At 44.6% G+C, this 56,194-nt stretch carries 72 protein-coding genes, 1 pseudogene and 1 other annotated feature (2 of these 74 only partly in view); of the genes and pseudogenes, 3 read left to right on the forward strand and 70 right to left on the reverse strand.

Translation table 11 applies throughout. The features are described from left to right. Nucleotides 1-268, forward strand: partial view of a polysaccharide deacetylase family sporulation protein PdaB gene (gene pdaB, locus ACK8P5_RS22520; RefSeq protein WP_422658432.1) — the final stretch only. Its footprint begins 536 nt before the window's first position; the window shows 268 of its 804 coding nt (coding positions 537-804); its start codon lies beyond the left edge, outside the window; it ends in the stop codon at nt 266-268. 48 nt (nt 269-316) lie between these two features. On the opposite strand, the gene ACK8P5_RS22525 is transcribed toward pdaB, so the two are convergent. Then, a complete protein-coding gene (locus ACK8P5_RS22525) occupies nt 317-910 on the reverse strand; it encodes a KinB-signaling pathway activation protein (protein WP_422658433.1) in 594 nt (197 codons plus the stop codon). Between the two features lie 127 nt (nt 911-1,037). Here ACK8P5_RS22525 and gerD point away from each other — a divergent pair, with 127 nt between their 5' ends. After that, nucleotides 1,038-1,745 (forward strand): spore germination lipoprotein GerD, encoded by a 708-nt coding sequence (gene gerD, locus ACK8P5_RS22530; protein WP_422658434.1) that lies wholly within the window; start codon nt 1,038-1,040, stop codon nt 1,743-1,745. 65 nt (nt 1,746-1,810) lie between these two features. Here gerD and ACK8P5_RS22535 read toward each other — a convergent pair whose 3' ends face one another. The 66 genes and pseudogenes from ACK8P5_RS22535 to ACK8P5_RS22860 form a co-directional block, all read right to left on the reverse strand. Next, nucleotides 1,811-2,896: a P-loop NTPase gene (locus ACK8P5_RS22535; protein ID WP_422661553.1), complete on the reverse strand. Its 1,086-nt coding sequence runs from the start codon at nt 2,894-2,896 to the stop codon at nt 1,811-1,813. Between the two features lie 70 nt (nt 2,897-2,966). Next, the gene (cwlD, locus tag ACK8P5_RS22540) at nt 2,967-3,740 is read right to left on the reverse strand and encodes an N-acetylmuramoyl-L-alanine amidase CwlD (RefSeq protein ID WP_422658435.1); all 774 of its coding nucleotides are present in this window, start codon (nt 3,738-3,740) and stop codon (nt 2,967-2,969) included. A 70-nt stretch (nt 3,741-3,810) separates the two neighbouring features. Beyond that, nucleotides 3,811-4,992, reverse strand: a complete 1,182-nt coding sequence (gene sat / locus ACK8P5_RS22545) for a sulfate adenylyltransferase (RefSeq protein WP_422658436.1) — start codon at nt 4,990-4,992, stop codon at nt 3,811-3,813. A gap of 53 nt (nt 4,993-5,045) precedes the next feature. Continuing rightward, nucleotides 5,046-5,738, reverse strand: a complete 693-nt coding sequence (locus ACK8P5_RS22550; protein WP_422658437.1) for a phosphoadenylyl-sulfate reductase — start codon at nt 5,736-5,738, stop codon at nt 5,046-5,048. A 167-nt stretch (nt 5,739-5,905) separates the two neighbouring features. Beyond that, nucleotides 5,906-6,823, reverse strand: a complete 918-nt coding sequence (locus ACK8P5_RS22555) for a DUF3298 domain-containing protein (protein ID WP_422658438.1) — start codon at nt 6,821-6,823, stop codon at nt 5,906-5,908. Beyond that, nucleotides 6,820-7,383: an RNA polymerase sigma factor gene (locus tag ACK8P5_RS22560; protein ID WP_422658439.1), complete on the reverse strand. Its 564-nt coding sequence runs from the start codon at nt 7,381-7,383 to the stop codon at nt 6,820-6,822. Before ACK8P5_RS22560 ends, ACK8P5_RS22555 begins: the two co-directional genes overlap by 4 nt. Before the next feature lie 247 nt (nt 7,384-7,630). Then, a complete protein-coding gene (rpsI, locus tag ACK8P5_RS22565; RefSeq protein WP_054956038.1) occupies nt 7,631-8,023 on the reverse strand; it encodes a 30S ribosomal protein S9 in 393 nt (130 codons plus the stop codon). A gap of 19 nt (nt 8,024-8,042) precedes the next feature. Continuing rightward, nucleotides 8,043-8,480, reverse strand: a complete 438-nt coding sequence (gene rplM / locus ACK8P5_RS22570; RefSeq protein WP_422658440.1) for a 50S ribosomal protein L13 — start codon at nt 8,478-8,480, stop codon at nt 8,043-8,045. Nucleotides 8,481-8,770: 290 nt separating this feature from the next. After that, nucleotides 8,771-9,568, reverse strand: a complete 798-nt coding sequence (truA, locus tag ACK8P5_RS22575; protein ID WP_422658441.1) for a tRNA pseudouridine(38-40) synthase TruA — start codon at nt 9,566-9,568, stop codon at nt 8,771-8,773. 423 nt (nt 9,569-9,991) lie between these two features. Next, on the reverse strand, nt 9,992-10,357 hold the full coding sequence (gene rplQ, locus ACK8P5_RS22580) for a 50S ribosomal protein L17 (protein ID WP_379243997.1): 366 nt from the start codon (nt 10,355-10,357) through the stop codon (nt 9,992-9,994). 33 nt (nt 10,358-10,390) lie between these two features. Beyond that, nucleotides 10,391-11,335, reverse strand: coding sequence for a DNA-directed RNA polymerase subunit alpha (locus tag ACK8P5_RS22585; protein ID WP_054956042.1), 945 nt, complete (start codon nt 11,333-11,335; stop codon nt 10,391-10,393). 131 nt (nt 11,336-11,466) lie between these two features. Then, entirely contained in the window at nt 11,467-11,862 is a 396-nt protein-coding gene (gene rpsK / locus ACK8P5_RS22590; RefSeq protein WP_054956043.1) for a 30S ribosomal protein S11, read from the reverse strand. A gap of 19 nt (nt 11,863-11,881) precedes the next feature. Further along, on the reverse strand, nt 11,882-12,250 hold the full coding sequence (gene rpsM / locus ACK8P5_RS22595) for a 30S ribosomal protein S13 (protein ID WP_054956044.1): 369 nt from the start codon (nt 12,248-12,250) through the stop codon (nt 11,882-11,884). An 18-nt stretch (nt 12,251-12,268) separates the two neighbouring features. Further along, nucleotides 12,269-12,382, reverse strand: coding sequence for a 50S ribosomal protein L36 (rpmJ, locus tag ACK8P5_RS22600; RefSeq protein WP_003333770.1), 114 nt, complete (start codon nt 12,380-12,382; stop codon nt 12,269-12,271). A 154-nt stretch (nt 12,383-12,536) separates the two neighbouring features. Further along, complete coding sequence (gene infA / locus ACK8P5_RS22605; protein WP_028559500.1) at nt 12,537-12,752, reverse strand: translation initiation factor IF-1; 216 nt, start codon at nt 12,750-12,752, stop codon at nt 12,537-12,539. Nucleotides 12,753-12,754: 2 nt separating this feature from the next. Continuing rightward, nucleotides 12,755-13,061: pseudogene (locus ACK8P5_RS22610) on the reverse strand (KOW motif-containing protein). Between the two features lie 9 nt (nt 13,062-13,070). Continuing rightward, nucleotides 13,071-13,823: a type I methionyl aminopeptidase gene (gene map, locus ACK8P5_RS22615; RefSeq protein ID WP_422658442.1), complete on the reverse strand. Its 753-nt coding sequence runs from the start codon at nt 13,821-13,823 to the stop codon at nt 13,071-13,073. Between the two features lie 5 nt (nt 13,824-13,828). Further along, nucleotides 13,829-14,473: an adenylate kinase gene (locus tag ACK8P5_RS22620; protein WP_422658443.1), complete on the reverse strand. Its 645-nt coding sequence runs from the start codon at nt 14,471-14,473 to the stop codon at nt 13,829-13,831. A gap of 82 nt (nt 14,474-14,555) precedes the next feature. After that, complete coding sequence (gene secY / locus ACK8P5_RS22625; RefSeq protein ID WP_422658444.1) at nt 14,556-15,854, reverse strand: preprotein translocase subunit SecY; 1,299 nt, start codon at nt 15,852-15,854, stop codon at nt 14,556-14,558. Continuing rightward, the gene (gene rplO / locus ACK8P5_RS22630; RefSeq protein WP_422658445.1) at nt 15,854-16,294 is read right to left on the reverse strand and encodes a 50S ribosomal protein L15; all 441 of its coding nucleotides are present in this window, start codon (nt 16,292-16,294) and stop codon (nt 15,854-15,856) included. Before rplO ends, secY begins: the two co-directional genes overlap by 1 nt. Before the next feature lie 42 nt (nt 16,295-16,336). Beyond that, on the reverse strand, nt 16,337-16,522 hold the full coding sequence (gene rpmD, locus ACK8P5_RS22635; protein ID WP_422658446.1) for a 50S ribosomal protein L30: 186 nt from the start codon (nt 16,520-16,522) through the stop codon (nt 16,337-16,339). A gap of 12 nt (nt 16,523-16,534) precedes the next feature. Then, nucleotides 16,535-17,032 (reverse strand): 30S ribosomal protein S5, encoded by a 498-nt coding sequence (gene rpsE, locus ACK8P5_RS22640; protein ID WP_422658447.1) that lies wholly within the window; start codon nt 17,030-17,032, stop codon nt 16,535-16,537. 26 nt (nt 17,033-17,058) lie between these two features. Beyond that, a complete protein-coding gene (rplR, locus tag ACK8P5_RS22645; protein ID WP_422658448.1) occupies nt 17,059-17,427 on the reverse strand; it encodes a 50S ribosomal protein L18 in 369 nt (122 codons plus the stop codon). Between the two features lie 113 nt (nt 17,428-17,540). After that, nucleotides 17,541-18,083 (reverse strand): 50S ribosomal protein L6, encoded by a 543-nt coding sequence (gene rplF, locus ACK8P5_RS22650; RefSeq protein ID WP_422658449.1) that lies wholly within the window; start codon nt 18,081-18,083, stop codon nt 17,541-17,543. Nucleotides 18,084-18,112: 29 nt separating this feature from the next. Beyond that, nucleotides 18,113-18,511 (reverse strand): 30S ribosomal protein S8, encoded by a 399-nt coding sequence (gene rpsH, locus ACK8P5_RS22655; protein ID WP_007132557.1) that lies wholly within the window; start codon nt 18,509-18,511, stop codon nt 18,113-18,115. Nucleotides 18,512-18,544: 33 nt separating this feature from the next. After that, nucleotides 18,545-18,730, reverse strand: a complete 186-nt coding sequence (locus ACK8P5_RS22660) for a type Z 30S ribosomal protein S14 (RefSeq protein ID WP_013312154.1) — start codon at nt 18,728-18,730, stop codon at nt 18,545-18,547. Between the two features lie 39 nt (nt 18,731-18,769). Continuing rightward, nucleotides 18,770-19,312: a 50S ribosomal protein L5 gene (gene rplE, locus ACK8P5_RS22665; protein ID WP_422658450.1), complete on the reverse strand. Its 543-nt coding sequence runs from the start codon at nt 19,310-19,312 to the stop codon at nt 18,770-18,772. 30 nt (nt 19,313-19,342) lie between these two features. Then, entirely contained in the window at nt 19,343-19,696 is a 354-nt protein-coding gene (rplX, locus tag ACK8P5_RS22670) for a 50S ribosomal protein L24 (protein ID WP_422658451.1), read from the reverse strand. 56 nt (nt 19,697-19,752) lie between these two features. Further along, nucleotides 19,753-20,121 (reverse strand): 50S ribosomal protein L14, encoded by a 369-nt coding sequence (rplN, locus tag ACK8P5_RS22675; protein ID WP_422658452.1) that lies wholly within the window; start codon nt 20,119-20,121, stop codon nt 19,753-19,755. 36 nt (nt 20,122-20,157) lie between these two features. Beyond that, on the reverse strand, nt 20,158-20,424 hold the full coding sequence (rpsQ, locus tag ACK8P5_RS22680; protein ID WP_036589437.1) for a 30S ribosomal protein S17: 267 nt from the start codon (nt 20,422-20,424) through the stop codon (nt 20,158-20,160). 44 nt (nt 20,425-20,468) lie between these two features. Then, a complete protein-coding gene (gene rpmC, locus ACK8P5_RS22685; RefSeq protein ID WP_007132561.1) occupies nt 20,469-20,666 on the reverse strand; it encodes a 50S ribosomal protein L29 in 198 nt (65 codons plus the stop codon). Next, nucleotides 20,656-21,090 (reverse strand): 50S ribosomal protein L16, encoded by a 435-nt coding sequence (rplP, locus tag ACK8P5_RS22690; RefSeq protein WP_379244024.1) that lies wholly within the window; start codon nt 21,088-21,090, stop codon nt 20,656-20,658. Before rplP ends, rpmC begins: the two co-directional genes overlap by 11 nt. Before the next feature lie 2 nt (nt 21,091-21,092). Continuing rightward, entirely contained in the window at nt 21,093-21,758 is a 666-nt protein-coding gene (gene rpsC, locus ACK8P5_RS22695) for a 30S ribosomal protein S3 (protein WP_422658453.1), read from the reverse strand. A gap of 13 nt (nt 21,759-21,771) precedes the next feature. Then, on the reverse strand, nt 21,772-22,104 hold the full coding sequence (gene rplV / locus ACK8P5_RS22700; RefSeq protein ID WP_422658454.1) for a 50S ribosomal protein L22: 333 nt from the start codon (nt 22,102-22,104) through the stop codon (nt 21,772-21,774). A gap of 35 nt (nt 22,105-22,139) precedes the next feature. Further along, nucleotides 22,140-22,415 (reverse strand): 30S ribosomal protein S19, encoded by a 276-nt coding sequence (gene rpsS / locus ACK8P5_RS22705; RefSeq protein WP_208917608.1) that lies wholly within the window; start codon nt 22,413-22,415, stop codon nt 22,140-22,142. Between the two features lie 69 nt (nt 22,416-22,484). Beyond that, nucleotides 22,485-23,315 (reverse strand): 50S ribosomal protein L2, encoded by an 831-nt coding sequence (gene rplB, locus ACK8P5_RS22710; protein WP_422658455.1) that lies wholly within the window; start codon nt 23,313-23,315, stop codon nt 22,485-22,487. A gap of 29 nt (nt 23,316-23,344) precedes the next feature. Continuing rightward, nucleotides 23,345-23,638, reverse strand: a complete 294-nt coding sequence (gene rplW, locus ACK8P5_RS22715) for a 50S ribosomal protein L23 (protein WP_208917606.1) — start codon at nt 23,636-23,638, stop codon at nt 23,345-23,347. Next, nucleotides 23,638-24,261 carry a 50S ribosomal protein L4 gene (gene rplD / locus ACK8P5_RS22720; protein WP_379244034.1) on the reverse strand — a complete coding sequence of 208 codons (624 nt, stop codon included), beginning with the start codon at nt 24,259-24,261 and terminating at the stop codon, nt 23,638-23,640. The genes rplW and rplD overlap by 1 nt, the downstream gene beginning before the upstream one ends. Nucleotides 24,262-24,287: 26 nt before the next feature. Next, nucleotides 24,288-24,911, reverse strand: coding sequence for a 50S ribosomal protein L3 (rplC, locus tag ACK8P5_RS22725; protein WP_422658456.1), 624 nt, complete (start codon nt 24,909-24,911; stop codon nt 24,288-24,290). Nucleotides 24,912-24,953: 42 nt separating this feature from the next. After that, a complete protein-coding gene (rpsJ, locus tag ACK8P5_RS22730) occupies nt 24,954-25,262 on the reverse strand; it encodes a 30S ribosomal protein S10 (RefSeq protein WP_006037947.1) in 309 nt (102 codons plus the stop codon). 257 nt (nt 25,263-25,519) lie between these two features. Further along, entirely contained in the window at nt 25,520-26,860 is a 1,341-nt protein-coding gene (locus ACK8P5_RS22735; RefSeq protein WP_422658457.1) for a protoglobin domain-containing protein, read from the reverse strand. 258 nt (nt 26,861-27,118) lie between these two features. Next, complete coding sequence (gene tuf, locus ACK8P5_RS22740; protein ID WP_422658458.1) at nt 27,119-28,309, reverse strand: elongation factor Tu; 1,191 nt, start codon at nt 28,307-28,309, stop codon at nt 27,119-27,121. 95 nt (nt 28,310-28,404) lie between these two features. Next, nucleotides 28,405-30,486, reverse strand: coding sequence for an elongation factor G (gene fusA / locus ACK8P5_RS22745; protein ID WP_422658459.1), 2,082 nt, complete (start codon nt 30,484-30,486; stop codon nt 28,405-28,407). Nucleotides 30,487-30,530: 44 nt separating this feature from the next. Beyond that, nucleotides 30,531-31,001, reverse strand: a complete 471-nt coding sequence (gene rpsG / locus ACK8P5_RS22750; protein ID WP_422658460.1) for a 30S ribosomal protein S7 — start codon at nt 30,999-31,001, stop codon at nt 30,531-30,533. Nucleotides 31,002-31,049: 48 nt separating this feature from the next. Continuing rightward, nucleotides 31,050-31,469 (reverse strand): 30S ribosomal protein S12, encoded by a 420-nt coding sequence (gene rpsL, locus ACK8P5_RS22755; protein ID WP_422658461.1) that lies wholly within the window; start codon nt 31,467-31,469, stop codon nt 31,050-31,052. A 133-nt stretch (nt 31,470-31,602) separates the two neighbouring features. Then, nucleotides 31,603-31,854: a ribosomal L7Ae/L30e/S12e/Gadd45 family protein gene (locus ACK8P5_RS22760; protein ID WP_422658462.1), complete on the reverse strand. Its 252-nt coding sequence runs from the start codon at nt 31,852-31,854 to the stop codon at nt 31,603-31,605. A gap of 169 nt (nt 31,855-32,023) precedes the next feature. Beyond that, nucleotides 32,024-35,638, reverse strand: a complete 3,615-nt coding sequence (gene rpoC, locus ACK8P5_RS22765) for a DNA-directed RNA polymerase subunit beta' (RefSeq protein ID WP_422658463.1) — start codon at nt 35,636-35,638, stop codon at nt 32,024-32,026. A gap of 89 nt (nt 35,639-35,727) precedes the next feature. After that, a complete protein-coding gene (rpoB, locus tag ACK8P5_RS22770) occupies nt 35,728-39,273 on the reverse strand; it encodes a DNA-directed RNA polymerase subunit beta (protein WP_422658464.1) in 3,546 nt (1,181 codons plus the stop codon). 345 nt (nt 39,274-39,618) lie between these two features. Further along, a complete protein-coding gene (locus tag ACK8P5_RS22775; protein ID WP_422658465.1) occupies nt 39,619-40,227 on the reverse strand; it encodes a class I SAM-dependent methyltransferase in 609 nt (202 codons plus the stop codon). Between the two features lie 167 nt (nt 40,228-40,394). Continuing rightward, entirely contained in the window at nt 40,395-40,760 is a 366-nt protein-coding gene (rplL, locus tag ACK8P5_RS22780) for a 50S ribosomal protein L7/L12 (protein ID WP_422658466.1), read from the reverse strand. A 65-nt stretch (nt 40,761-40,825) separates the two neighbouring features. After that, entirely contained in the window at nt 40,826-41,329 is a 504-nt protein-coding gene (rplJ, locus tag ACK8P5_RS22785) for a 50S ribosomal protein L10 (RefSeq protein WP_422658467.1), read from the reverse strand. Between the two features lie 53 nt (nt 41,330-41,382). Further along, nucleotides 41,383-41,540: a sequence feature (ribosomal protein L10 leader region), on the reverse strand. 69 nt (nt 41,541-41,609) lie between these two features. Next, on the reverse strand, nt 41,610-42,302 hold the full coding sequence (rplA, locus tag ACK8P5_RS22790; RefSeq protein WP_422658468.1) for a 50S ribosomal protein L1: 693 nt from the start codon (nt 42,300-42,302) through the stop codon (nt 41,610-41,612). 73 nt (nt 42,303-42,375) lie between these two features. After that, nucleotides 42,376-42,801, reverse strand: coding sequence for a 50S ribosomal protein L11 (gene rplK, locus ACK8P5_RS22795; RefSeq protein ID WP_208917593.1), 426 nt, complete (start codon nt 42,799-42,801; stop codon nt 42,376-42,378). A gap of 67 nt (nt 42,802-42,868) precedes the next feature. Beyond that, complete coding sequence (gene nusG / locus ACK8P5_RS22800) at nt 42,869-43,402, reverse strand: transcription termination/antitermination protein NusG (protein ID WP_422658469.1); 534 nt, start codon at nt 43,400-43,402, stop codon at nt 42,869-42,871. Nucleotides 43,403-43,423: 21 nt separating this feature from the next. Continuing rightward, nucleotides 43,424-43,615, reverse strand: a complete 192-nt coding sequence (secE, locus tag ACK8P5_RS22805) for a preprotein translocase subunit SecE (protein ID WP_013312170.1) — start codon at nt 43,613-43,615, stop codon at nt 43,424-43,426. Between the two features lie 20 nt (nt 43,616-43,635). Next, complete coding sequence (rpmG, locus tag ACK8P5_RS22810) at nt 43,636-43,785, reverse strand: 50S ribosomal protein L33 (RefSeq protein WP_006212941.1); 150 nt, start codon at nt 43,783-43,785, stop codon at nt 43,636-43,638. Between the two features lie 338 nt (nt 43,786-44,123). Beyond that, nucleotides 44,124-44,768, reverse strand: a complete 645-nt coding sequence (sigH, locus tag ACK8P5_RS22815; RefSeq protein ID WP_422658470.1) for an RNA polymerase sporulation sigma factor SigH — start codon at nt 44,766-44,768, stop codon at nt 44,124-44,126. Between the two features lie 162 nt (nt 44,769-44,930). After that, complete coding sequence (locus ACK8P5_RS22820; RefSeq protein ID WP_422658471.1) at nt 44,931-45,452, reverse strand: NYN domain-containing protein; 522 nt, start codon at nt 45,450-45,452, stop codon at nt 44,931-44,933. A 5-nt stretch (nt 45,453-45,457) separates the two neighbouring features. Beyond that, entirely contained in the window at nt 45,458-46,207 is a 750-nt protein-coding gene (gene rlmB, locus ACK8P5_RS22825; protein WP_422658472.1) for a 23S rRNA (guanosine(2251)-2'-O)-methyltransferase RlmB, read from the reverse strand. An 88-nt stretch (nt 46,208-46,295) separates the two neighbouring features. Continuing rightward, a complete protein-coding gene (locus ACK8P5_RS22830; RefSeq protein WP_422658473.1) occupies nt 46,296-46,739 on the reverse strand; it encodes a Mini-ribonuclease 3 in 444 nt (147 codons plus the stop codon). Next, on the reverse strand, nt 46,736-48,142 hold the full coding sequence (cysS, locus tag ACK8P5_RS22835; protein WP_422661554.1) for a cysteine--tRNA ligase: 1,407 nt from the start codon (nt 48,140-48,142) through the stop codon (nt 46,736-46,738). Before cysS ends, ACK8P5_RS22830 begins: the two co-directional genes overlap by 4 nt. Before the next feature lie 23 nt (nt 48,143-48,165). Beyond that, nucleotides 48,166-48,864, reverse strand: a complete 699-nt coding sequence (cysE, locus tag ACK8P5_RS22840) for a serine O-acetyltransferase (protein WP_422658474.1) — start codon at nt 48,862-48,864, stop codon at nt 48,166-48,168. Between the two features lie 430 nt (nt 48,865-49,294). Next, nucleotides 49,295-50,758, reverse strand: coding sequence for a glutamate--tRNA ligase (gene gltX, locus ACK8P5_RS22845; protein WP_422658475.1), 1,464 nt, complete (start codon nt 50,756-50,758; stop codon nt 49,295-49,297). Between the two features lie 37 nt (nt 50,759-50,795). Further along, nucleotides 50,796-51,284 carry a 2-C-methyl-D-erythritol 2,4-cyclodiphosphate synthase gene (gene ispF, locus ACK8P5_RS22850; RefSeq protein WP_422658476.1) on the reverse strand — a complete coding sequence of 163 codons (489 nt, stop codon included), beginning with the start codon at nt 51,282-51,284 and terminating at the stop codon, nt 50,796-50,798. A 101-nt stretch (nt 51,285-51,385) separates the two neighbouring features. Then, nucleotides 51,386-52,072 (reverse strand): 2-C-methyl-D-erythritol 4-phosphate cytidylyltransferase, encoded by a 687-nt coding sequence (gene ispD, locus ACK8P5_RS22855; RefSeq protein ID WP_422658477.1) that lies wholly within the window; start codon nt 52,070-52,072, stop codon nt 51,386-51,388. An 82-nt stretch (nt 52,073-52,154) separates the two neighbouring features. Continuing rightward, nucleotides 52,155-53,243: a PIN/TRAM domain-containing protein gene (locus tag ACK8P5_RS22860; RefSeq protein WP_422658478.1), complete on the reverse strand. Its 1,089-nt coding sequence runs from the start codon at nt 53,241-53,243 to the stop codon at nt 52,155-52,157. A gap of 292 nt (nt 53,244-53,535) precedes the next feature. Between ACK8P5_RS22860 and ACK8P5_RS22865 the strand changes: the two genes are divergently transcribed. After that, a complete protein-coding gene (locus ACK8P5_RS22865; RefSeq protein WP_422658479.1) occupies nt 53,536-53,931 on the forward strand; it encodes a DUF1573 domain-containing protein in 396 nt (131 codons plus the stop codon). 209 nt (nt 53,932-54,140) lie between these two features. Here the strand turns inward: ACK8P5_RS22865 and pssA are convergent, their stop codons facing one another. The 3 genes in view from pssA to radA are tightly spaced (at most 52 nt apart) and all read right to left on the reverse strand, a layout consistent with a single transcriptional unit that may run on beyond the window. Then, on the reverse strand, nt 54,141-54,869 hold the full coding sequence (gene pssA, locus ACK8P5_RS22870; RefSeq protein WP_422658480.1) for a CDP-diacylglycerol--serine O-phosphatidyltransferase: 729 nt from the start codon (nt 54,867-54,869) through the stop codon (nt 54,141-54,143). Nucleotides 54,870-54,921: 52 nt separating this feature from the next. Then, entirely contained in the window at nt 54,922-55,998 is a 1,077-nt protein-coding gene (disA, locus tag ACK8P5_RS22875; protein ID WP_422658481.1) for a DNA integrity scanning diadenylate cyclase DisA, read from the reverse strand. A 13-nt stretch (nt 55,999-56,011) separates the two neighbouring features. After that, nucleotides 56,012-56,194 carry the end of a DNA repair protein RadA gene (radA, locus tag ACK8P5_RS22880; RefSeq protein WP_422658482.1) on the reverse strand. It continues 1,185 nt past the right edge of the window, so 183 of the gene's 1,368 nt are visible here — the last part of the coding sequence; its start codon lies off the right edge, out of view — the gene reads right to left on this strand; the stop codon is at nt 56,012-56,014.

The following is a 56,194-nucleotide window of genomic DNA, read 5'->3' on the forward strand; positions in this document are numbered from 1 at the left end:
CTCTCAAGACTGGAAGAACATTGGCGTTGATAAAATTGTTGATCGTGTCGTATCCAAAGCACATCCAGGCGATATCGTTTTACTCCATGCTAGTGACTCCTCTTTACAGACACATGAAGCTCTTCCCAAAATCATTGATGAGCTGCGTAGACAAGGTTATGAATTCGTAACTGTTACAGACCTACTCCAGCAAAGCACCGCTAAGGGATCTGAAGTACGTGATCAGGCCATGCTTCAAAAAAACATAAATGATGCAGCTGGATTATAAGGAACCTTATATATCTATGAGTCCTTAATAAAAAAAGAGCTAATTTGATTAGCTCTTTTTTTGATCCTGTGTAACTTTATGAAGCGTCAACATCTGGTAAGCATTACACGCAAGCAACGGGATAATGATAAATACAGTAGCATTGTTAACCCCGATCTTTAGTACCCCGATTATCTCAAGGATTGTTACTGCGAGCATGAAGAACATTGTTGGTATGAGTGCATTGATGTTGGTGAACTTCACTTTGAAATATGTAACAACAACTGCAGTAATTAAGATTCCTATTCCTAACGTAAGATCCCAGCCGAGATTCTTCTCTCCGCCTACAAATGTACGCAGGAACATAAGCTCTAGTAGCGCTAGTACAGAGAGTACAATTTGTACATACTGCCACGTCTTTCTTTTAAACACACCAATGCCCATATAGTTCAAGGTAAGGTAAGCGAAGAATCCCAATTGTGAATAAACGCTTACAAGTGCTCCATACCCGAACAATATTAACGGAAATATGAGCATGTCCACTGTACCCTTAAACTCAATGGTACCTGTGGTGAACTGTAATATCAGTCCTGCAACAACCGCCCCTATAGCTCCAACGAGCATCGTCTTCCAAAACAACCTTGCCCACTTGCGTAAGCTCAAATGCTTCCACCCCCATTAAGACATTATTTTACCAACGTTCACAATAAAAAACCATTCCCGCTTCGACATATTTCTTCGTTTACATCACATACTATCTTTAGCATTCACCTAAAGGAGGACAACGGTAATGAAGTGGCCGTTATTTCGTTTATGTATTATTTTCTGCGGAACTACCGCGCTGCTTACCGCGTGCGGTTCGGACCAGGCATCTTCCCAACAGCAATTCGGCTATAAAGAAATGAAAACCATGGTGGTTGATATTTTAAAAAGCGATGAAGGAAAAAAGGCGGTAGAAGAAGCTCTCGGTGGATCTGGAGCCTCAAGTGGAGGCGGATCGATGAACATGAAAATGATGTCAGCTCAATCCGGTGAGCAGATCCGAACCGCTGTAAAAGATACTCTCGTCTCCGAAGAGTACAAGAAAGAGCTTGAAAAAATTATGACTGACCCTAAATTTGCGGGTGAATTCGCCAAAGCGATAAACTCAGAGAGCAAACAGCTCCACATGCAGCTTATCAAAGATCCAACGTATCAAAAGTCAATACAGGAGATTATGAAGTCCCCAGAGATGATGAAATCGTTTCTTGACTTAACCAAAACTCCAGACTATCGCAAGCAATCCATGACTATTATGCAAGAAGCGATGCAAAACCCGCTTTTCCGTATGGAAGTACTTGAACTACTTAAATCTGTCGTAAAAGACGAACTGCAGCCTTCCGTTGAGAAGAAGGGGCAACAAGGCGGACAGGGAGAACAGCAAGGCGGACAAGGGGGAGGATCCGGAAACGAGGAAAAAGGAAAAGAACAAGGTGGAGCTGGCGGCGGGAATAGCTAAGTCCCTTTATTAACAAAAAAGCTCCCTTCAATTAGGGAGCTTTTTCTCTATAGTAATTGAAGTCTTTATGATGCCGTTCTTTCACATTTGCTGGCAATTCGCACAGCTATTTCATCGTATATATTCGCGCTCTCTGTACCCGACTTATACACAGATGGAGAGAAATCTGGATCTGCCATAAGGTTATCTGGTGCTCTTAGAGGCAATTGTCCTAGCAACTCCGTATGAAGTGTCTCCGCTAGCATTCCTCCACCCCCACGTCCAAAGACATAGTCTTTTTCCCCGCAGTGCGAACAGCTGTAGTACGACATGTTCTCCACAACTCCAAGAATCTCATGGTCTGTCTGAATCGCCATAGCCCCTGCACGAGCTGCTACAAATGCAGCTGTAGCATGAGGGGTAGTCACAATAATCTCCCGGCTCTGCGGTATCATCTGGTGAACATCTAGAGCTACATCACCTGTACCCGGTGGGAGATCAAGTAGCATATAGTCGAGGTCACCCCAAGCTACATCTTCGAAGAATTGACGCAGCATTTTACCAAGCATCGGTCCACGCCATACAACTGGACTATTCTCACGAATGAAAAATCCCATAGACATTACCTTAACGCCAAAACGTTCAACAGGGATAATGACACCCTCGTCTGTTACGTTGGGTCCTTCCTCGATCCCCATCATATCAGGCACACTGAAGCCGTAAATATCAGCATCAATCAGCCCTACCTTTTTGCCTTGACGGGCTAAGGCTGTTGCTAAGTTAACGGTAACGGTTGATTTACCAACTCCACCTTTACCACTCGCGATTGCAATAAAATGAACTCCAGAATTTTCACTTAAAAGTGTATTATTCTGCATTCCGGCAGCATGTCCCTTTGTAAGTTTCTCATCGTCGTTCGGATCTTCTTGTTCTGTATTCACTAGAGGGCGCATCCGAATATGAATGTCTTGAGCACCAATGGCTTGAAGAAGTTCCCTAATCTGTCCATCAAGTTGTGCTCGATCCTCTTCATTGCTATACGTTACTGATAATCTAACTGTACTATCCTTTACCACAATATCGCGAATTCGTTGCAACGCAATCAGGCTTTCCCCTGTCTCAGGATCCTGTATTGGCTGTAGAATCTCCTGTACCTGCTCTCTGCTTATCAGCATGACAATCAGCACCTCGGCTCTATGTAATGGCTTTATCTGAATGTTTCAATTCTTAACTAGTATACCACTAGTTCGCCTTCTCTGACGACTGATTCACGCGTTCTCCTGACATATAGCGTAAAATGCCTTTGTACACAGAAGCAGCTACTTTTCTCTGGTATTTCTCATCACGAAGTAATTCCGACTCTTGGGGATGTGAAAGAAAACCTACTTCTACAAGCGCTGATGGAATTTGCAATGCTTGCAGTAGGAACACTTTATTATCCGTTTTGGCCATGCGATCCGTATTCTCGAGGTTATGCCTAATTTCGTTCTGGATCAATTCAGCTAAACTTTTACTCTCCCCGTTATTAGGCGGATAAAAAGTCTGTGCTCCCCTCCAACGATTAGAAGGTATGCTGTTTAGATGAATAGTTAAAAACATATCTGCGCGATTATCCTCGATGAGCCGAACACGTTTTTTCAAATCCTCTGTTTTCCGTTTAGAGTACCCTTTCGTTTCAGGTGCAGCTAAATCGTAGTCTCCTTCTCTTGTCAGCACGACAAGCGCCCCAGCTTGCTGAAGATAATCACGTAAATAAAGAGTTACAGCAAGATTGATATCTTTCTCAATGATTCCTTGCTTGCTGACGGCACCCCCATCAGGTCCTCCATGGCCTGCATCAAGTGCAATTACTTTACCTGCGAGCGGTAGATTCCAGTACTTGACCGTTTTTGCACTAGGAATCTCATACGTTATGACAGCTAACAATAGAGCGAACAAGGCAAGACCAAAGAAGGTTTGCTTTATTCGTCTCCAAGATATCCACAAAGTTACCTTGTCAGATCGCTGTTTGGACATAAAAAATCCACCTCGTCCCATGAGTGTTGTAATTCATGCATATGGGACAAGGCGGAGAAATATACCCTCTTTATACAGTTGTATGTTCCATTGTTTGTTCCTTCATACCCTCAATCAAAATTTGAGCCACCTCAGGGCGTGTAAATTCTGGAGGTGGGCATTTGCCTTCTCGGAGAAGTCCTCTCACTTTTGTGCCAGATAAGGTCAAATGATGTTCTTTATCATGGGGACAAGTTTTACTAGAGGCCATGTTACCACAAACCGTACAGAAAAAACTATGTTCAAAAAAGAGAGGTGTTATATCCAGCTCCTCTGGAGTGAAGTTACTAAATATCTCTTGAGCTTCGTACGTCCCATAATAATCGCCTACGCCAGCATGGTCACGACCAACAATAAAATGGGTGCAGCCGTAATTTTTACGGACAATCGCATGGAATATAGCTTCTCTAGGACCGGCATATCGCATCGCTGCAGGGAATACACCGAGGAACGTTCGGTTGGCAGGATAATAGTGTTCAAGAAGTTTTAAATAACTTCTCATACGCACATCAGCGGGTACATCATCCGATTTCGTCTCACCGACAAGTGGATTCAAAAAGAGAGCATCCACGATCTCCATTGCACTTTTTTGGATATACTCATGTGCACGGTGAACCGGATTTCTTGTCTGAAACCCAACGACTGTCTTCCAACCCTGCTCTTGAAAGTGTGCTCTTGTCTGAGCAGGATCATAATAAAACTGTCCAAACTTCTCAGGGACTGGTCTTTGAATAACCTCGATAGGTCCTCCGACGTAAATAGGGGATTTTTCGAACAGCTTTTGAACACCAGGATGTTCCGGATCATCGGTTTTGAACACTTGAATGGCTTCTTCACGCTGATCAACACGGTAAATGCTTTCTATGCGAATGGTAGCATACACGATGCTATCTTTATCCCCTACGAGAGCAACTTGTTCCCCCACGGAAAGTTGATTAGCTGTCAGCTCATCTACGGATAAAGTAATGGGGATGCTCCACACTGTACCATTAGCCAATCTCATAGAACTTATTACCGACTTGTAGTCATCTTCATTTAAAAATCCTTCTAATGGCGAAAAAGCTCCTACAGCAATGAGGTCCAAATCTGAAATGGTCCAAGTATTCACTGGAATTTGCTTTAGTGTATGGGCTGCATTGATTAATTCATCACGTCTATGTTCAGGCACTAATCTTTGAATTAATTGCCCCCCATGCGGCTGAATGGATGTCATGAATATTCCTCCCCGTGTTTTTTTATTGTTACTCCATGTTTTTAATAATAACGTTATTTATGAAGACCACATTCTGTCTTTTCGTTACCAGCCCAGCGACCTGCCCGTGGATCTTCACCAGGGAGAACTTCACGTGTGCAATAATTACAGCCGATACTAGGAAAATTACGATCATGTAGTGGGTTGTAAATGATATCATTGGAGCGAATATACTGCCATACATCTTCACTCGTCCAATCTGCAATCGGATTAAATTTGACGAGACCAAATTTACTGTCATATTCAACCTTTTTGGAATTAGCACGCGTTGGCGCTTGGTCGCGACGTATTCCAGTGATCCAAGCATCATACTGAGATAAAATGCGGGTCAACGGTTCAACTTTTCTTATGCCACAACATTGATTGGGATCAACACTCCATAATGAATCTCCATATTGAAGCGTCTGTTCCTCCGGGGTAATTAAAGGGGAAACCCGAACAAATTCCATCCCGTACTTAGCCTCTATTCGATCACGGGTATCGTAGGTTTCTTGGAAGTGAAAGTCAGTATCTAGATAAAAAATATCCGTTGATGGACTAATTCTCTGTACCATATCCACCAATACCACGTCTTCAGCTCCAAAGCTACACGCAAAAGTAATGTTGGGAAATGCTTCAATAGCTTGCGTAATAATGTCCTCAGCTGTAGCTTGTTCGAAACTAATGGCTTTTTCATTAATCCATTGCTCTTTTTCAAGTAAATTCAACGTAATGCCCCTCCCTCATTACAATCCCTTTAAATCCTACATTAATAGTATGAATTAAGTACAGTATAGATCATTTCTATTTATTGTCAACATGTGGTGGGGTGAAAACAGAAAAAAAAACCTCTTCCACAGTGGAAAAGGCTCTTTTATTATTCTAAGTTCAATTATTATTTGTGCTTCGGAATTTCAAATTCCTGAATGCCCGCATATTCCGGTGCAATGATATACTTATCAAACACTAAGACAGGGTTACCAGCCTCATTAATATAGAACTGCTGGTTGTCCTCAATTCCCTTGGGCCCTTTTGAGGCAAAGAACTCCTCATAGTAATCCAGAAGATTCTTATCCTTTTGGGCACGCTCTTTTACTTGACGTTCTATCTCACGATTTGCAATCTGTTTGAAATTGTCACCCAAAAGATCTTGAAGTGTAATATCCTTACCAGTCTTAAGATCAATGTTATACATATACAGTGTTACATACTCGGATTTTTCCGGAACACCCATCTCATCAAGATACTTTTGAGTTGTATTATTACGTTCTGTTTGCGTTATAACAAATGAAAGAATATCCTGATTGTTACTGTGGACTTCGTAATCAAACTCATATGTCATTGGTATATACTCGGACTCTTTGTTACCGGCGGCCAAATAGTTCTTTTTATATTCTGCTGCGTATGCTTCTGCTTCTGCAGTTAAGGTTTCAATTTTTTTGGAGATCTCGGAATTAATCCGTTGTTCTAGTTCTTTATTTGAAGAATCTGAAAAGGCTGGCATTTTGACATGTGTTTCATTCGCATCTCGTGAAAGCGTGTATTCACTAATGGTGACAACTTTTGCAATGCTGTTCAAGATCGGAATATTAGACATGGAAGATGCGAAGACCGTACTCGTATTCACCATAATAACAAATGCGAAGCAAGCAGCAACGGGAATCAAGGTATATTTCATTTTGGATAATTTCTTATTATTCATAGGTTCAACATCCTTTTCTTTATGGGCCGTTTCAAGCACTCTTTGTCTTATTTCTTCTTTATTGACTAGGTTATCTTCTAATAGTTTTTTCATCATCTCTTTTTCAGTCATAATTGTGCACCTTCCTGACCAAATTTTTCTCTTATTTCTCGAGTAGTACGATATAACCTGGTTTTCACTGTAGATTCATGAAGCTTAAGCACTCGAGCGATTTCCGCAATGGTCATATCAGCATAATAGAAGAGTAAAAAGACTTTCTGAATACCTTGAGGTTTGTTTTTTAAATAACACCAGATCTGATCCAACGTTTCCCGATGGAGCACTTGAGACTCTAAGGAATTTACAAATGTATCACTCTTTAAATCGGCTACATTGTATTCTTCGTCATCATCCTTTTCCTTAAAAAGGGGAATCACGTTTCTTAATTTATCTTGGAATCTATATCGATTCGATAAGTTTGATTTCGCGACGCGAATGACATACGCTTCAGGATTTTGGATATATTCAGTTCCCTTTTCAGCAAGGATTCGATAAATTGATAAGTATGTTTCTTGCAAAATATCAGAGATATCCTGCGTGTTACTACATTTGCATGTAACGTAGATGAGACATGCCTGATAAGTATCATCGTAAATTTTGTTGAATACACCGTCGACGGTTTCGCGCTCCACTCTCTCACCTCCAATACTATTGAAGAGCAAACGGACTGTTAAATTGTTTCAGGTAAAAAATTACACATGCTACTCATATGTAAACACAAGTAAAAGGCCCCTGCTCATGTAGAGGAGCCTCTTACCTGTATTTATTAATTTAATAATTTACATACCTTGAATTCACGAATTTGAGTTAATGAACTCATATACATAAATAAAAAACAGCCTGTTCCACCAATGGTGAAACAGGCTGTATACGTTGATATTAACGTTTGGAGAACTGAGGTGCGCGACGAGCCGCTTTAAGACCGTATTTTTTACGCTCTTTCATACGAGGGTCACGAGTCAGGAATCCTGCTTTTTTCAATGAACCACGGAATTCAGGGTCAGCTTTCAGCAATGCACGGGAGATCCCGTGACGGATTGCTCCAGCTTGACCAGAAATACCGCCACCATGAGCGATGACAAGAACGTCATATTTGCCCAGAGTTTCAGTCAGGTTCAAAGGTTGTTTAACGATCAGTTTGAGTGTTTCCAAACCGAAGTATTCATTGATGTCACGTTTATTAATGACAATTCGTCCTTCACCCGGTACAAGGCGAACACGTGCTACCGAGTGCTTACGACGACCTGTCCCATAGTATTGTACTTGTGCCATGAAACTGTCCTCCTTTTAATTAACCGCGAAGTTCGTAAACTTCTGGTTTTTGAGCTTCGTGTGGATGTGCTGTGCCTGCATAAGCTTTGAGTCTCAGCTTCATTTTATCGCCCATACGGGTTTTTGGAAGCATACCATGAACCGCGCTTTCGATCACGCGCTCAGGGAATTTTTTAATCATGTCTTCAGCTACAGTCACCTTCAAACCACCTGGATGCATGGAGTGACGATAGTATTTCTTGTTACTCATTTTCTTACCAGTCAGGTGAATTTTCTCAGCGTTGATTACTACAACGAAATCCCCTGTATCCACATGTGGAGTAAATTGAGGCTTATGTTTGCCGCGGATAAGAGCAGCAACTTCACTTGCCAAGCGGCCAAGCGTTTTGCCTTCGGCATCAACGATGTACCAAGAACGCTCAACTTCATTTGGCTTAGCCATATAGGTCGTACGCATGTATAGTTCCTCCTTGTTTTCATCCGAAAATCTGTGTCAAATTTTCTTCATCTATCTTCGATCGTATGTCTAACATTTTTAAAGTGATGGATTGTTCTCGGCATTTTCTTAACCGGGGCTGTGGGAGAGCCGTTAAGAAAACACAACTTATATAATACAGGAACAACCCCTAAATCGCAAGCGATTTTTTAGGTAAACATCACGTATTTTTACTGGATTCATTGAACAGGATCCCAAAAAGATCGAATACGGTTTGTCCTTCAATATTAAGACTTTATGATTACAATAATTTAGGTCAAATCATTGTATTCGAAAGAGGATAGATCGTATTCAACATCCCAAAGCATAAGACCTGTCCCCATTGCGGTAGGACCGGCTGCTGCCCGGTTCTTGGCTTCGAGTATCGCCTTGATACTCTCAGGTGTTCGTTTTCCTTCTCCCACTTCCATAAGCGTCCCCATAATAATCCTCACCATATGCTGTAAAAAGCCACTCCCCGTAACATACGTATGAACGATTCCCTGATCTCTGCTATCAGGACGACACGAAGTTGTATCCGTCTCAATCCAAGCATCAAAAATTGTCCGTATATGCGATGGTTTCGTAGATTTTCGTGAAGCAAATGTTGTGAAATCATGGGTACCGATTAGGTAGCGCAGCCCTTCTTCCATGGCAGCAATATTGAGCTTGCCATGATGATGAAATTGATACCTGCGGTTAAACAGATCAGGAAACTGATTGGCATTAATCGTATACCGATACGTTTTTCGCTTCGCTTCCCGTCGAGAGTGAAATTCAAGTGGTACTTCCATCGCATCTGTAACGACGATATCCTGAGGTAGCCTCGAATTAAGTGCAATGCACCAACGCTCTACTGGAATCTTAGACCCCGTATAGAAATTGAACACCTGGCCTCGTGCATGAACACCTGCATCCGTACGACCAGAAGCGGTAATCTTTAAACGCTCTCCTGAGAGTTGTTCAATCGCATCCTCGAGTAGATCCTGTATCGTGTTTCCACCAGGCTGAGTCTGAAATCCATTGTAGTTGGTTCCGTCGTAACTGACTTTCATCAGAAGATTGCGCATGGTTCCCTCCTGGTTCACTTCCTTGAATCTGCTACCGAAGCAGACACAACTTCGCCGTCCATATTAGGACGGCTTATGTGTAACATGATCGAATAGAAGAATTACTTCTATATCTAAAAAAGAGCCCCCAAGGAGCTCCTTTTCATCATGCTAGCCGATCCCTAATTGTCAGCCGCATGACTAGAAGGCCCTCGCATACGATGCCCTGGGGTAGCCGAGATGAGTCGGAAGCCGACTTGATCCATCTCGAACCACGACCCGATTGGATAGGCTGCACAAGTTATCCTATTGGATAAACTAGTGTAGAGCCGGGCATACATAACTACAGTCGCTTCAGAATGCAGTGCTCACTTCCTTGAGTATGTTAAGATGCAGAACCATCCTATCATGATATCAAAGTGTGATCTAACGGGATCGAGTTAACTACGCGCGGTCAACCAGTTCCAAGTAAACCATTGGAGCTGCATCGCCACGACGAGGTCCTAGTTTAAGGATACGAGTGTATCCACCTGGACGCTCGGAGTAACGAGGCGCGATTTCGGAGAACAATTTTTGGATTGCATCTTGCTCTCCATCAACAGTCTCACGACGAACGAATGCTGCTACTTGACGACGAGAATGCAAATCATTACGTTTTGCCTTCGTGATCAGTTTTTCAGCGATCGAGCGAACTTCTTTAGCTTTCGCCTCAGTCGTTTGAATACGCTCATATAGGAACAGGTCGGTTACCAGGTCACGGAACAACGCTTTACGCGCACTGGAGTCGCGGCCCAACTTTTGGTATGCCATGTGTTTTCCCTCCTTTGCTAAAACAATCTAAAACTATTCTTCCGTACGGAGTCCTAAACCAAGCTCTTCGAGCTTCTCTTGAACTTCTTCCAAGGATTTGCGGCCCAAGTTACGAACCTTCATCATATCCTCTTCCGTTTTCGTAGTTAGCTCTTGTACCGTGTTAATACCGGCACGCTTGAGGCAGTTATAGGAACGAACAGAGAGATCTAGCTCTTCGATCGTCATTTCAAGCACTTTTTCTTTCTTGTCTTCTTCTTTTTCGACCATAATTTCAGCATCTTTCGCTTCGTCAGTTAGACCAACGAATAAGAACAAATGCTCAGTCAAAATTTTAGCGCCGAGGCTGACAGCCTCTTCTGGTCGAATGCTTCCATCCGTCCAGATTTCGAGTGTCAACTTATCGTAGTTGGTTACTTGACCAACACGCGTATTTTCTACACCGTAGTTCACACGGCTAATCGGCGTGTAGATCGAATCGACGGGAATGACGCCGATAGGCTGGTCATCGCGTTTGTTCCGATCCGCCTGGACATAGCCACGACCGCGACTCGCAAAAATACGCATGTGAAGTCTCGCACCAGGGCCGAGCGTTGCAATGTGAAGATCCGGATTAAGGATTTCAACATCGCTATCCGCACGAATGTCACCAGCGGTAACAACCCCTTCGCCTTCGGCATCAATTTCGAACACTTTTTCTTCATCGGAATGAATCTTCAGCGACAAAGCTTTAAGGTTCAAAATGATTTCAGTCACGTCTTCCATGACACCAGGAATTGTGGAGAATTCATGTAGAACACCATCAATCTGAACAGATGTAACGGCTGCGCCAGGCAGCGAGGACAGCAGGATGCGGCGAAGTGAATTCCCCAGCGTCGTGCCATATCCACGCTCTAACGGTTCTACAATGAATTTTCCATAGGTTCCTTCTTCATTGACATCAACGGTCTCAATTTTCGGCTTTTCGATTTCAATCACGCAAGTACCCCTCCTTCAAACGTCGCTCCTATATGAAACTGTCATCTTATCCAGTAATCCATGTAGTATGCCTAAACAACCATTCTTAGCAGATTGCACCGGATTTATACCACATTAACAGGATGACTTCATTATACGCGACGACGTTTTGGTGGGCGGCATCCGTTATGTGGAATCGGTGTTACGTCTTTAATGAGGTTAACTTCCAGACCAGCTGCTTGCAGAGAACGAATCGCTGCTTCACGGCCAGCACCTGGGCCTTTAACCATAACTTCCACTGCCTTCATACCATGCTCCATTGCAGCTTTAGCAGCTGTTTCAGCAGCCATTTGTGCAGCAAATGGAGTAGACTTACGGGAACCTTTGAATCCCATGCCGCCGGAGCTCGCCCAAGAAATAGCATTTCCGTGGGGATCCGTAATGGTTACGATCGTATTGTTGAACGTGGAACGAATATGAGCCACGCCAGATTCGATATTTTTGCGGTCACGACGTTTAGTACGTACGACTTTTTTTGGTTTAGCCATTGTTTGTTATCCCCCTTTCCTATTTCTTCTTGTTCGCTACCGTACGACGAGGACCTTTCCGTGTACGAGCATTAGTTTTAGTACGTTGTCCACGAACTGGCAAGCCACGACGGTGACGAACACCACGATAGCAGCCAATCTCAGTCAAACGTTTAATATTCAAGGAAATTTCACGACGCAGGTCGCCTTCTACCTTAACCATTTTGTCGATCGTTTCACGCAATTTACCAACTTCATCTTCCGTCAGATCACGAACACGAGTGTCCGGATTGATGCCTGCTTCTTTGATAATTTTCTGGGAAGTCGTTTTACCGATTCCGAAAATGTAAGTCAAGGCGATCTCAACGCGTTTGTCACGTGGCAAATCCACACCAGCTATACGAGCCATTACGCTACACCCCCTTCTTTAACCTTGTTTTTGTTTGTGTTTCGGATTTTCACAGATAACCATTACATTCCCTTTGCGGCGAATGACTTTGCATTTTTCGCAAATAGGCTTCACAGAAGGTCTCACCTTCATGTTAATTACCTCCTCAAAGTTTTACGTGTGTAAAACCAGCTTCGAAAACTAGACTTTTGTTTTGCTAGCAGCAAAACTGTTCGTAACCGCTGCTGAGTTTTACTTCAGTAAAACCGCTTCGCAGCTTTCCTTTATTCCCCAGGGGAACGATATACTATTTACGGTACGTAATACGACCTTTGGTCAAATCGTATGGTGATAATTGTATGACCACTTTGTCACCTGTAAGGATGCGGATAAAGTGCATCCGCAATTTCCCGGAAACGTGAGCGAGAATTTGATGACCATTCTCAAGCTCGACTTTAAATGTTGCATTCGGCAACGGTTCGATAACCGTACCTTCAACTTCAATGACATCTTCCTTGGCCACAGTTATTCTCCTTTCTGATCAACACTTGGATTCGTCGGATAAAAACTTGGCTACGGCGAACCGCAGCTTTCCATTCGTTACCCGACCGCTTTCTTGCAAACTGTTTACAACCTCACTACTAATGAATGGTTGGGGTTGCAGGTGAAGAAGGCTCTTCTTCTTCGCCTGATCAAACTTACGTTTGTTCCCATCCGCAATATTAACAAACTTGCTGTCTTCTATCGAAACGACAATGGCGTACTGATCAGCATCTCTGCCTCTCAATATCTTAACGACCTGACCAATCTCTATTGTGTTTGGTTTATTCAAATCAATCACCTAATCAGCCAGCTTCGTCAAAATTTCCATACCGTCTTCGGTCACCGCTACCGTATGCTCGAAGTGAGCACATAGTGAGCCATCAACCGTAACGACTGTCCAATTGTCTTCCAGCGTCTTAACATTGCGCTTACCGGCGTTAACCATTGGCTCTATCGCCAGTACCATACCTGGTTTGAGTCTAGGTCCTCGGTCAGGAATGCCATAGTTCGGAATTTGCGGATCTTCATGCAGATCGGTGCCCACACCATGCCCCACATATTCTCGGACAACAGAGAATCCTGCATCTTCGATATGACGTTGAATGGCATGAGAGATTGTAAACAAGCGGACATCGGGTTTGATTAGCGCAAGTCCGGCAAAGAGAGAACCTTCTGTTACATCCAGCAATCGCTGAGCTTCATCGGTAATCTTCCCTACAGGGTAGGTCCATGCCGAGTCACCGTGGTAACCCTGATACTGTGCACCGATATCAAACGTAACGATATCGCCTTCGATTAATTTGCGTTTGCTTGGAAATCCATGCACCAATTCTTCATTAACTGATGCGCAAATGCTGGAAGGAAATCCGTTGTAGCCTTTGAAAGACGGCAAAGCGCCTTGGCTGCGAATGAAACGGTCGGCCATATGATCGAGTTCCCCGGTTGTAATGCCGGGTTCAATGTGCGCAGAAAGGAGTTTGTGACACTCGGCCACAATCCTACCTGCCTCTCTCATCAAGCCCAGTTCCTTATCGGATTTACAAATGATCATTACACTTAACCTCGCAGTACGGACGCAATTTCAGCGGAAACCGCGCCGATTTCCTGATCACCATCAATTTGACGCAGAAGACCTTGTTTCTCATAAAACGTGAGGAGTGGTGCAGTTTTGTTGATATATTCGTCCAAGCGAATGCCTACGCTCTCTTCGTTGTCGTCGGAGCGTTGATACAATTCACCGCCGCATTTATCACAAATGCCTTCCTGCTTAGGCGGATTAAAGATCACATGATAAGTTGCGCCGCAGTTCTTACAGATGCGTCGTCCAGTAAGACGAGCCATCAGTTTCTCGCGGTCAACTTTCAGGTTGATGACATGATCAAGACGAGTATTCAAGCGGGCTAGAATGTCATCCAGCGCTTCCGCTTGCGAAAGGGTTCTTGGAAAACCGTCCAATAAAAAACCTTTTTCGCAATCGGACTGCTGCAGTCTTTCAGCCACAATACCAATTGTCACATCATCTGGTACCAGCAGACCTTGATCCATGAATTCTTTTGCTTTAATCCCAATAGGAGTTCCTTGTTTAATCGCCAAACGAAACGCGTCGCCTGTAGAAATATGAGGAATGCTGAATTCATTGACAATGGTTTCTGCTTGTGTTCCTTTACCTGCCCCAGGAGGGCCCATGAATAAGATGTTCACCTTAGTCCCTCCTCCTGCCTTATAGTAAGAACAGCACAATAGGTGCCGGAAGCAGAATTGACCACTAACCGGAACCTATCGACTATTTATTAATAAATCCTTTGTAATGGCGTTTGATCAATTGGCTTTCGATCTGCTTCATCGTATCCAGTGCAACACCGACTACGATCAGCAAGGATGTACCACCGATTTGAACCGTACGCGGAAGGCCAGCAAGCGCTCCGAAGAATACTGGAAGCACTGAGATAACAGCCAGGAAAATAGCTCCTGTCATAGTCAAACGAGTCATAACTCGAGTCAGATACTTCTCGGTAGCTTTACCAGGACGAATACCTGGTACATAGCCGCCATTCTTCTTCATGTTGTCAGCCATCTGGTTTGGATTCATCTGCACAAATGTGTAGAAGAAGGTGAAACCAATGATCATAACTACATAGAGGACCATACCCAGTGGTTTATCATATGCAAGGTTAGTGGTTACCCACTTCGCCCATGCGTGTGTAGACCAGAAGCTTGCAAGAATAACAGGGAACTGAAGCAGAGACATTGCAAAGATAACCGGAATGACGCCAGCGCCATTGATTTTCAGTGGAATGTGTGTGTTCTGTCCACCATACATCTTGTTACCTACAACACGTTTAGCATATTGAACCGGGATTTTGCGAATACCTTGCTGGATAAACACAACACCGACTACGATCAAGACGAGTACCAGAAGGATAATAATAGCCTTCAGAATATTCAAGAAAGTCTGACTGTCTTGAATGAAATTCGACTCAACTGTTGTACGGATATGCATTGGAATTCCCGCAGCGATACCTGCAAAGATAATAATTGAGATACCGTTACCGATTCCGCGTTCCGTGATCTGTTCTCCCAGCCACATCAAGAATGATGTACCAGCTGTCAAAACGATCGCGATAACGAGGTAATCAACGAAGGTAGCATTCGGAATCATTTCGGTACCGTAAAGACGGTTAAATCCGATTGACATACCGAAGGCCTGAATCAAGCCCAACACTACCGTACCATAACGGGTGATTTGAGCCAACTGCTTTTTACCGTGTTCCCCTTGTTTGGCCCATTCCGCAAATTTCGGAATGACGTCCATCGACAGCAACTGTACGATAATGGACGATGTAATATATGGAAATATCGAGAGGGCGAAAATTGAGAATTGCTGAAGTGCGCCCCCCGAAAACGTGTTGAGTAGACCGAACAATTCGTTACCTGCTTGATTCGATTGAGTAAACACATCTTTGTTCACACCAGGAACTGGTACGAACGATCCGATACGAAAAATAATCAATACAAACAGGGTGAACAAAATTCGCTTACGAAGATCATCGACACGCCATATATTTTTCAGGGTCTTAAACATTAGATCACCTCGGTTTTACCGCCGGCAGCCTCGATCTTCTCTACCGCAGATTGAGAGAACTTATTAGCTTTTACAGACAATTTCACGGTTACTTCACCGTTGCCAAGAATTTTGATGCCGCTCTTCGTATTGTTTACGATTCCGCTCTCGACCAAAACTTCTGGAGTTACTTCAGTACCTTCTGCAAAGCTGTTCAGTTCTTCGATGTTCACAATCGCGTACTCTTTACGAGTTGGATTCACAAAACCGCGTTTAGGCAGACGACGATACAGCGGGTTTTGACCGCCTTCGAAGCCTGGACGTACACCACCGCCTGAACGGGAGTTTTGTCCTTTGTGACCTCGACCTGATGTTTTACCCGTACCACTACTTGGTCCGCGACCAACGCGTTTGCGCTCTTTACGGGATCCTGGGGCTGGGCTCAGCTCATGTAACTTCATCGTTCGTTGCACCTCCTTAATGTATCCGGGTTAATCCCGGGACTAACCTTCGATTTCTTGAACAGAAACCAGGTGATTTACCTTCTTGATCATACCGCGAATGGCTGGATCGTCATTATGAACCACAGAATGGTTGATTTTACGCAATCCAAGTGTTTTCACGGTCACACGCTGATCTTCCGGACGTCCGATCACGCTGCGCACGAGGGTGATTTCAAGTTTAGCCATGAGATTCCCTCCTTAACCCAACAGCTCTTCGACGGATTTGCCGCGAAGCTTGGCAACTTCTTCAATACGTTTCAGACGGGACAACCCTTCTAAAGTCGCATTGACCATATTCATGGAGTTCGAAGAACCTAGGGATTTTGTCAAAATGTCGCCTACGCCAGCCAGTTCAAGTACTGCACGAACTGGTCCGCCGGCAATTACTCCGGTACCTTCTGATGCTGGCTTCAAAAGAACTCGGCCTGCACCAAAGTGACCTGTAACGAGGTGAGGAATTGTTGTTCCAACCAAAGGAACATGAATCAGGTTTTTCTTAGCATCTTCGATGGCTTTGCGGATTGCATCCGGTACTTCGCCAGCTTTACCAATACCTGCTCCAACCCAACCTTTGCCATCACCGACAACTACCAATGCGCTAAAGCTGAAACGGCGTCCGCCTTTTACAACCTTAGCAACGCGGTTAATATTTACAACTTTTTCAGTCAGTTCTAAAGTGTTAGGATCTACACGCAAGTCGTTTACCTCCTTTTGAAAATGTCTTAGAATTCAAGGCCTGCTTCGCGAGCTGCTTCAGCCAGTGCTTGAATACGTCCGTGATACAAGTATCCACCACGATCGAATACGATCGATTTATAACCTTTGTCTACTGCACGTTTTGCAACGAGCTCTCCGACTTTACGAGCGGACTCAACGCTTCCGCCGTTCTTGATGTCGCTGCTCAAATCTTTATCTAATGTAGAAGCCGATGCCAAAGTCACGCCGGCCACGTCATCGATCAGTTGAGCGTAAATGTGTTTCGAAGAACGGAACACATTCAGACGTGGACGTTCTGCAGTGCCTTGAATTTTCTTACGCACACGCAGGTGTCTTTTCAAACGAGCTTTGTTTTTGTCTTGTTTCGTGATCATGCTTCCCTTTCACTCCCTTCAGTTTTGCCTTAACAGCTTCACTTTAAGACTCATGGGGTAAGTAAGGACAAACAGGTTAGCAAGCCTCCCGGGCTGCCCCGAGAACCGCCACCTTATTTCTTCTTACCGGCCTTACCTTCCTTACGGATAATGCGTTCACCTTCGTACTTAATACCTTTACCTTTATACGGCTCAGGCTCACGTACGGAACGGATTTTAGCAGCGTATGCACCTACGCGCTCTTTATCGATTCCTCTTACAGTGATCTTCGTGTTGGAAGGTACTTCAAACTCGATTCCTGGCTCAGGAGTAATTTCAACTGGGTGGGAGTAACCCACGTTCAGAACGATTTTATCTCCGGATTTACTTGCACGGTATCCGACACCAACCAGTTCAAGGTTTTTCGCGAATCCTTCAGTCACGCCGCTTACCATGTTCGAGACAACGCTGCGGGTCGTGCCGTGAAGAGAACGATGAGTTTTGTTGTCGGAAGGCCGAACAACAGTGATTTCGTTGTTTTCTACTGTAATCTGCATGTCTTTATGCAGTTCACGAGTCAAGGTACCTTTAGGTCCTTTTACCGTGATAACAGTGTTATCCAGTGTGACATCCACACCGCTTGGGATTGCAATTGGTTTACGACCAATACGGGACATTCATTGCACCTCCTATCTTGTGACGTTTATTACCATACGTAGCAGAGAACTTCTCCGCCGGCTTTGGCTTGACGAGCTTCTTTGTCGGTCATAACTCCCTTAGATGTGGAGATAATCGCGATACCCAGTCCGCCGAGAACACGAGGTACTTCATTACTCTTCGTGTACACGCGTAGACCTGGTTTACTAATTCTTTTCAGACCTGTAATGACGCGTTCGTTGTTGGAACCATATTTCAAGAAAACACGAATGATTCCTTGTTTGTTATCTTCCACAAATTCCGCATCACGGATGAAACCTTCACGCTTCAAGATATCAGCGATTTGTTTCTTAATCGTCGAAGCAGGCATTTCTACTGTCTCGTGACGCACTGTGTTAGCGTTACGAATACGAGTAAGCATATCTGCAATTGGATCGGACATAGTCATGTGTGGTAAACCTCCTTCCCGGTTATAAACTTCTTACCAGCTTGCTTTTTTCACGCCAGGAATCTGGCCTTTATAAGCTAATTCACGGAAACAAATTCTGCAAATTTTAAACTTCTGCAGTACCGAATGTGGACGACCACAACGCTCGCAACGGGTATATGCCCGTACCTTAAACTTAGGTGTGCGTTGTTGTTTAACTTTCATCGAAGTTTTTGCCACTTAGCCTGACACCTCCTAAATAGTTTCGGAGAAACCGTCTTATTTCGCGAAAGGCATACCCAATTGAGTAAGCAATTCACGGGACTCTTCGTCAGTTTTAGCCGTTGTAACGATAACGATATCCATACCACGAACTTTATCTACTTGATCGTACTCAATCTCAGGGAAAATGAGTTGTTCTTTCAAACCGAGGGTATAGTTACCACGTCCGTCGAAAGCTTTTGTAGATACGCCATGGAAGTCGCGTACGCGTGGAAGCGTTACGTTGAACAACTTATCGAGGAAGTAATACATACGCTCACCGCGCAGTGTTACCTTAACGCCGATTGGCATATTCTCACGTAGTTTGAATCCGGCGATGGATTTCTTCGCACGGGTGATAACTGGTTTTTGACCAGCGATCAATTGCATGTCGCTCACAGCGGAATCAAGTACTTTTGAGTTAGCTACTGCGTCACCTACACCCATGTTGATGACAACTTTCTCAATTTTAGGAACTTGCATAACCGTCTTATAGTTGAACTTCTGCATCAAGGCAGGAGTGACTTCGTTAAGAAAACGTTCTTTCATTCTGATTGCCATGATTCAAGGACCTCCTTTCTACACTTCTTATTAATCGATTGATTCTCCGGATTTCTTAGCGATACGGACTTTCTTACCGTTGTCCAGTACTTTGTAACCGATACGGGTTACATTTCCGCTCTTAGGATCAACGTGCATCACGTTCGAAACATGAATCGGAGCTTCTTGCTCGATGATACCGCCTTGCGGGTTTTGTTGGTTAGGCTTCTGATGCTTCTTCATCATGTTTACACCTTCCACCAAAACGCGGTTCTCACGAGGATACGCTGCGATGACACGGCCTTTTTTGCCTTTGTCTTTACCGCTGATCACAATAACTGTATCGTCTTTTTTAACGTGCAGTTTATTGTTGTGGGATTCCAGAACTTTTTTCACTCTAGGCATTCGTTACACCTCCTGGGGCTTGACTGGGCAAGCATAACTTATCTCAATCATACCGATTAGATTACTTCCGGAGCCAAGGAAACGATTTTCATGAAGTCTCTCTCGCGAAGTTCGCGAGCAACTGGTCCGAAAATACGAGTTCCACGTGGGCTTCTGTCTTCTTTAACAACTACCGCTGCGTTTTCGTCAAATGCAATGTAAGATCCGTCTTTACGACGAACGGAACGCTTCGTACGAACGACAACCGCTTTAACTACATCACCTTTTTTGACAACGCCGCCTGGTGTTGCTTGTTTGACGGAGCATACGATCAAATCACCGATCTGAGCTGTACGGCGACCTGTACCACCCAATACGCGGATACACATCAGTTCCTTCGCACCGGAGTTGTCGGCAACAGCCAAACGAGTAAATGGTTGAATCATTGAAATTTCCTCCTTTCGGGAAAACTGATTACATCTTTAGATGATTACCGCTTTCTCTACAACTTCAACCAGTCTCCAGCGTTTGTCTTTGGAGAGCGGACGAGTTTCCATGATTTTAACGGTATCTCCGATTTGAGCCGTGTTGTTCTCATCATGCGCTTTAAATTTTTTCGTGTACTTAATGCGCTTGTGATACAAGTTATGCTTCTTATAGGTTTCAACAGCTACAACGATGGTTTTATCCATTTTGTCGCTGACAACTTTACCAATTTGCACTTTACGAGCATTGCGTTCTTCGCTCATTGTGTTGGCCTCCTTCCTGAATTCAGACGGCAACGTCTGCTTCATTAACTAATCCCAAGTTCTCTTTCACGGATAACGGTTTTAGCACGAGCTATTTCTTTGCGCACGTCACGAATCCGGGTCGGATTATCAAGCTGGCCTGTAGCCAATTGAAAACGGAGATTAAAGAGTTCTTCTTTAAATCCGGCGATTTTTTGCTCGATTTCTGCAGTGGTTAAGTTGCGCAGTTCATTAGCTTTCATTTGCTTCACCACCCACTTCTTCACGTTTCACAAACTTCGTTTTAACAGGCAGCTTGTGAGCGGCGAGACGCATCGCTTCGCGGGCGATTTCCTCAGACACGCCTCCAAGTTCAAACATAATCTTGCCTGGTTTTACAACTGCAACCCACTTCTCGACATTACCTTTACCACTACCCATACGCACTTCGAGAGGCTTTTGAGTAATCGGCTTGTCTGGGAAGATTTTGATCCAAACTTTACCACCACGACGGATATAACGAGTCATCGCGATACGCGCAGCTTCGATCTGACGGTTCGTGATCCAACCTGGTTCCATTGCTTGCAGGCCGAATTCGCCGAAGTTCAGTTCAGTACCGCCTTTTGCCCGACCTTTCATATGGCCGCGCTGTTGTTTGCGGTGTTTTACACGTTTTGGTACCAACATGATTAGTTGCCTCCTTCCTGAGCAGCTTGTTTCTTAGCCGTAGGAAGAACCTCTCCACGATAGATCCATACTTTCACGCCGATACGGCCGTAAGTCGTATGCGCTTCTGCTGTACCATAGTCGATGTCTGCACGAAGCGTATGAAGTGGAACAGTTCCTTCGCTGTAGCCTTCCGTACGAGCGATCTCAGCACCGCCAAGACGTCCGCTAACGGATGTTTTAATCCCTTTCGCTCCAGAGCGCATAGTTCTTTGAATTGCTTGTTTCAAAGCACGACGGAAAGAAACACGACGTTCCAATTGTTGTGCAATGCTTTCAGCTACAAGAATAGCGTCTAACTCAGGGTTCTTAATTTCAGAGATGTTGATGTGAACCTTCTTGCCGCCTGCGATTTTAGTCACTTGACCACGCAGTACTTCAACTTCCGAACCACCTTTACCGATAACCATACCTGGTTTCGCAGTGTGGATCGTCACGTTCACACGATTAGCCGCTCTCTCGATTTCAATACGGGATACAGCGGAGTCTTTCAATTTATTTTTCAGGTATTCACGGATTTTAACGTCTTCCAGCAAAAGATCACCGAAATCTTTGCCTGCATACCATTTGGATTCCCAGTCACGGATAATACCGATACGGAGTCCTATTGGATTTACCTTTTGGCCCACACGTTTTCCCTCCTTATTTTTCAGCTACCACCAAAGTAATGTGGCTGGTGCGTTTGTTAATCCGGCTTGCACGTCCCATCGCACGAGGGCGGAAACGTTTCATCGTCGGACCTTGGTTGACGTAAACTTGGCTCACGACCAATTTACTAACATCCATAGAATAGTTATGCTCAGCATTTGCGATGGCTGAGTTCAGCAGCTTCTCAACAACTGGAGATGCAGCTTTCGGAGTGTGACGAAGAATCGCGATCGCTTCACCAACTTGCTTACCGCGGATCAAGTCAACTACCAGTTGAGCTTTACGAGGAGCAATCCGAATCGATTTTGCATGTGCTTTTGCTTCCATTGTTTAACCTCCTCTCAAACAAAGAGCTTTATTAATTAACGTCTTGTTTTCTTGTCGTCTTCGTGACCTTTGTAAGTACGCGTTGGCGCGAATTCGCCCAACTTGTGACCCACCATGTCTTCCGTTACATATACAGGCACGTGCTTACGGCCATCGTATACGCCGAATGTGTGACCGATAAATTGCGGGAAAATCGTGGAACGACGGGACCAAGTTTTGATCACAGCTTTTTTGCTGGATTCGTTCATGTCCTCCACTTTTTTAAGCAGATATCCATCGATAAAAGGTCCTTTTTTCAAACTACGGCTCATATTGTAATCCTCCCTTCACCAAATTGTCTCGTATCTCGCAACCTCACACGAAGTTATGCACAGTGTGTATTACTTCGTGCGACGGCGAACGATATATTTGTCAGAAGCTTTTCCTTTTTTACGAGTCTTAGCACCAAGGGTTGGTTTACCCCAAGGAGACATAGGTGATTTACGTCCGATAGGAGCGCGACCTTCACCACCACCGTGAGGGTGATCGTTAGGGTTCATTACCACACCACGTACTTCAGGACGTTTGCCGAGCCAACGGTTACGACCAGCTTTACCGATCTTGATAAGCTCATGGTCTCCGTTACCTACAGAACCGATAGTAGCACGACAAGTTTTCAGAATGTGACGAACTTCACCAGAAGACAAACGTACTGTTACATACTTTTCTTCTTTACCGAGAAGTTGTGCTTCTGTACCAGCAGCACGTACCAATTGGCCACCTTTACCTGGTTGCAATTCAATGTTGTGGATAACTGTACCTACTGGAATGTTCTCCAAAGGAAGAGCATTACCAATTTTAATGTCAGAACCTACACCAGAAACAACTTGGTCTCCAACTTTCAGTCCTTTAGGTGCGATAATATAACGCTTCTCGCCATCCGCATAGTGGATCAGAGCGATGTTAGAAGTACGGTTCGGGTCATACTCGATCGTAGCAACGCGACCTGGAATGCCATCTTTCGTACGTTTGAAGTCGATAATACGGTATTTACGCTTGTGTCCGCCGCCATGGTGACGAACCGTAATTTTACCTTGGTTGTTACGTCCAGCTGTTTTGCTCAGCGGCGCAAGCAACGATTTCTCCGGCTGGTTCGTGGTGATTTCTTCGAAAGTCGACACGGACATGTTACGTCGAGCCGGGGATGTCGGTTTATACTTTTTAATAGGCACTGAATTTTCCCTCCTTACTCAGAAATTTCTTATTCAACCGATTCAAAGAACTCAAGCGGTTTGCTGTCAGCTGTCAAAGTTACGATAGCTTTCTTCCATTCTGTAGTGTAACCAGAGTGGCGGCCGTAACGTTTCGGCTTCGCAGGAACACGCATTGTATTCACGTTCGATACTTTAACTTTAAAAATGGATTCAACCGCTTGTTTAATCTCGGTTTTGTTAGCACGAATGTCTACTTCGAAAGCATATTTCAGTTCCGCCATGTAGTCAGCCGTACGTTCCGTGATCACTGGGCGCTTGATTATATCGCGAGGATCCTTCATTACGCGAGCACCTCCTCTACCTTCTGAACTGCTTCCTTCGTAATGATCAGTTGATCGTACGTCAGTACGTCAAGAACATTAATGCCGTCTGCCGCTACGAATTTCACTCCAGGAATATTACGAGCGGAAAGGGCTACATTATCATCATAGCTAGGAGCAACGATCAGAGCTTTGCGTCCAACTTTAAGGTTACTCAAGATGTTAGCGAACTCTTTCGTTTTCGGAGCATTTAGCGTCAATTGATCCAATACGATAATCGCATTATCAATCACTTTGGAAGACAAAGCGGATTTGATCGCCAAACGACGAACTTTCTTAGGCAGTTTGATGGAGTAGCTACGTGGAGTTGGTCCAAATACTACGCCGCCGCCTTTCCATTGTGGTGAACGGATCGAACCTTGACGGGCACGACCTGTACCTTTTTGTTTCCAAGGCTTACGTCCGCCGCCGCGTACTTCAGAACGTCCTTTGACTTTATGAGTACCACGACGTAGAGAAGCGCGTTGCAACAATACTGCGCTATGCAGAACATGCTCATTCGGCTCGATGCCAAATACCGCATCGTTCAATTCAACTTCGCCAACTTGGCTACCGTCGATATTTAAAAGTGCTACTTTAGGCATTGATTGTTCCTCCTTTCTTTAGGTGATTATTTTTTCACCGTTTCTTTAATTTGCACTAGGCCTTTTTTAGGTCCAGGAATAGATCCTTTTACAAGCAACACGTTGCGTTCAACGTCCACTTTAACGATCTCAAGCTTCTGGATTGTAACCGTCTTGTGACCCATGTGACCCGGCAGACGCTTTCCTTTAGGAACGCGGTTAGCTTGGATCGAACCCATGGAACCCGGACGACGGTGGTAACGAGAACCGTGAGACATTGGTCCGCGGCTTTGTCCCCAACGCTTGATTACGCCTTGGAATCCTTTACCTTTAGAAATACCAGTTACGTCAACATATTCGCCTTCAGCGAAGATATCAGCCTTCACTTCTTGTCCAACCTCGACACTCGCGAGGTCAACACCGCGAATTTCTCGAACGTAGCGCTTAGGTGCAGTGTTTGCTTTTTTCGCATGTCCTGCTTCTGGCTTAGTAGCGTTCTTTTCTTTCTTGTCAGAGAAACCGATTTGTACAGCTTCGTAACCATCGTTCTCCACATCTTTCTTTTGCAAAACAACACAAGGACCTGCTTCGATAACCGTTACAGGAATCACATCACCTTCAGCGGTAAATACTTGAGTCATTCCGAGCTTTCTCCCTAAGATACCTTTCATGTTGACACCTCTTTTCTCTTCAATAATTCGTTATTTCTAATCTTACAATTTAATTTCGATATCTACACCGGACGGCAGGTCCAAGCGCATCAAGGCATCCACAGTCTGTGGAGTCGGGTTAACGATGTCGATCAAGCGTTTATGTGTACGCATTTCGAACTGCTCCCGAGAATCCTTATACTTGTGTACCGCACGGAGAACTGTAATGATTTGCTTTTCAGTTGGCAGCGGGATCGGACCGGATACACCAGCACCCGAACGTTTTGCTGTTTCAACAATTTTCTCAGCGGATTGATCAAGAATTCTGTGGTCGTATGCTTTCAAGCGAATACGAATTTTTTGCTTTGCCATTTTATTCCCTCCTTCTATCGCCCAATTTGGTATCGGACATACTCCGTGAAAATTTTCTGGACACCTGCCTCATGGCAAAGGGGCCGGGTGTGTCAGTAACCTCTCACATCATCGCAACGTCGCAGAACAACATTCATTATTATATAGAAAAGATAGGCGCATTGCAAGCATTTAATCATAAAACATATTTTCACAATTTCTAGAAGTTCAAAAATCGGTCTATTCAAACATGAATGCACTTTAAGAACAGTTTTATATTACATCTTTTCAGTTACAGATTTAAAATTATCCGCGGATGCTGCCGCCTCTGATGTAGCTTCACCAATTGCTTCAATATTCATGGTAAGGTTCCGCATTTCTTTTTCAGCATTAATCATTTCATCGGTGCTAACCTTTACGGACTGTAAAATGTCTGCAAACAATGCACTTGTCTCTGCTGATTGCTCACGCCCTTGATGCGCTAGAGATTGTACATGCTTGATAGAATCTACAACCCTTGAAGTAAGTTCTCTTGACCTGCTAACAAAATCAGAAATTCGGACCACCGTATTTCGAGTATCCTCCGATAGTCGACTCACCTCTGTCGCAACCACAGCAAATCCTCTTCCATGCTCACCTGCACGCGCAGCTTCTATAGTAGCATTCAGAGATAACAGCTTAATCTGGGATGCAATTTCCTGAACACTTTCTACAATAATACTAATATGTTTAGAAGAATCATTCAACTCTTGTACTGCAATCTGCATTTCAGTAGTACTTTCATCTATTTGATTTATACGTGCAGCAAGGTCAGTCATTCCTTCTTCGCCAGCTTTAGCTAAACTCATAGATCCCAGTGCAGTTTTAGTAGTTCGCTCAAACATATGACCAACTTCTCCACCGCTATTTATAAGTTTTTCCACCGCATCATTTATATTCATATTTAAATCAGCTAATTCTTCTACAAATAATGAAATATTATGTTTCAATTCATTCTTAACGATTTCGTATTGTTGCTGCTTTTCTTTCATGTTTTCCTTTTCATAAGCATCCAAAACCAATTGTTGTTCCAAACTCAGTAACTTTGTTACTGTTCTAACAACCACGAGACGTTCTTCTTCTTGATCAGTTTCATGATAAATTACTCTCACAAACTCATTTTGGAGGTTTTGAAATGCAGATAAATACCATTTTGGTTCAAGTCCTACAGATTTGTGTACCTGTGCAATTCTTAATCTCTTGGATACATACGCTTCATTAATCTCACCATTAAATATTTCGAGTAAATGATCTCTGAGTGTTCGCTTCAAACGTTCTATCGTACTATGCTGCACAATTAAATCTCTCAACTTATCCACATCAACCACAGATTGATAAAACGCTTCTGTAATCGAATCCATATTCGCTTCCATCCGAGGACGTATTTTTCGTAAGAGAGACAGATCTGCTTCAGTCAGACCAATCATTCTCATTTGTTCATTTAATTCATGTACGTTCTCCAGTTGAATATACTGTTTGTCTAACCCTGAGTTCATCACATTCGCAATCGTGGAAGACGAGTCTGTTTGCTTAACAGCGGAGTCTCCTGTCTTCTTTAAGAATGAAAAAGGACATTTCATCGTCTCTTGTCTCTCCCTAAGTGACTATATGCCACCTTCTAATGTTATACAAACTATATACATGATTGTACTAACTAAAAAAAGGAAAGTAAAGTATTCATCCTAGTTCAGTCATTTTTTGTGTCTAACTTACGTCCATATATATAATTAAAAAAGACAAAGCCCGATCCAATGGGATCGGGCTTTGTCAACATTTACAGCACATCGTTGCTCGTTACAGTACATTGTTGCTATATTCGAGGCTTCGTTAGCCTTAAATTATTTAATGATTGTTGCTACGGAACCAGCACCAACGGTACGGCCGCCTTCACGAATGGAGAATTTAGTACCATCTTCAATCGCGATTGGAGAGATCAAAGTAACACTAACCGTAATGTTGTCACCAGGCATAACCATTTCAGAACCTTCTGGAAGGGTAATTACACCAGTTACATCTGTAGTACGGAAGTAGAACTGTGGACGGTATCCAGTGAAGAAAGGCTTATGACGTCCACCCTCTTCTTTGCTGAGTACGTAAATTTGAGCAGTAAATTCTGTATGAGGCTTAACAGAACCTGGCTTAGACAAAACTTGTCCACGCTCGATTTGTGTACGGTCTACACCACGAAGCAATGCTCCGATGTTGTCACCAGCTTGAGCGGAATCCAGCAATTTACGGAACATTTCAACGCCCGTAACAACGGATTTCTTAGTTTCTTCAGCGATACCAACGATTTCGATTTCTTCACCAACTTTGATAGTACCACGCTCTACACGACCTGTAGCAACAGTACCACGACCAGTGATGGAGAATACGTCCTCAACAGGCATCAAGAAAGGCTTGTCAGTGTCGCGCTCTGGCAATGGGATGTACTCGTCGATAGTTTTGAACATTTCAACGATTTTTTGTGCCCATTCGCCATCTGGGTTTTGTAGAGCTTCACGAGCGGAACCACGAGTGATCGGAGTGTCATCGCCTGGGAAGTCATACTCGCTCAGAAGGTCACGAACTTCCATTTCAACCAATTCCAAGAGCTCTTCGTCTTCAACCATGTCGCATTTGTTCAAGAATACAACGATGTAAGGAACACCTACTTGACGGGACAACAGGATGTGCTCACGAGTTTGCGGCATTGGGCCGTCAGCTGCGGATACAACCAAGATTGCGCCGTCCATTTGAGCAGCACCAGTGATCATGTTTTTAACATAGTCAGCGTGACCTGGGCAGTCAACGTGTGCATAGTGACGAGCGTCAGTTTCGTACTCTACGTGGGAAGTAGAGATTGTGATACCGCGTTCGCGCTCTTCTGGAGCTTTATCGATTTGGTCGAAAGACATTGCTGCACCACCATAAGTTTTGGACAATACACTTGTGATTGCTGCAGTCAAAGTAGTTTTACCATGGTCAACGTGACCGATAGTACCGATGTTTACGTGTGGTTTCGTACGTTCATATTTAGCCTTTGCCATTTGAACAATTCCTCCTTAAGGGGATATATATGTTTAAGCCAGACTGTGGTGATCGGGACTTTCATCCCGCCACAAGTCCAGCAGGTAAAATGTTATTACTCTCCGCCTTTAACCTTAGACACGATTTCTTCGGAGATGTTCTTAGGAACTTCTTCATAGTGGGAAAGTTCCATGGAGAACACACCGCGTCCTTGTGTACCGGAGCGAAGTGTAGTAGAGTAACCGAACATTTCGGAAAGAGGCACTTTGGAACGGATAATTTGAGTACCACCACGGGAGTCCATACCTTCGATACGTCCACGACGGGAGTTCAACATACCCATTACGTCACCCATGTATTCCTCAGGGACAGTAACTTCTACTTTCATGATTGGCTCAAGCAGGACAGGCTTACATTTCTCCTTAGCTGCTTTAAGAGCCATCGAACCAGCGATTTTAAACGCCATTTCGTTGGAATCGACATCATGGTATGAACCGTCGACGATTGTAGCTTTAACGTCAACAAGCGGGAAGCCGGCAAGTACACCGTTCTTCATTTGCTCTTCAATACCTTGTTGAGCCGGTCCAATGTATTCTCTTGGTACGGAACCACCGACAACCTTGCTCTCGAATTGGTTACCACTACCTGCTTCCAATGGTTCGAACTCAACCCATACGTGACCGTATTGACCACGACCACCGGATTGACGAACGAATTTACCCTCAACGCGAGCTGCATTACGGAAAGTTTCACGGTATGCTACCTGTGGTTTACCCACATTGGTCTCAACCTTAAACTCACGACGCATACGGTCGATGATAACGTCCAAGTGAAGCTCACCCATACCTGCCAAGATCGTTTGGCCAGTTTCCTCGTCAGTATGAGCACGAAGAGTTGGATCCTCTTCAGTCAACTTACCGAGAGCCACACCCATTTTATCTTGGTCAGCTTTGGTTTTTGGTTCAACTGCGATTTCGATTACCGGATCAGGGAAGTTCATGGACTCGAGAATAACTGGATGCTTCTCATCACATAGTGTATCACCTGTACTTGTATCTTTCAAACCAACAGCAGCTGCGATATCACCGGAGAATACTTCAGTGATTTCTTGACGACTGTTTGCGTGCATTTGAAGAATACGTCCGATACGTTCGCGTTTGTTTTTCGTTGCATTCAGCACGTAAGAGCCGGATTGCAAAACACCGGAGTAAACACGGAAGAACGTGAGTTTACCAACATAAGGATCTGTCATGATTTTGAATGCCAATGCAGCAAATGGCGCTTCGTCGGATGATGGACGCTCAACTTCTGATCCATCTTCCAAGTGACCTACGATACTAGCTACATCAGTTGGAGCAGGCAAGAAATCGATAACAGCGTCCAACATAAGTTGAACCCCTTTGTTACGATAAGAAGATCCGCAAATAACTGGGAAGATCTTAACGTCGATAACACCTTTACGAAGTGCTGATTTGATCTCATCAACTGTGATCTCTTCACCTTCAAGGTATTTCATTGTTAATTCTTCGTCAAGTTCCGCTACCTTCTCGATCAACTCATTGCGAAGTTCTTCAACTTGATCTTTGTATTCTGCTGGAATTTCGGTTTCTTCGATATTTTGTCCAAGGTCATCCTTGTACATATATGCTTTTTGAGCAATAATATCGATGATACCAAGGAAGTCTGCTTCAGCACCAATTGGAAGCTGAATAGCTACCGCATTAGCTTGCAAGCGCTCCTTCATGTCTTTAACAACATTCAGGTAATCAGCACCGATAATGTCCATTTTATTTACGTATGCGATACGAGGTACACCGTAACGGTCTGCTTGTCTCCAAACAGTTTCCGATTGAGGCTCAACGCCCTCTTTCGCACTAAATACACCTACTGCCCCATCCAATACACGAAGGGAACGTTCAACTTCTACTGTGAAGTCAACGTGCCCCGGGGTGTCGATAATATTAACGCGATGACCCTTCCAAGAAGCGGTAGTCGCAGCGGATGTAATCGTAATCCCGCGCTCCTGTTCTTGTTCCATCCAGTCCATAGTAGCAGAACCCTCATGGGTTTCACCAATCTTATGAGTACGGCCTGTGTAGAACAAAATCCGCTCTGTAGTGGTCGTTTTACCAGCGTCAATATGCGCCATGATCCCGATATTACGTGTATTTTTCAAGGAGAACTCTCTTGTCGCCATGCGAATAGTCTCCCTTCAAAATAAAATATATTAGTTGCTGAATCCTACCAACGGTAGTGAGCAAACGCTTTGTTCGCTTCAGCCATTTTGTGAGTGTCTTCACGTTTCTTAACGGAAGCGCCTGTGTTGTTGGAAGCATCGATAATCTCAGCCGCCAAACGCTCTTCCATAGTCTTCTCACCGCGGTTACGGGAGTAGTTTACGAGCCAACGTAATCCTAGGGATGTACGTCTCTCTGGTTTTACTTCGATTGGCACTTGGTAGTTTGCACCGCCGACACGACGAGCTTTAACTTCCAGAACCGGCATGATGTTCTTGATGGCTGCTTCAAATACTTCCATTGGGTCATTACCCGTACGTTCTTGGATAATTTTGAATGCGTTATAGAGAATGCTTTGAGCAACACCTCTCTTACCATCCAGCATGATGCGGTTGATCAGACGTGTAACGAGCTTGCTGTTATACACCGGATCCGGCAGCACGTCTCTTTTAGTAACTGGACCTTTGCGTGGCATGGATATCCCCCTTTCTTCAATCATGTTGTTTCAACATGTACTATAAAATTAGCTCTTCACTTTAGGACGCTTAGCGCCGTATTTAGAACGAGCTTGCATACGATTGTTCACACCAGCGGTATCAAGTGCACCACGAACGATGTGATAACGTACTCCCGCAAGGTCTTTTACTTTACCACCACGGATCAAAACAACACTGTGCTCTTGCAAGTTATGTCCGATACCTGGGATATAAGCTGTAACCTCGATGCGGTTTGTCAAACGAACACGAGCGTATTTACGAAGCGCTGAGTTCGGTTTACGTGGAGTCATTGTACCTACACGAGTACACACACCGCGTTTTTGCGGAGCACTGAGGTTAGTATCCTCACGTTTCAAAGCGTTGAATCCTTTTTGCAGTGCCGGTGACTTCGATTTGTAAACTTTAGCTTGACGGCCCTTACGAACCAGTTGGTTAATTGTTGGCATGCTGCCACCCCCTTCCTATATTTCTCATCCTCTTATGAACTTTTTAAGTCCACAGACCCAGGCGGTTCATAAAAAGACAAATGAAAAGTCTTTGCCGAGAGAAGAAGCCTCCTCCAACAAAAACAGTTCGTACTCATTGTTTTAAGACTGCTACCATTGCTGCACCGACTTCGATGCCGCAGGCCTCTCCGAGTGTCCTCATTGTAGGCACATACGTAATATCTACACCGTGCTTAGCGCACAGGGTTACGATTCTGGAAGTCAAACGCTGGTCGCAATCTTCAGCTACATAAACCTCAGTAGCCTGACCGATTTCAACGGCCTTCATTGTTTGTTTGGTGCCAATCTTAACATGAGCATCCTGTAATCCTTTATCATTAGACATTGGAAATTCCTCCAAAAGAACAGGGATAAAGCTACTACTCACGCACCTTTGCTATATTAGCATCTGCATTAAATGATGTCAAGCAATTTATCAAGGTGGAAAAAGAATATTGGGAGAGAGTTAGTTCAGCAATCACCGTGCTAACTCTCTAATTCCCTATCATTCTTTGTTATTCTACGTTAGCTGTTTCCAGTTCCTTGTTCTCGCCATTTACATCATCTTGACCCTCGAACTTCACACTACGGTAACGGTTCATACCCGTACCTGCAGGGATCAGTTTACCGATAATTACATTCTCTTTCAGACCAAGCAACTGATCGACTTTACCTTTAATAGCGGCGTCAGTCAGTACGCGTGTTGTCTCCTGGAAGGAGGCAGCCGATAGGAATGAGTCTGTCTCAAGGGATGCTTTTGTAATACCGAGCAGAACCGGCTTAGCAACCGCTGGTTCTTTTCCTGAGAGAATTGCCTCTTTGTTAGCCGTTTCGTATTCGTGAATATCCACGAAGGAACCTGGCAACAGATTGGTATCTCCAGCATCGACGATGCGGATTTTGCGAAGCATCTGACGAATCATAACTTCGACGTGTTTATCATTGATTTCTACACCTTGGTTACGGTATACACGCTGAACTTCCTGAAGGATATAGTTCTGCACGCCACGGATACCCTTGATGCGAAGCATTTCTTTAGGGTCGATGGAACCATCGGTCAATTCATCCCCGGCTTCGATGTGCTTGCCTTCGCTTACGCGCAGACGGGAGCCATACGTAACGGCATACGTTTTCGTTTCCGCTTCACCTTGGATTTCAATTTCACGACGATCTTTCGTTTCGCGAATCTCTTTAACAACACCGTCAATCTCACTGATCGTTGCTTGACCTTTAGGATTACGGGCTTCAAAGAGTTCCTGAATACGCGGCAAACCTTGGGTGATGTCATCACCCGCAACGCCCCCGGTATGGAACGTACGCATGGTGAGCTGTGTTCCCGGTTCACCGATCGATTGAGCAGCGATAATACCAACCGCTTCACCGATTTCGACAAACTTACCTGTTGCCAGGTTACGTCCGTAACACTTCTTGCAGACACCATAACGTGCGCGACAGCTAAGAATGGAACGGATCTGCAGCTTCTCGATACCAGCTTCAACGATTTCGTCAGCTTTATCTGAATCGATCAATTCGTTACGGTTAACGATAATCTCTTTAGTCTCCGGATGACGGACTGTTTCAAATGCATAACGTCCTTCAATACGGTCATAAAGATCCTCGATAACTTCCTTACCATCTTGAATCCGGCTAACAGTGAAGCCTTTATCTGTACTACACTCATCTTCGCGTACGATGACATCCTGTGCTACGTCAACGAGACGACGTGTCAGGTAACCGGAGTCAGCGGTACGAAGAGCTGTATCAGCAAGACCTTTACGAGCACCGTGCGTAGATAGGAAGTACTCGAGTACTGTCAGACCTTCACGGAAGTTCGATTTAATAGGCATCTCGATAATTCGACCAGACGGGTTGGCCATCAGACCACGCATACCGCCAAGCTGAGTAATCTGAGATTTGTTACCCCGCGCTTTTGAGTCTACCATGAGCATGATGGAGTTAAAACGATCCATCGATTTCATAAGCACATCAGTAAGATCATCTTTCGCTTTGGACCAAATGTCAATTACACGGTCATAGCGTTCTTCATTCGTAATCAATCCACGACGATATTGGTTCATTACGACGCTAACTTTCTCATCGGACTCTTTAAGGATTCCAGCCTTTTCAGGCGGAACGATAACGTCAGATACCGCAACTGTAACACCAGCACGTGTGGAGTATGTGAAGCCAAGCTGCTTGATTTTATCCAGAATAACTGATGTTTCTGTTGTGTGATACGTTTCAAAGCAGCGTGCAATAATTTGACCCAAGTATTCTTTACCGACAGCGCCGCTGATCGGAAGACTTTGAATAACTTCTTGGATGTTAGCACCCTTTTCATAAACGAAGTATTTCTCCGGCGTACCTTGGAATAGGTTTACACGTGTTGCTTCGTTAATGTATGGGAAGGTGGCAGGGAAAATCTCGTTGAAGATGATCCGTCCAATAGTCGTTACCAGCATCGCTTTTTGTTGCTGTTCGTTAAAGACCGTTTTACCAAGAGCTTTAACTGGAATCGCAACACGAGCATGCAAACCTGCAGCTCCACGTTGGTATGCAGACACAGCTTCGTTAACACTACCCAGAATCATACCTGTTCCCTTTTCTTCCTTGTTATCCATAGTCAGATAGAAGGAACCGAGAACCATATCCTGTGAAGGTGTTACGACAGGCTTACCGTCTTTAGGGTTCAAGATGTTTCCAGATGCAAGCATCAGGAGACGCGCTTCAGCTTGAGCCTCAGCGGACAACGGTACGTGAACGGCCATTTGGTCACCGTCAAAGTCAGCGTTGTAAGCTGTACATACGAGTGGGTGCAAACGGATCGCGTGACCTTCTACCAGAATCGGTTCAAATGCTTGAATACCAAGTCTGTGGAGGGTAGGGGCACGGTTCAGAAGGACCGGATGCTCTTTAATTACTTCTTCAAGTACATCCCATACTTCTGGACTTACGCGTTCCACTTTACGTTTTGCGCTCTTGATATTATGAGCCAGGCCTTTATTGACCAGTTCTTTCATAACAAAAGGCTTAAACAATTCCAGCGCCATTTTCTTAGGCAAACCGCACTGATACATTTTCAAATATGGACCTACAACGATAACGGAACGACCAGAATAGTCAACACGTTTACCGAGCAAGTTCTGACGGAAACGTCCTTGTTTACCTTTCAGCATGTGGCTGAGGGATTTCAAAGGACGATTACCAGGTCCTGTTACAGGGCGTCCACGACGTCCATTATCGATCAAAGCATCTACGGCTTCTTGAAGCATCCGCTTTTCGTTCTGAACGATAATATCTGGCGCACCGAGATCAAGCAGTCTTTTCAGACGGTTGTTCCGGTTAATTACACGACGGTACAAATCGTTCAAGTCAGATGTAGCAAAACGTCCACCATCCAATTGAACCATTGGACGAAGTTCTGGAGGTATAACAGGCAAAACATCCATAACCATCCACTCTGGTTTGTTACCAGAGTTACGGAACGCCTCGATAACCTCTAGACGCTTAATTGCACGATTACGACGTTGTCCTTGAGCTGTACGCAATTCTTCTTTCAAGAAATCAAGTTCTTTATCGACATCAAGATCTTGAAGAAGCTTCTTCACAGCTTCAGCACCCATACCTGCTTGGAATCCGTATCCGTATTTTTCACGGTAGCTACGATATTCCTTCTCGGACAAAAGCTGTTTCTTCTCAAGTGGCGTATCGCCTGGATCCGTCACGACATAAGATGCAAAATAGATGATCTCTTCAAGAGATCTTGGTGACATATCCAAAGCCAGACCCATACGGCTTGGGATACCTTTGAAATACCAGATATGGGATACAGGAGCAGCTAGTTCAATGTGGCCCATACGTTCACGACGTACTTTAGCGCGTGTAACTTCAACGCCGCAGCGATCGCAGACTACGCCTTTATAACGAACACGCTTGTATTTACCACAATGGCATTCCCAGTCTTTTTGCGGTCCAAAGATACGTTCGCAGAAAAGACCTTCCTTCTCAGGCTTCAATGTACGGTAGTTAATCGTTTCCGGCTTCTTAACTTCTCCACGAGACCAAGAACGAATCTTCTCTGGGGAAGCGAGACCGATTTTCATATACTCAAAATTGTTAACGTCCAACAAGGAGCAACCCTCCTCAACCTAGTCCTAATTATGTGCTTCCGATCATAACACCACCGCCGGCTGTTAACCGGCGGGGTGATTATTGACCGTTATTCCACTCCGACTTCAGTGCCTTCCAAGTTAAGGCTCAATTTATCGCCTGCCGCATCATCTTCATCATCGAGTTCTTTCATCTCGATTTCCTCTTCGTTCTCGCTAAGGATCTTAACGTCCATACCGAGCGATTGGAGTTCTTTAATCAATACTTTGAATGATTCTGGTACGCCTGGTTCCGGAACATTCTCGCCTTTAACAATGGATTCGTAGGTTTTCACCCGGCCGACCACGTCATCAGACTTAACCGTAAGGATTTCTTGCAATGTATATGCAGCGCCGTATGCTTCAAGCGCCCATACCTCCATCTCACCGAAACGTTGTCCACCGAACTGTGCTTTACCACCGAGCGGTTGTTGTGTAACGAGAGAGTATGGTCCAGTGGAACGAGCATGGATTTTATCGTCAACCATGTGCGCGAGCTTGATCATGTGCATGACACCAACGGTAACCTCACGTTCAAAACGCTCACCCGTACGGCCGTCATACAGAATAGTCTTACCATTGCGCTGCATGCCTGCTTCTTCCATTGTGTCAAACACGTCATACTCACTTGCACCATCAAATACTGGCGTAGCCACATGGATACCGAGCTGCAAAGCAGCCATACCCAAGTGAACTTCGAGAACCTGACCAATGTTCATCCGTGAAGGTACGCCGAGCGGGTTAAGAACAACCTGCACCGGTGTGCCATCTGGCAAGAACGGCATATCTTCTTCAGGCAAAATACGGGCAACGACACCTTTGTTACCGTGACGTCCTGCCATTTTGTCACCTTCAGAGATTTTACGTTTCTGAGCGATGTAGACACGAACCAATTGGTTAACGCCCGGTGGCAATTCGTCACCGTTCTCACGTGTAAACACCTTCACATCAACGATAATACCGTCACTACCGTGAGGAACACGCAGGGATGTATCACGCACTTCACGAGCTTTTTCACCAAAGATCGCGTGCAAGAGACGCTCTTCCGCTGTCAGCTCAGTTACACCCTTAGGCGTTACTTTACCAACAAGGATATCTCCAGCACTGATCTCAGCACCGATGCGGATAATACCGCGCTCATCAAGATTCTTCAGCGCTTCTTCTCCGACATTCGGAATATCACGAGTGATTTCCTCAGGTCCGAGCTTTGTATCACGCGCTTCAGATTCGTACTCCTCGATATGAATCGAAGTGTACACATCTTCTTTAACAAGCTTCTCAGAAAGTAGAATCGCATCCTCGTAGTTATAACCTTCCCAAGTCATGAAAGCCACGACTACGTTGCGTCCAAGCGCCAATTCGCCCATCTCTGTGGAAGGACCATCCGCAAGGATGTCACCTTTTTTAATAACATCACCACGTTGAACGATTGGACGTTGGTTAATACAGGTACCTTGGTTCGAACGCATAAATTTGTGTAATTTATGTTTAACGAGATCGCCTTTAACTTCTTGTCCATCCACAGTTTCAATGCGGCGAACCCAGATCTCATTAGCCGTCGAACGCTCAATAATTCCGTCATGTTTGGACACAATACATACACCTGAGTCCTTAGCGGATTTATGCTCCATCCCTGTTCCAACAAGTGGAGCCTTAGGTATAAGAAGCGGAACCGCCTGACGTTGCATGTTAGATCCCATGAGAGCACGGTTAGAGTCATCGTTCTCAAGGAACGGAATTAGAGCCGTCGCTACGGATACTACCTGTTTAGGAGATACGTCCATGTAGTCCACGCGATCTTTAGGCATTGGCAAAATGTTATCAGCTTGTTTGTTATAACGTACGATTACCATATCGTCCGCAAACTTGCTGTCTTCTGTCAAACTAGCGTTCGCCTGAGCTACAACATAGTTATCTTCTTCATCAGCAGTCAGATAATCAATCTGCTCTGTAACTTGACCTGTCTTCGGATCAACCCAGCGATAAGGCGCTTCGATAAAGCCGTATTCATTAATACGAGCAAATGTCGACAAGGAGTTAATCAAACCGATATTCGGTCCCTCTGGCGTCTCAATCGGACACATACGGCCATAGTGACTGTGGTGAACGTCTCGAACTTCAAAGCCCGCGCGTTCACGCGTCAAACCACCAGGTCCGAGTGCAGAAAGACGACGTTTATGCGTCAATTCAGCAAGTGGGTTCGTTTGATCCATAAACTGCGACAACTGAGAGCTACCAAAGAACTCTTTTATTGATGCAATTACCGGACGAATATTGATCAGAGCCTGCGGAGTAATTACACTCGCATCCTGAATGGACATTCTTTCCCGAACAACACGTTCCATACGGGACAAACCAATACGGAATTGGTTCTGCAGAAGTTCACCCACGGAACGTAGACGACGGTTACCCAAATGGTCAATATCATCTGTGTTACCGATGCCGTGAAGCAAATCAATGAAATAGCTGATAGACGAAATAATGTCTGCCTGCGTAATATGTTTCACTGACTTATCGATATTGCCGTTAGCGATAATCTTAACGACTTTACCATCTTCAATCGGAGAGAACACATCGATCGTTTGTAGTGTGATATCCTCACCGTCTTGAACGCCACCAGCAACATGATAAGTCTTGTAGCCAACACTCTTCTCAAGGTAAGGCATAATTTCGTCCAAAAGACGACGATCGACTGTTTGACCAGCTTCTGCAATGATCTCACCAGTCTCCACATCAATAAGACTCTCAGCCAAGCGTTGGTTGAAGAGACGATTCTTAATGTGAAGTTTCTTGTTGATCTTATAGCGACCTACATTCGCCAGATCATAACGCTTCGGATCAAAGAAACGAGCAACCAAGAGGCTCTTCGCATTATCCAAAGTTGGTGGCTCGCCCGGACGAAGGCGTTCGTAAATCTCAATTAGAGCCTTCTCAGTCGAGTCAGTGTTGTCTTTGTCCAGGGTGTTACGAATATATTCGTCATCGCCCAGCAACTCCAAGATTTCTGCATCCGTACCAAAACCAAGCGCACGCAGCAGTACGGTTACAGGTATTTTACGTGTCCGATCGATCCGCACATATACAATATCCTTAGCATCCGTCTCCAGCTCCAGCCATGCGCCGCGATTCGGGATAACCGTCGCAGTGTATGTTTTCTTGCCGTTTTTATCAACTTTAGTGCTGAAATAGACGCTGGGAGAGCGAACCAACTGGCTGACAATGACCCGTTCGGCACCATTAATGATAAATGTTCCGGTTTCCGTCATTAACGGAAAGTCTCCCATGAACACTTCTTGCTCCTTGACTTCTCCAGTCTCTTTGTTAATGAGCCGGACTTTTACACGGAGCGGCGCCGCATAAGTTACGTCGCGTTCTTTCGCGTCATCGACGGTGTATTTCGGTTCTCCAAGGCTGTAGTCAATAAACTCCAGCACCAAGTTACCCGTGAAATCTTGGATCGGCGAGATGTCTTGGAACATTTCGCGGAGTCCTTCCTCCAAAAACCACTCATAAGATTTTTGTTGGATTTCAATCAGGTTCGGAACTTCGAGTACCTCATTAATACGTGCATAACTTCGCCGAGTGCGTCGACCATATTGAACAAGATGTCCTGCCAACTTAAACTCACCCCTCATGTCTACTCACTTTTAAAAATTCATTGCGAACCTCTGTTTGTAACACTATAATGGAACGTACAGAGGAAACTCCCATAAATAGAGAAAAGCCCTTATCGAATATCTTTCGAAAAAAGAGCAGCTTATCCATGGTTATGATAATCCTCTCATATCCAGTAGATTTGCCCAAAATGTACATATTATACGTCAATATGACTGACTTTATGCAATGATGCCCACATTAAGTCTTGACATTTCAGCAAACTAAAGACAAGGAGACCATCCTAATACTGACATTTTATAATAATACCACAGCCAGAATTCCGAGTCAATAGCCTATTTGCTGATTCAAGAAGAAGTTTTTATCGCTTTAAATATACGATATCCCTTATCTTTCGTTACTTCCTCTACATGAGAGAACAGGCTTTCCAATTTGGCTTTGGCCGATGGGGAGCCTTGTTTTTTTTGAATAACAATCCATAGCTGACCCCGATCATTCAGATGTTCATAGGCTTGTTCAAAGATCTTGTGTACCGTTTCTTTCCCTGCCCGGATCGGCGGGTTGGTTATAACGATATCAAACTTTTTGCCTTGCACACCTTCAAATAGATCACTTTGTAAAATAGTGACATTACTTATGCCATTTAACTTCGCATTTTCCTTAGCCAACTCTACCGCACGGCTGTTTATATCTATCATCGTTACATGGCCTTCCATTGCAAGTCTTGCAACCGAGAGCCCGATAGGGCCATAACCACAACCGACATCCAGCACAGTGGACTGACTTGGAATCTCCAGCGCTTCAATTAACACCTTACTTCCATAATCCACACCACTCTTGGAAAAAACACCTGCGTCACTAATGAACTTAAACTTGCTGCCACGCAGCACTGTTTCCAGCTCCCGCCTATCATGGCCAGTCACCGGTTGGTTAGAATAATAATGCTGATTCGGCATACCAACCTCCGTAATGCAAAAAATCGAATGCCGCTTGTACGGCACCATGTACCTACTATCCTCTAACTCTAGTATAACCGTCTAATCGAAAAAACAGTCCATTACAATAACAAACCCCTTGAACAATTATTCAAGGGGTTTGTTTCATGCTGCAATTTAAGAAGGAATTACTTCACTTCTACGGATGCGCCTGCTTCTTCCAATTTAGCTTTAACAGCTTCAGCATCTTCTTTAGATACTTTTTCTTTCAATGGTTTTGGAGCGTTGTCAACGAGTTCTTTCGCTTCTTTCAAGCCAAGGCCTGTGATTTCACGAACAACTTTGATAACGTTGATTTTGGACGCGCCTGCACCATTCAGGATTACGTCGAATTCAGTTTGCTCAGCTTCAGCAGCTGCGCCAGCGCCTGCACCTGCAACAGCTACTGGAGCTGCAGCAGTTACGCCGAATTCTTCTTCGATTGCTTTAACGAGATCGTTCAGTTCCAGAACGGACATGCCTTTGATTGCTTCCAAGATTTGCTCTTTGCTCATTTGGGTTGAACCTCCATTTTATATTTAAGATTTTATTGTTTTATACTGCTTGGTGAACAAGGTGCTTACGCGCCTTGTTCTTCTTTCTCAGCAACAGCTTTAACTGCAAGCGCGAAGTTCCGCACTGGAGCTTGAAGCACGCTGAGGAGCATGGACAACAGACCATCGCGGGACGGAAGTTCCGCAAGCGCCTTGATTTCGTCCACTCCGATGACACGGCCTTCTACTACTGCGCCTTTCAATTCCAAAGCGTCATTCTTCTTAGCGAAATCGTTCAAGATTTTCGCAGGAGCAACAACATCCTCAGTACTGAAAGCTACAGCCGTTGGACCCGTCAACGCTTCATCCAACTCAGTCAGCTCTGCAGCTGCTGTCGCACGACGAAGCAGGGAGTTTTTCAATACTTGAAATTCGATGCCAGCTTCACGAAGCTGCTTACGCAGTTCTGTTACTTGAGCAACGTTCAATCCACGATAGTCAGCTACAACTACAGTCGCGCTTTCGCGAAACTTAGAAGTAATAACGTCAACCGCATCTTGTTTAGCTTGAATCACTTTTACGTTTGCCAATGTCTACACCTCCTGATTGTATGGTTAGCTGGGACCTGTAAGGCCACCATCCTACGGGCACTAAAAAAGCCTCCGTAGAATCACGAAGGCCTGATGAATCATCATTATGCCGGTTGCCCGATCATACTGCTGACGTTCTATCATAACACCTCGGTAGGAAATTAAGCCAGCTAACGGCACCTACTGTCTACGGTAAGCATATTCAACTTTAATGGTCAGTCACATGGACTCACAACTGTTACATAATATCAAACCAAGACAAGCAAGTCAATGGTAAATATTATTTGTAAGCAGCTGTGTTCACGCGAGCGCTAGGACCCATTGTCGAAGATACAGCGATGCCTTTAAGGTATACACCTTTAGCAGCAGCTGGCTTCGCGCGGTTCAATGCATCCAAGAGAGCCTTAAGGTTCTCATTGAGTTTAGCCGCATCAAAGGATGCCTTACCGATTGGAGCGTGAATTTGACCTGCTTTGTCAAGACGGTATTCGATTTTACCAGCTTTAATTTCTTGAACAGCTTTGGAAACATCGAATGTAACTGTGCCAGCTTTAGGGTTAGGCATAAGACCTTTACCACCAAGCAGACGACCCAATTTACCGACTTCACTCATCATGTCAGGTGTTGCTACGCAGACGTCGAATTCGAACCAGCCCTGTTGAATTTTGTTGATCATGTCTTGATCGCCAACAAAATCAGCGCCAGCCGCTTCAGCTTCCTTCGCTTTTTCACCTTTTGCAAATACCAGAACGCGTTGCGTTTTACCTGTACCGTGAGGTAGTACTACTACACCACGAACAGCCTGGTCTTGTTTACGTGGGTCTACACCCAAACGCACTGCCACTTCAACAGTTTCGTCGAATTTGGCAACTGCAGCCTTCTTCACAAGCTCTACAGCTTCCAAAGGCTCATAAGTCGCTTCGCTATCAATAAGCTTAGCAGCTTCAAGGTATTTCTTACCGTGTTTAGCCATGATTGTTTCCTCCTTTGTGGTATTAGCGGAATTTCCTCCCACATATTCCGGGTCAAGCCCGGTCTAAAGACTATTAGTCTTCGATTGTAATACCCATACTACGAGCAGTACCTTCAACCATCAACATTGCAGCTTCAACAGTTGCAGCGTTAAGGTCAGGCATTTTTTGTTCTGCGATTTGACGAACCGCATCACGTTTAACAGTTGCTACCTTCTTCTTGTTTGGTTCGCCGGATCCTTTTTCGATCTTGGCAGCCACACGAAGCAGGACAGCAGCCGGTGGAGTTTTGGTGATGAAAGTAAAGGAACGATCCTCAAACACCGAAATTTCAACCGGAATGATCAAACCAGCTTGATCAGCAGTACGAGCGTTGAATTCTTTACAGAATGCCATGATGTTGACACCTGCTTGACCCAATGCTGGACCTACTGGAGGAGCCGGGTTTGCTTTACCTGCAGGAATTTGCAGTTTTACCATCTTGATAATTTTCTTCGCCATGTAAGACACCTCCTTGCATCAATAGTGGTAGCGGACGCTTTACGCCCTCCCACAAGAAACCCGAAGCTTAAAGCTTCTCAACTTGAGTATATTCCAACTCCAGCGGGGTTTCCCGTCCAAACATGTTGACGTGAACCTTAAGCTTACTTTTTTCAGCCAAAATCTCTTCCACGGAGCCCACGAAATTCGCAAAAGGACCAACCTTGATACGAACTGATTCCTTGATGTCGAATTCAATCTTCGGTTTCGGTTCATTCATACCCATATGCTTCAGAATCTGTTCAACTTCTTCTGGAAGCAAAGGCGTGGGTTTTGAACCGGAGCCTGTCGAACCAACAAAGCCCGTAACCCCTGGTGTATTGCGAACAACATACCAAGAATCATCGGTTTGAATCATTTCGACCAAGACGTATCCCGGGTAAACTTTACGCATAACGGTCTTTTTCTTACCGTCTTTGTTTACAATTTCTTCTTCCATAGGAACAAGAACCCGGAATATTTTGTCCTCCATGCCCATGGACTCGACACGTTTTTCCAAATTGGCTTTGACTTTATTCTCATACCCAGAATAGGTATGAACTACGTACCATCTTTTTTCCATATCAAGCCACCTGGGACCCTTCTAAATTATCGCTTCGATCACAGCGGAAATACCGATGTCTAAAACCCAAAAATAAATTGTGACAAACGCAATGGTGCCGATAACGATGAGAGTATAGTTCGTCAGTTCTTTACGATTGGGCCAGCGAACTTTTTTAAGTTCCGCCCAGCTTTCAGAGAAAAAGGAAAACAGAGACTTGAAACTACGTTTCACGCCGACTACACCTCCAAAAACTATCTGGTTTCGCGATGAGGAGTTTGCTCGTTACAGAACTTGCAAAATTTCTTCATCTCCATGCGGTCGGGGTGATTTCGCTTGTTCTTTGTGGTTGTGTAGTTTCTTTGTTTGCAGCTTGTACAAGCCAAAGTGATAATTACCCGCATGATTTGCACCTCCCGAAGACGTCCTTCTTCATCAGAAGAACCGATATTAATCCTAGTAGAAAATTCATCCTGTCCTGTAACAGACATTTTGAAATTCCTGCGAGATGAACAAAAGCGTTGTTCCAATGCTGTAACAACGTTCCATTCATAAAACACGCGAATTTAGGCCTACCTAAAACACTTTATCACATGGTTGACGCCTTTTCAAGCCTTTTTCTCTCTGAAAGCAGGCTGCATTTACTTACCATTATGGTCATACTTCAGACAAATGAAACAATGGAATATTTAAAAGAAGTAAAAAAAGGCCCGATCTGAGCCTTTCACACATCTACATCAGTCTAATTATCCCGAATCTCCAAATAACGTTCAAGCTTTCGCTTTACCCGCTGGAGAGCATTATCAATCGATTTAACATGACGTCTTAAATCCACAGCGATCTCTTGATACGAACGTCCGTCCAAATAAAGCATCAGCACTTTCCGTTCCAAATCACTTAGGATCTCGGACATCTTATCTTCCAAGCCAACAAACTCTTCTTGATTAATAAGTAATTCTTCCGGATCACTTACAGCCGTACCACATATAACATCTAGCAGTGTTCGGTCTGAATCTTCGTCATAAATCGGCTTGTCCAACGACACATAGGAATTCAATGGAATGTGCTTCTGTCTCGTGGCTGTCTTAATTGCTGTAATGATCTGCCTTGTTATGCACAGCTCAGCAAAAGCTTTAAACGATGAGAGCTTGTCCCCTTTGAAATCACGAATCGCCTTATAAAGGCCGATCATGCCCTCCTGTACGATATCCTCACGATCTGCACCAATTAAGAAGTAAGATCGAGCCTTAGCACGTACGAAGTTCCGGTACTTGTTGATCAAAAATTCAAGCGCCCCGCTGTCACCTTCACGGACCGCCTCGACAATGTCTTCATCACTTATCAAATCATACCCCGACATCATGATTTCCTTGAGGTCGACACTCAATAGAATCCCTCCGGCCCGGAACGCACGGTACCCCGTCACTCGCTTGAAATATATGTCAAGTATATATGATGTATATAAGACCGTCAACCACGTCATGACTAATTTAAACCGATCATAGAAGAAATGTAAGGGTTTTCTTTGGGGTGTCGTTATTTCAAAAAATCATTCTCTTCGCCAACGTTCAAACATGAGCCGAACATCAGGCGACAGTTTATTGTCTATGGTATTCCTATTGGACTTGGCCTGATCCTCTTTAATTTTGCGAGATACCTCTCGTTCACTCTGCTCTACTTGAGTAAGTAGTTCCCTAGCTGAGATGCGCAGAGCCCCGAGAGCAAATATAATATGCTGTTCCATCAAGTCACTCGTCGCGACATAAATTTTACGCCGGCGGTGGCTGAAATCGACAACAAGACGCTCAATGCACTCATCAGCAGTTTCTTTCTCCTTCGTGAAGTATACCTGCACCTTCCCTTGGGTAAAAGATTTGCCGAGACCCGGGACCCGGTAAGCATCAAAAACCGCAATAACCCGAAGACCAGAGAACGCTTGGTAGTCAGCCAGCTTTTCAAGAAGAGCATCCCTTGCCTCCTGCATGCCGATGTTAGCAAGCTCCGCGAGAAACGGCCAGCCGCCGATCATGTTATATCCATCGACCAGCAGCACATCCCGCCAATCGGCCATCTTATCTAACCTTGAAGATGGCGACGGCGGAGTACTTCATACATGACGACACCGGCAGCCACCGAAGCATTCAGTGAATTAATCTGACCATTCATCGGGAGCTTAACAAGAACATCGCATTTTTCACGGATCAATCTGCCCATTCCCTTACTCTCATTACCGATTACGATTGCAACGGGTCCATTAAATACATTCGTGTCATAGATATCTTCCGTTGCATCAACAACCGTTCCTACAACCCATACTCCCATTTCTTTCAACTGCTCTATCGTCTGTGCAAGGTTGGTTACTCTAGCCACCGGAACATATTCAACAGCTCCAGCTGAGGTCTTGGACACCGTTGCTGTAATTTGGGCCGAGCGACGTTTGGGCAAAATTACACCGTGTGCACCCGTGCAATCGGCTGTTCTGAGTATCGATCCTAAATTGTGAGGATCCTCAATCTCATCAAGGATAAGTAGGAACGGAGCCTCCCCCTTATCTTCGGCAATCTTTAAAATATCGTCCACCTCTACATAAGCATGCGGTGCAGCCTGAGCAACAACACCTTGATGCTGTACACCGGGAACGAGTTGATCCAACTTACGTTTATCGACATTCTGAATCACGATGCCGAGCTTTCTGGCCTCAGCAACAATTGGCATAATCAAATGTTTTTGCGCGTTATCCGCTATCCAAATTTTATTAATTGTGCGTCCGGAACGGAGCGCCTCTGTTACGGAATGTTTACCGGCGATTACTTCTTCTTCTTGCATGTCTTTCTTCCTCCTGCGATACCTGCTAAACCGTAATTCTTCATTACGCCTTAGCGGTTAAGTTTTATTCTATCTCCATCCACTGCTATTATTCAGCTGGATCTGCTATAAACTCGATAGATTGCTTTATTAATTCCTGAAGTCGTTCATGATGCCCAGCGTAATATAGATAGCCTACCAGACACTCAAATGCCGTCGCGTGTCGATACTCCAAAACATCAGCATTCTTTGGAATACTGCCTGATTTAGCGTTACGACCTTGGCGTACCACATCCCGCTCCTCCTCCGTCAGTACCGGATCAAGGAATGCAAGAATGCGGCTCTGTGCTTTCGCAGAGACAAAACTTGTTGCCGTACGGTGTAAATGGTGAGGACGAAGATTCTGCAGCGATATTAAATACTGACGGACCGCAATTTCATAAATTGAGTCTCCAATGTAAGCAAGTACAATAGGCGGTATAAGACGGACGGGTTTGGAAGGAGGGAACGGAAACCAACTCCCTCCCATTTCCTTAGGATCTAAACCGCTCATTTGCGCCGCCAGCGCATACCTTGCGCTGTATCCTCAAGCAAGATACCTTCTGCCGATAAACGATCACGAATCTCATCAGCACGTGCCCAGTCCTTATTACTGCGGGCCTCTACTCGCTCAGCGATCAAACGCTCGATTTCTTCATCAAGAAGTTCCTCCGCTGACGAATCTACAATTCGCAATACACCGTTCATTTCTTCGAAAGCAGACAGAACCTTCTGAAGGTCTTCTGCTGGTACAGATGCCTTTTGAAGAATATGATTCGCTTCCGTTGCCCACTGGAACATAGCCGTAATTGCATCCGGTGTATTGAAATCATCTTGCATTTTGCTATGGAATTCAGCAAGAACATCATCCATTTTAGCGTCAACTTCTGTTCCTGCCTTACCTCCCGGTGCTCCTACTGCCGTTTCAAGGCGATGACGGACATTACCAGCTGCATTCGCAATACGATCAATACTATTCTGCGCTTGATCCATCACTTCATCACTGAAATTGAGTGGATTGCGATAATGAGTCGATAGCATAAAATAACGGACAGCCTCTTTTGTATACTGTGCACGCAGATCCTTAACTAATACCCCATTTCCAAGGGATTTAGACATCTTCTCATTATTTATACGGATGTAACCGTTGTGCATCCAATAATTCGCAAGAGGTTTACCTGTTAATGCCTCGGACTGTGCTACCTCACACTCATGATGTGGAAACTGCAGATCCTGTCCACCGCCGTGAATGTCTAATGTATCCCCAAGGTAGCGACGAGCCATCGCAGAGCATTCGATATGCCAACCCGGACGTCCGTTCCCCCAAGGGCTTTCCCAGTATATCTCCCCTGGTTTTGCTGCTTTCCATAAGACGAAGTCCTCTGGATTCTCCTTACGCTGATCGACTTCAATTCGGATACCGAACTGAAGCTCATCGAGTTTCTGCTGTGAGAGCTTTCCATAATCATCAAACTTACGAGTGCGATAGAAGACATCGCCACCATTCTCATATGCAAAATCTCTATCTATGAGTTCACGAATGAATTCAATAATATCATCCATGTTCTCAGTAACACGTGGATTCATTGTGGCACGAGGAATGCCGAGTCCATCTAGATCCTCAAAATAAGCCGAGATAAATCGATCAGCCACTTCTGGAACCGTGGTTCCAGTCTGTTCTGCTTTACGGATCATTTTGTCATCTACATCCGTAAAGTTAACGACATAATTGACCTGATTACCTTGTTGTTCAAAATAAGTACGTACCACATCGAAAAAGATCATTGGACGTGCATTTCCGATATGAATATAGTCGTAAACAGTCGGGCCACACACGTACATACTTACTTTACCCGGCTCCTGTGCGGTAAATGTCTCCTTCATACGGGTTAACGTGTTATAAATTTGAAGTGCCATTTGTATGGTCACGATCCTTTCTCTTATCGCTTTTGTAAATCTCTATGCATGGGAACATCTGAGCGATTCAACTCTGGGCTCGCTAGTTGCTCTTTCTGTGTTGTCAATTCTTTGCGCAGTTCATCAATTTCCTTCTGCATACTGCGCAGTGTATCAACGATCGGATCGGGGAGATTCGTATGATCAAGACGGTCACGAACACGCTCACCGTTCTGTTTGACCACTTTCCCCGGATTACCAACAACGGTGCTATTCGGAGGAACTTCTCGAAGCACCACCGCATTAGAACCAATGTTGCTATTCTCACCAATGGTGAAAGATCCAAGAACTTTAGCCCCCGACCCAACGACTACATTACTACCGATAGTAGGGTGACGCTTGCCTTTTTCTTTACCTGTACCCCCAAGCGTTACACCTTGGTAGATAACAACATCATCACCAATTTCACATGTCTCACCAATAACAACACCCATACCATGATCAATAAAAAGTCGCTTCCCGATCCGAGCTCCTGGATGTATTTCGATGCCGGTCATAAACCGGCTAAACTGTGAAATAATGCGGGCTAAAGAGTACCAACGCCTTTTAAACAAAGCATGGGCAATTCGGTGAGCCCACAAAGCATGTAGGCCCGAATACGTAAACACAACTTCAAAAAGTCCTCGGGCAGCCGGATCATTCTCGAACACAGTCCGTATATCCGACTTCATTTGCTTGAACATGAACGATCCCCCTCCCCAGTTCGCCCCATCATAGATCCATTACAATAATAAAAAACGCCCCTGCAGCTCTCGCTGCAGAGGCGTCAAACACGCGGTTCCACTCTGCTTAAAACCGGCAAACTCCTCCCACGGCTTAGGGACGGATAGCACGGTTCAACTTCAAGTCTTTAACGGCGACAGCCGGCATGATCTAACGGTAAATGACCGCTTCAACCATACAGCTCACAGGCGCATTTCCGCTTTCGGCAACGGGATAACTCACAGCCTGGAAGAATCAAGTGACCTTGTCCTCTTCCGGTTACCCTCTCTGGATCGTGCCTTACATTACACGTACTTCTCCTGATCCTAGCTTTTCAATTTGTACTTTCTTATATATTACCCAAAAGACCGTTTCCTGACAAGAAAATATCAGACAGAGGTCTGAACTCTGCTAAGCGCCTTTGATCTGAGAACGCAAACGATCAAGCACACGGTCTTTGCCTAGTAGCCAAATCGTCTGATTCAAGTCACGACCATGGGTTTGCCCTGTAAGAGCTACTCGGATCGGCATAAAGAGTCCTTTACCTTTGAAACCCGTTTCCTTCTGTACTTCTTTAATCAAAGCTGCAATCTTGGCTGCTGTAAACTCCTCAGAGCCTTCCAATTTTGCTAGGAATGCAGAAAGGACTGTTGGAACCTGTTCTTCAGAAAGAATAGCCGTAGCTTCCTCATCCAACTCAAGGTGAGTACGGAAGAACATTGCAGACAGCTCAACAATCTCCGAAGCCGAAGTCATCTGCTCTTGATAAAGAGCGACCAACGCACGAGCCCAAGCATCCTGCTCTGGTGACAGGTCTGCTGGTAAACGTGAAGCGCGCTGAAGATGTGGAATCGCCAAATCTGCAATACGGTTCGGATCTGCCTGCTTGATGTAGGTATTATTCAAATAAGCAAGCTTATTCGTATCAAATACTGCCGGACTCTTCGAAAGGCGATTCGAATCAAAGACTTCAATCAGCTGTTCTTTAGAGAAAATTTCTTCCTCTCCCTCTGGAGACCAACCGAGCAGAGCGATGAAATTGAACAAAGCTTCCGGCAAATAACCAAGCTGATCATACTGCTCGATAAACTGAATGATCGATTCATCACGTTTGCTCAATTTTTTATGGTTCTCTCCAACGATCAAGGTCATATGACCAAAACGTGGAGGCTCCATACCAAGCGCTTCATAAATCATAAGCTGACGAGGTGTATTGGAGATATGGTCTTCACCACGCAGTACGTGGGTAATTTTCATCAGGTTATCATCAATAGCAACCGCAAAGTTGTATGTCGGAATACCATCTTTCTTAACAATAACAAAATCACCAGTTTCCTTCGTGTTGAAGGAGATCGTACCTTTAACCATATCATCAAAAGTATACACTTTATCTTCCGGAACCCGGAAACGAATGCTAGCAACCCGGCCTTCTGCTTCAAAAGCTTGACGCTGTTCTTCTGTCAAATCACGGTGTTTACCAGAATAGCGCGGGGTTTCCCCACGTGCAGTCTGTTCCTCCCGCTCCTTCTCCAGCTCTTCTTCTGTACAGTAGCACCGATAAGCAAGTCCGCGGTCCAAAAGATCCTGCCAATATTCACGGTAAATATCGAGGCGCTCTGTCTGACGATAAGGGCCGTACTCGCCCCCAACATCCACACTTTCATCCCATTCCATGCCAAGCCACTTCAGATACTTCAACTGACTTTCTTCTCCACCTGCTACATTGCGCTTCACATCTGTATCTTCGATGCGGATAATAAATTTACCATTGTGTTTGCGTGCATACAAATAATTAAATAATGCCGTTCTGGCATTGCCGATATGTAAATGTCCCGTTGGACTCGGTGCATAGCGCACACGGACTTCTTCGGTCATTTCTAACCCCTCCGTTTTGCTTCTCTCAAAGATTCTTTCAAGATGATAGCATACCTTGAACAAGGCATACAATAGATTGAGCAGCGATCCCTTCGCCCCGACCTGTAAAACCTAATTGCTCCGTTGTTGTTGCCTTAACATTCACTTGTGCTTCGTCTGCTTCAAGTGCCTTCGCGATAATCTTAGTCATCTCCGGAATATGCGGCGCCATCTTTGGTTTTTGAGCAATGATGGTACTATCCACATTACCAAGACGGTAACCTTTTTCTTTCGCCATCTCCCACACTTGCTCCAAAAGTTTCAGGCTGTCTGCATCCTTAAACAACGGATCTGTATCTGGAAAGTGACGACCAATGTCTCCGAGACCCAGAGCACCAAGAATAGCATCTGTAATCGCATGAAGAAGCACGTCAGCATCAGAGTGCCCTACCAGACCTTTTTCGTACGGAATGGTAACACCGCCAATAATGCACGGCCTTCCCTCCACGAGCTGATGTACATCAAATCCTTGACCTACTCGTATCATCTTTGTATCTCTCCTTTAAGATTTCTTCAAGTAGAAACGGCTTTATTTAGTACAGTTCGCAACCATTCTACAAGAAATATAAGAAAGTATAAGCCCCTAGCTTATACTTTCTTATATTTTAAAAATGCGGCATACTCCAAGTCTTCTGGCGTTGTAATCTTAATGTTTGTATATTTGCCTTCCGCAATTGCCACAGGTAGACCTGCTCTTTCCAGCAGCATCGCGTCATCAGTCCCAGAGTATCCCTCTCGCTCTGCGGACTCATGGGCTGCCAGCAAGTCACAAAGACGAAAAGCCTGTGGGGTTTGAACAGCCCACAGACTATGACGATCAGGAGTAGCTGTAATCAGCCCCTGTTCGTTCACCTGTTTGATCGTATCCTTTACAGGAACGCCGAGAACTGCAGCACCTTCCCGAAGTGCGACATCCCGGCAGTTATCGATCTCCTCACGGGTAACAAACGGTCTAACGCCATCATGTATCATTACCCATTCTGTATTCATTTGCTTGATACCTTGGTAAACGGACTCCTGACGCTCACTTCCGCCTGGGATAACTGCCGATACCTTGTCCAAGCTATATTCCTTCACCCACGCCTTACAACGACTGACATCATCACGTCCGGTGACCAGAATGATCTCCTGCAACCACGGCACTTGGTTAAAAATATCCATCGTATGCACAACGATTGGTCTACCTTCGATCTGCAAGAACTGCTTGCTCTCTCTGGTCCCCATTCGTGAACCTTTTCCTGCTGCCACGATGACAACACCAAAGCTCTTACTCATACCAAAACTCCTGTCTCTACCCAACAACTGTACCTATCGCTACAGCCGGGAACGGATATGTACATACTCCATCATACCCCGTTTACTGGGCTTTTTCCAACAGTTTCGGTTTAGCAAAGATCATTCGGCCCGCTGAAGTCTGCAGTACACTCGTAACGAGTACTTCCATCATCGCCCCTATATATTCTCTTCCACCTTCCACTACGATCATCGTACCGTCATCCAGATAGGCTACACCCTGACCGTGTTCCTTCCCATCCTTGATGATCTGTACCAAGATTTCTTCTCCTGGCAGCACGACTGGTTTGACCGCATTGGCTAAATCGTTGATGTTGAGTACAGAGACCCCTTGTAGCTCACATACTTTGTTCAGATTAAAATCGTTAGTAACAACTTTTCCCTGAAGTACTTTCGCCAACTTAACCAGCTTGCTGTCCACCTCTGAAATCTCCTCGAAGTCTCCTTCATAAATAAGTACTTTTACATCCAACTCTTTTTGAATTTTATTCAAAATATCCAGTCCTCGTCGTCCACGATTACGCTTTAGCAGGTCCGAGGAATCAGCGATATGTTGCAATTCTTCAAGCACAAATTCAGGAATGACAATCGTTCCTTCAATAAATCCTGTTTTGCAAATATCAGCAATTCGGCCGTCAATAATCACACTGGTATCCAATATCTTATGCTCTTCAATTCCTCGTCCTTCCGGCTCGTTAGCTTGGCTCCATTTCCCTGACATCCAGAGTGAAGCAAGCTCCTCCTTCTTTTCGAGCCCAATACGTAGACCCACATATCCCCCAAGCAGCGTAATGCCAACCTGAAGCAAGCGTCCCGCTTGCCCAAGCCATGTAAGACTAGGCGATAACAACAGAGATAGCAGCAAACCTCCAAGTAGTCCTATTGTGCCTGCTGCTAGATCTGTCATCGGTATACGTGAGAAAGAGGAAATGACATTTTGTAGCCTGCCGTCAAATCTGTCAGCTACAAGCATAGCAATCATACCGAATAGCAGTCCTCCAAGCAGTGCAGAGACGCTGCTTCCTCCAGCAAAAACACCTTGACCGAAAACCGAGAATAGTTCGGGGAACGACCTTTCCACCATATGATATAACGTATACCCGCACCATGCTCCACACAGTACTGTAAATGCTAAGATAGCTTTTTTTAACATGGGTTCCCGCACCTCCTTATTAAAATTATTCATTGTATAATTTCCAGTATGGTCCAATTTTCCAAGCCGTAATCGTGATAAAGTTATTTTTCTAAAATTAAAGCCAGTAAGAATAATTTTTTGGAAGAAAAGAAAAAATGGGATGCATTCAAGAGAGTGTGTGTTAAGCTGTATGTACGAGAATATCAACCAATCTAGCCTCTCCAGTACTCTGTTATCGGTTGAAATTCCCTAAACGGCTGGAATATAATGAACACAATTCATAATATCGATATCGAGGTGGATAATAATCATGAGCGCTCCTAGCTTACAGGCTTTTCAGGATCAAGTTTCCGAATTGTTGCTACGTCACCGCAGTCTTTTGGATGTCCTGTCCAAAACCGGTCAAAGCAATGCTTCCGTTAATCGTGCTGTAACCAAAGCTATTACGGAATGCGGTTGTATCGAACTTCACGCCACGAAGCAAACCTTCGATATGGGTGCAGATCTCGAACAGGCCAAAGAACTCGCAGGTACTCATGTTGATGGCCAGTTGTGTGAGAATTGTCGCGAAGCCATTAGTTCTGAACTAGGCCGTAATTTGTTCTATATGTCTGCGATGGCTAATCTGCTGGATATTCAGCTAGATGAAGTGGTTATTAAAGAGTCTCAGAAGTGCTCAACTCTAGGCCTGTTTAACTTGTCTTGATTATCTTGAGGATTTTGTGAATTCAGGATTTTACCAACTATATAACAAAAAAAAGCATTTAGATCTCTGCTCTTTAGCAGTGATTTAAATGCTTTTTTTATAGATGAATTACCGTACCATATAAAAAAAGCGGCCCATTCTTGGGCCACTTTTCTACTAAACCGAAACATTCTCGATATCATAAGAGTCTGCATCACTCTGTGTATTCATTAACGATCTGAGGAATGATAGGCCTCATCCGATTTACGATCTTCTTCACGATGTTTACGGCTAAGTTTACGGAAATTCTGTTTCAAACCGTAACCCGCATAGATAACAAGCGGAACAAAAATCAACTTGGAGGTTTGTTCTGGAAGGAACACAGCCACCATAACCGCAGCAATAATCACTAGGGGAGTATATTTGATCGCTTTTCTCGGAAGCCCGATTTTCTTGAAGTTTGGATACTTGACACCGCTGATCATGAGATAAGAAAGCAGTAACATTGCAATGATCATATAAGGAGCTGTAATCTCTTCATGAAACAGAGCCAGCGTTGCAAGTACACCACCAGCTGCTGGAATTGGCAAGCCGATAAAATACCCAGGAATTCCAGGACGAACGTTAAATCGAGCCAAACGCAGAGCACCGCACATCGGGAAGATGGCTGTGACTGTCCACGCAAATGCATTGTTCATATCCGACAGAGCAACCGTGTACATGATAAGCGCAGGCGCAACACCAAAAGAGATCACATCAGATAAAGAATCAAGCTCTTTACCGAATTCACTCTGCGCATTCAGTGCACGAGCAACGCGGCCATCCAAACCGTCGAGAAGCATGGCAATAATTATCATGATGGCGGCCATACTGGTCTTACCATTCGTCGCCAAGATAATGCCAATCATTCCGAGAAACAGGTTACCTAGAGTAAACATGTTCGGAATTGACTTCGTCATTTGTATATTCACCTCGTTAAATTTTACATCACATTCATCGATTGTATGAGATTTACATTTGTCTGTCAATGAATACTTGCTCTTGCAATCTCTTCAATCCATCCTTAATAGTACGCGCACGAACCTCACCGATGCCATCAACTTCATCCAATTCGTCAATTGTCGCGGCCATGATACTTGGTAAATCTTCAAACCGATCCACTAAGTTACGGATGATAACATTGGGGAGACGTGGGATTTTGTTTAGAATACGATACCCACGTGGCATGATCTCTTCTTCAGAAGCGGCTGCCGAGGAAGGATATCCTAAAATTTTAATAATATGATGAATATCGAGAAGCTCGTCATCTGTCAGACGCTTCAGAGACAGAATAATCTCACGGATCTTATCTTCACTATACTCACGAGCGTAATCAGAGTAAAGCAACCAAGCTTCTTCTTCAATGTTACTAACAAGCTCATCCATCTGCATACTAATCAGACGACCTTCATTCCCCAGCTCATTGATGTAGCGCTTAATCTCTTTCTTAATGCGTAGCACCATCTCCACACGCTGAATAACATTTACGATCTCAGGAATGGTGACCAGTTCTTCAAACTCAGAAGCGGAAAGATTTGTTAATGACTGATTAAGAACCACGCCATATCTTTCGAGAGTCTGAATAGCTTGGTTGGCTTTAGTTAAAATAACGCCAATTTCCTTCAGGGCATATCGTAATGACCCTTGATACAATGTAATAATATTTCGACGCTGTGAGATGGAAACAACCAATTTCCCGGTTTGTTTTGCCACCCGCTCTGCAGTCCGGTGCCTAATTCCCGTCTCAGAAGAGGAGATCGAAGAATCCGGGATAAGCTGCGTGTTGGCATATAAAATCCGCTTAAGATCTTCACTTAAAATAATAGCCCCATCCATCTTCGCAAGCTCATACAGATAGTTAGGTGAGAAGTCGCAATTGATGGAGAAGCCACCATCGACGACCTCCATCACTTCAGGACTGTAACCGACGACGAGCAGCGCGCCGGTCTTAGCCCGCAGTACATTCTCAAGCCCATCTCTGAATGGCGTCCCCGGCGCCACTAGCTTCAGCAGATCATTCATTTTGTCCAGTTGGCTCGTTTCTTTCACTTTAGTATGCCCCCTAATCTAACGCAACCGCTAGTGCATCTGCCACGGTATTGACTCCAATAATTTGTATGCCTTTTGGATGCTTCCAGCCCTTTAGGCTTTTCTCAGGCATAATCACTCTTTTGAATCCAAGCTTTTCTGCTTCCTTCACTCGTTGCTCCGCTCTTGAAACGGCACGGACTTCACCTGTTAAACC

It is taken from the genome of Paenibacillus sp. EC2-1 (assembly GCF_049311625.1).
Taxonomy (GTDB): domain Bacteria; phylum Bacillota; class Bacilli; order Paenibacillales; family Paenibacillaceae; genus Paenibacillus_AQ.

What these genes read in the sequence shown, in the direction of transcription:
- gerD (WP_422658434.1), top strand. Translation starts at nt 1,038, where the DNA reads ATGAAGTGGCCGTTATTTCGTTTATGTATTATTTTCTGCGGAACTACC.
- cwlD (WP_422658435.1), bottom strand. Translation starts at nt 3,740, where the DNA reads ATGTCCAAACAGCGATCTGACAAGGTAACTTTGTGGATATCTTGGAGA.
- sat (WP_422658436.1), bottom strand. Translation starts at nt 4,992, where the DNA reads ATGACATCCATTCAGCCGCATGGGGGGCAATTAATTCAAAGATTAGTG.
- ACK8P5_RS22555 (WP_422658438.1), bottom strand. Translation starts at nt 6,823, where the DNA reads ATGACTGAAAAAGAGATGATGAAAAAACTATTAGAAGATAACCTAGTC.
- rpsI (WP_054956038.1), bottom strand. Translation starts at nt 8,023, where the DNA reads ATGGCACAAGTACAATACTATGGGACAGGTCGTCGTAAGCACTCGGTA.
- rplM (WP_422658440.1), bottom strand. Translation starts at nt 8,480, where the DNA reads ATGCGTACGACCTATATGGCTAAGCCAAATGAAGTTGAGCGTTCTTGG.
- truA (WP_422658441.1), bottom strand. Translation starts at nt 9,568, where the DNA reads ATGCGCAATCTTCTGATGAAAGTCAGTTACGACGGAACCAACTACAAT.
- rplQ (WP_379243997.1), bottom strand. Translation starts at nt 10,357, where the DNA reads ATGGCATACCAAAAGTTGGGCCGCGACTCCAGTGCGCGTAAAGCGTTG.
- rpsK (WP_054956043.1), bottom strand. Translation starts at nt 11,862, where the DNA reads ATGGCTAAACCAAAAAAAGTCGTACGTACTAAACGTCGTGACCGCAAA.
- rpsM (WP_054956044.1), bottom strand. Translation starts at nt 12,250, where the DNA reads ATGGCTCGTATAGCTGGTGTGGATTTGCCACGTGACAAACGCGTTGAG.
- rpmJ (WP_003333770.1), bottom strand. Translation starts at nt 12,382, where the DNA reads ATGAAGGTGAGACCTTCTGTGAAGCCTATTTGCGAAAAATGCAAAGTC.
- map (WP_422658442.1), bottom strand. Translation starts at nt 13,823, where the DNA reads ATGATCATTTGTAAATCCGATAAGGAACTGGGCTTGATGAGAGAGGCA.
- secY (WP_422658444.1), bottom strand. Translation starts at nt 15,854, where the DNA reads ATGTTTAAGACCCTGAAAAATATATGGCGTGTCGATGATCTTCGTAAG.
- rplO (WP_422658445.1), bottom strand. Translation starts at nt 16,294, where the DNA reads ATGAAGTTACATGAGCTGAGCCCAGCCCCAGGATCCCGTAAAGAGCGC.
- rpmD (WP_422658446.1), bottom strand. Translation starts at nt 16,522, where the DNA reads ATGGCTAAACTTGAAATCACCCTCGTGCGCAGCGTGATCGGACGTCCG.
- rplR (WP_422658448.1), bottom strand. Translation starts at nt 17,427, where the DNA reads ATGATCACGAAACAAGACAAAAACAAAGCTCGTTTGAAAAGACACCTG.
- rplF (WP_422658449.1), bottom strand. Translation starts at nt 18,083, where the DNA reads ATGTCCCGTATTGGTCGTAAACCAATTGCAATCCCAAGCGGTGTGGAT.
- rpsH (WP_007132557.1), bottom strand. Translation starts at nt 18,511, where the DNA reads ATGACTATGTCCGATCCAATTGCAGATATGCTTACTCGTATTCGTAAC.
- rplE (WP_422658450.1), bottom strand. Translation starts at nt 19,312, where the DNA reads ATGGCAATCAGAATGAAAGAACGTTTTCTTAACGAAGTCACTCCTGCC.
- rplX (WP_422658451.1), bottom strand. Translation starts at nt 19,696, where the DNA reads ATGCCTAGAGTGAAAAAAGTTCTGGAATCCCACAACAATAAACTGCAC.
- rplN (WP_422658452.1), bottom strand. Translation starts at nt 20,121, where the DNA reads ATGATTCAACCATTTACTCGTTTGGCTGTTGCCGACAACTCCGGTGCG.
- rpsQ (WP_036589437.1), bottom strand. Translation starts at nt 20,424, where the DNA reads ATGAGCGAAGAACGCAATGCTCGTAAAGTGCAAATTGGTAAAGTTGTC.
- rpmC (WP_007132561.1), bottom strand. Translation starts at nt 20,666, where the DNA reads ATGAAAGCTAATGAACTGCGCAACTTAACCACTGCAGAAATCGAGCAA.
- rplP (WP_379244024.1), bottom strand. Translation starts at nt 21,090, where the DNA reads ATGTTGGTACCAAAACGTGTAAAACACCGCAAACAACAGCGCGGCCAT.
- rplV (WP_422658454.1), bottom strand. Translation starts at nt 22,104, where the DNA reads ATGGAAGCAAAAGCACATGCAAAATCGATTCGGATTGCTCCTCGTAAA.
- rpsS (WP_208917608.1), bottom strand. Translation starts at nt 22,415, where the DNA reads ATGAGCCGTAGTTTGAAAAAAGGACCTTTTATCGATGGATATCTGCTT.
- rplW (WP_208917606.1), bottom strand. Translation starts at nt 23,638, where the DNA reads ATGAAGGATCCTCGCGATATAATCAAGCGCCCAGTGATCACGGAACGT.
- rplD (WP_379244034.1), bottom strand. Translation starts at nt 24,261, where the DNA reads ATGCCTAAAGTAGCACTTTTAAATATCGACGGTAGCCAAGTTGGCGAA.
- rplC (WP_422658456.1), bottom strand. Translation starts at nt 24,911, where the DNA reads ATGAAAGGTATCTTAGGGAGAAAGCTCGGAATGACTCAAGTATTTACC.
- rpsJ (WP_006037947.1), bottom strand. Translation starts at nt 25,262, where the DNA reads ATGGCAAAGCAAAAAATTCGTATTCGCTTGAAAGCATACGACCACAGA.
- ACK8P5_RS22735 (WP_422658457.1), bottom strand. Translation starts at nt 26,860, where the DNA reads ATGAAATGTCCTTTTTCATTCTTAAAGAAGACAGGAGACTCCGCTGTT.
- tuf (WP_422658458.1), bottom strand. Translation starts at nt 28,309, where the DNA reads ATGGCAAAGGCTAAATATGAACGTACGAAACCACACGTAAACATCGGT.
- fusA (WP_422658459.1), bottom strand. Translation starts at nt 30,486, where the DNA reads ATGGCGACAAGAGAGTTCTCCTTGAAAAATACACGTAATATCGGGATC.
- rpsG (WP_422658460.1), bottom strand. Translation starts at nt 31,001, where the DNA reads ATGCCACGCAAAGGTCCAGTTACTAAAAGAGACGTGCTGCCGGATCCG.
- rpsL (WP_422658461.1), bottom strand. Translation starts at nt 31,469, where the DNA reads ATGCCAACAATTAACCAACTGGTTCGTAAGGGCCGTCAAGCTAAAGTT.
- ACK8P5_RS22760 (WP_422658462.1), bottom strand. Translation starts at nt 31,854, where the DNA reads ATGTCTAATGATAAAGGATTACAGGATGCTCATGTTAAGATTGGCACC.
- ACK8P5_RS22775 (WP_422658465.1), bottom strand. Translation starts at nt 40,227, where the DNA reads ATGCCGAATCAGCATTATTATTCTAACCAACCGGTGACTGGCCATGAT.
- rplL (WP_422658466.1), bottom strand. Translation starts at nt 40,760, where the DNA reads ATGAGCAAAGAGCAAATCTTGGAAGCAATCAAAGGCATGTCCGTTCTG.
- rplA (WP_422658468.1), bottom strand. Translation starts at nt 42,302, where the DNA reads ATGGCTAAACACGGTAAGAAATACCTTGAAGCTGCTAAGCTTATTGAT.
- rplK (WP_208917593.1), bottom strand. Translation starts at nt 42,801, where the DNA reads ATGGCGAAGAAAATTATCAAGATGGTAAAACTGCAAATTCCTGCAGGT.
- nusG (WP_422658469.1), bottom strand. Translation starts at nt 43,402, where the DNA reads ATGGAAAAAAGATGGTACGTAGTTCATACCTATTCTGGGTATGAGAAT.
- rpmG (WP_006212941.1), bottom strand. Translation starts at nt 43,785, where the DNA reads ATGCGGGTAATTATCACTTTGGCTTGTACAAGCTGCAAACAAAGAAAC.
- ACK8P5_RS22820 (WP_422658471.1), bottom strand. Translation starts at nt 45,452, where the DNA reads ATGGCCGATTGGCGGGATGTGCTGCTGGTCGATGGATATAACATGATC.
- rlmB (WP_422658472.1), bottom strand. Translation starts at nt 46,207, where the DNA reads ATGCAAGAAGAAGAAGTAATCGCCGGTAAACATTCCGTAACAGAGGCG.
- ACK8P5_RS22830 (WP_422658473.1), bottom strand. Translation starts at nt 46,739, where the DNA reads ATGAGCGGTTTAGATCCTAAGGAAATGGGAGGGAGTTGGTTTCCGTTC.
- cysS (WP_422661554.1), bottom strand. Translation starts at nt 48,142, where the DNA reads ATGGCACTTCAAATTTATAACACGTTAACCCGTATGAAGGAGACATTT.
- cysE (WP_422658474.1), bottom strand. Translation starts at nt 48,864, where the DNA reads ATGTTCAAGCAAATGAAGTCGGATATACGGACTGTGTTCGAGAATGAT.
- gltX (WP_422658475.1), bottom strand. Translation starts at nt 50,758, where the DNA reads ATGACCGAAGAAGTCCGTGTGCGCTATGCACCGAGTCCAACGGGACAT.
- ispF (WP_422658476.1), bottom strand. Translation starts at nt 51,284, where the DNA reads ATGATACGAGTAGGTCAAGGATTTGATGTACATCAGCTCGTGGAGGGA.
- ispD (WP_422658477.1), bottom strand. Translation starts at nt 52,072, where the DNA reads ATGAGTAAGAGCTTTGGTGTTGTCATCGTGGCAGCAGGAAAAGGTTCA.
- ACK8P5_RS22860 (WP_422658478.1), bottom strand. Translation starts at nt 53,243, where the DNA reads ATGTTAAAAAAAGCTATCTTAGCATTTACAGTACTGTGTGGAGCATGG.
- ACK8P5_RS22865 (WP_422658479.1), top strand. Translation starts at nt 53,536, where the DNA reads ATGAGCGCTCCTAGCTTACAGGCTTTTCAGGATCAAGTTTCCGAATTG.
- pssA (WP_422658480.1), bottom strand. Translation starts at nt 54,869, where the DNA reads ATGACGAAGTCAATTCCGAACATGTTTACTCTAGGTAACCTGTTTCTC.